The 56344-nt window shown below is 61.2% G+C and carries 57 protein-coding genes and 1 pseudogene (2 of these 58 only partly in view); 24 read left to right on the forward strand and 34 right to left on the reverse strand.

Annotation, left to right across the window (positions count from 1 at the left end):
- From M2360_RS12810 to M2360_RS12820, 3 genes are all read right to left on the reverse strand, one after another.
- Nucleotides 1–939: the 5' portion of a 3-deoxy-7-phosphoheptulonate synthase class II gene (locus M2360_RS12810; RefSeq protein WP_280775532.1), read on the reverse strand. 435 nt of this gene lie to the left of the window's left edge; the window shows 939 of its 1374 coding nt (coding positions 1–939); its start codon is at nt 937–939; its stop codon lies beyond the left edge, outside the window.
- A 161-nt stretch (nt 940–1100) separates the two neighbouring features.
- The gene (locus tag M2360_RS12815) at nt 1101–1274 is read right to left on the reverse strand and encodes a hypothetical protein (protein ID WP_280775533.1); all 174 of its coding nucleotides are present in this window, start codon (nt 1272–1274) and stop codon (nt 1101–1103) included.
- Between the two features lie 117 nt (nt 1275–1391).
- Complete coding sequence (locus M2360_RS12820; RefSeq protein ID WP_280775534.1) at nt 1392–2288, reverse strand: LysR family transcriptional regulator; 897 nt, start codon at nt 2286–2288, stop codon at nt 1392–1394.
- 144 nt (nt 2289–2432) lie between these two features.
- Here M2360_RS12820 and M2360_RS12825 point away from each other — a divergent pair, with 144 nt between their 5' ends.
- On the forward strand, nt 2433–2657 hold the full coding sequence (locus M2360_RS12825; RefSeq protein WP_280775535.1) for a hypothetical protein: 225 nt from the start codon (nt 2433–2435) through the stop codon (nt 2655–2657).
- On the opposite strand, the gene gor is transcribed toward M2360_RS12825, so the two are convergent.
- The 3 genes from gor to rpiA all read right to left on the reverse strand — a co-directional run bounded on the left by gor (nt 2627) and on the right by rpiA (nt 5374).
- On the reverse strand, nt 2627–4015 hold the full coding sequence (gene gor / locus M2360_RS12830) for a glutathione-disulfide reductase (protein WP_280775536.1): 1389 nt from the start codon (nt 4013–4015) through the stop codon (nt 2627–2629). The genes M2360_RS12825 and gor overlap by 31 nt on opposite strands.
- Nucleotides 4016–4124: 109 nt before the next feature.
- Nucleotides 4125–4658, reverse strand: coding sequence for a DUF2059 domain-containing protein (locus M2360_RS12835; RefSeq protein ID WP_280775537.1), 534 nt, complete (start codon nt 4656–4658; stop codon nt 4125–4127).
- Nucleotides 4659–4681: 23 nt separating this feature from the next.
- Nucleotides 4682–5374 (reverse strand): ribose-5-phosphate isomerase RpiA, encoded by a 693-nt coding sequence (rpiA, locus tag M2360_RS12840; RefSeq protein WP_280775538.1) that lies wholly within the window; start codon nt 5372–5374, stop codon nt 4682–4684.
- A gap of 196 nt (nt 5375–5570) precedes the next feature.
- Between rpiA and M2360_RS12845 the strand changes: the two genes are divergently transcribed.
- A complete protein-coding gene (locus tag M2360_RS12845) occupies nt 5571–6245 on the forward strand; it encodes an HAD family hydrolase (protein ID WP_280775539.1) in 675 nt (224 codons plus the stop codon).
- Nucleotides 6246–6566: 321 nt separating this feature from the next.
- Complete coding sequence (locus tag M2360_RS12850) at nt 6567–6992, forward strand: type II toxin-antitoxin system VapC family toxin (protein ID WP_280775540.1); 426 nt, start codon at nt 6567–6569, stop codon at nt 6990–6992.
- A 78-nt stretch (nt 6993–7070) separates the two neighbouring features.
- Here the strand turns inward: M2360_RS12850 and M2360_RS12855 are convergent, their stop codons facing one another.
- Nucleotides 7071–8981: a L,D-transpeptidase family protein gene (locus tag M2360_RS12855; RefSeq protein WP_280775541.1), complete on the reverse strand. Its 1911-nt coding sequence runs from the start codon at nt 8979–8981 to the stop codon at nt 7071–7073.
- 294 nt (nt 8982–9275) lie between these two features.
- The gene (locus M2360_RS12860) at nt 9276–9623 is read right to left on the reverse strand and encodes a metalloregulator ArsR/SmtB family transcription factor (protein ID WP_280775542.1); all 348 of its coding nucleotides are present in this window, start codon (nt 9621–9623) and stop codon (nt 9276–9278) included.
- A gap of 185 nt (nt 9624–9808) precedes the next feature.
- On the opposite strand from M2360_RS12860, the gene fumC reads away from it, so the two are divergent.
- On the forward strand, nt 9809–11197 hold the full coding sequence (gene fumC / locus M2360_RS12865; protein WP_280775543.1) for a class II fumarate hydratase: 1389 nt from the start codon (nt 9809–9811) through the stop codon (nt 11195–11197).
- Between the two features lie 21 nt (nt 11198–11218).
- On the opposite strand, the gene M2360_RS12870 is transcribed toward fumC, so the two are convergent.
- From M2360_RS12870 to M2360_RS12900, 7 genes are all read right to left on the reverse strand, one after another.
- Nucleotides 11219–11506 carry a type II toxin-antitoxin system RelE/ParE family toxin gene (locus M2360_RS12870; RefSeq protein WP_280775544.1) on the reverse strand — a complete coding sequence of 96 codons (288 nt, stop codon included), beginning with the start codon at nt 11504–11506 and terminating at the stop codon, nt 11219–11221.
- Nucleotides 11499–11768 (reverse strand): type II toxin-antitoxin system ParD family antitoxin, encoded by a 270-nt coding sequence (locus M2360_RS12875; RefSeq protein ID WP_280775545.1) that lies wholly within the window; start codon nt 11766–11768, stop codon nt 11499–11501. The genes M2360_RS12870 and M2360_RS12875 overlap by 8 nt, the downstream gene beginning before the upstream one ends.
- A 74-nt stretch (nt 11769–11842) precedes the next feature.
- Nucleotides 11843–13471 (reverse strand): GMC family oxidoreductase N-terminal domain-containing protein, encoded by a 1629-nt coding sequence (locus M2360_RS12880; RefSeq protein WP_280775546.1) that lies wholly within the window; start codon nt 13469–13471, stop codon nt 11843–11845.
- Between the two features lie 8 nt (nt 13472–13479).
- Nucleotides 13480–14901, reverse strand: a complete 1422-nt coding sequence (gene aldA, locus M2360_RS12885) for an aldehyde dehydrogenase (protein WP_280775547.1) — start codon at nt 14899–14901, stop codon at nt 13480–13482.
- A 198-nt stretch (nt 14902–15099) separates the two neighbouring features.
- Nucleotides 15100–17076, reverse strand: coding sequence for a HAMP domain-containing methyl-accepting chemotaxis protein (locus M2360_RS12890; RefSeq protein WP_280775548.1), 1977 nt, complete (start codon nt 17074–17076; stop codon nt 15100–15102).
- 41 nt (nt 17077–17117) lie between these two features.
- Nucleotides 17118–18029: a LysR substrate-binding domain-containing protein gene (locus M2360_RS12895; protein WP_280775549.1), complete on the reverse strand. Its 912-nt coding sequence runs from the start codon at nt 18027–18029 to the stop codon at nt 17118–17120.
- A 59-nt stretch (nt 18030–18088) separates the two neighbouring features.
- Entirely contained in the window at nt 18089–18898 is an 810-nt protein-coding gene (locus tag M2360_RS12900; RefSeq protein WP_280775550.1) for a GGDEF domain-containing protein, read from the reverse strand.
- A 345-nt stretch (nt 18899–19243) separates the two neighbouring features.
- Between M2360_RS12900 and M2360_RS12905 the strand changes: the two genes are divergently transcribed.
- Nucleotides 19244–20851 (forward strand): fumarate hydratase, encoded by a 1608-nt coding sequence (locus M2360_RS12905; protein ID WP_280775551.1) that lies wholly within the window; start codon nt 19244–19246, stop codon nt 20849–20851.
- A 229-nt stretch (nt 20852–21080) separates the two neighbouring features.
- Nucleotides 21081–22145 (forward strand): GGDEF domain-containing protein, encoded by a 1065-nt coding sequence (locus M2360_RS12910; RefSeq protein WP_280775552.1) that lies wholly within the window; start codon nt 21081–21083, stop codon nt 22143–22145.
- 27 nt (nt 22146–22172) lie between these two features.
- On the opposite strand, the gene M2360_RS12915 is transcribed toward M2360_RS12910, so the two are convergent.
- From M2360_RS12915 to M2360_RS12935, 5 genes are all read right to left on the reverse strand, one after another.
- Nucleotides 22173–22796, reverse strand: a complete 624-nt coding sequence (locus M2360_RS12915; RefSeq protein WP_280775553.1) for a nucleoside 2-deoxyribosyltransferase — start codon at nt 22794–22796, stop codon at nt 22173–22175.
- A gap of 11 nt (nt 22797–22807) precedes the next feature.
- Nucleotides 22808–23593, reverse strand: a complete 786-nt coding sequence (locus tag M2360_RS12920; protein ID WP_280775554.1) for a M15 family metallopeptidase — start codon at nt 23591–23593, stop codon at nt 22808–22810.
- On the reverse strand, nt 23583–23972 hold the full coding sequence (locus M2360_RS12925; RefSeq protein ID WP_280775555.1) for a hypothetical protein: 390 nt from the start codon (nt 23970–23972) through the stop codon (nt 23583–23585). Before M2360_RS12925 ends, M2360_RS12920 begins: the two co-directional genes overlap by 11 nt.
- Before the next feature lie 111 nt (nt 23973–24083).
- Nucleotides 24084–24692: a pyridoxamine 5'-phosphate oxidase family protein gene (locus tag M2360_RS12930; protein WP_280775556.1), complete on the reverse strand. Its 609-nt coding sequence runs from the start codon at nt 24690–24692 to the stop codon at nt 24084–24086.
- Between the two features lie 61 nt (nt 24693–24753).
- Nucleotides 24754–25647, reverse strand: coding sequence for an alpha/beta fold hydrolase (locus M2360_RS12935; protein ID WP_280775557.1), 894 nt, complete (start codon nt 25645–25647; stop codon nt 24754–24756).
- Nucleotides 25648–25689: 42 nt separating this feature from the next.
- Between M2360_RS12935 and M2360_RS12940 the strand changes: the two genes are divergently transcribed.
- Nucleotides 25690–26169, forward strand: coding sequence for a MarR family transcriptional regulator (locus tag M2360_RS12940; protein ID WP_280775558.1), 480 nt, complete (start codon nt 25690–25692; stop codon nt 26167–26169).
- A gap of 163 nt (nt 26170–26332) precedes the next feature.
- On the opposite strand, the gene M2360_RS12945 is transcribed toward M2360_RS12940, so the two are convergent.
- Both M2360_RS12945 and M2360_RS12950 read right to left on the reverse strand, forming a co-directional pair.
- The gene (locus M2360_RS12945) at nt 26333–27346 is read right to left on the reverse strand and encodes a calcium-binding protein (RefSeq protein WP_280775559.1); all 1014 of its coding nucleotides are present in this window, start codon (nt 27344–27346) and stop codon (nt 26333–26335) included.
- 100 nt (nt 27347–27446) lie between these two features.
- Nucleotides 27447–27806 (reverse strand): DUF971 domain-containing protein, encoded by a 360-nt coding sequence (locus M2360_RS12950; RefSeq protein ID WP_280775560.1) that lies wholly within the window; start codon nt 27804–27806, stop codon nt 27447–27449.
- Nucleotides 27807–27946: 140 nt separating this feature from the next.
- Between M2360_RS12950 and moaA the strand changes: the two genes are divergently transcribed.
- The 7 genes from moaA to M2360_RS12985 all read left to right on the forward strand — a co-directional run bounded on the left by moaA (nt 27947) and on the right by M2360_RS12985 (nt 33835).
- A complete protein-coding gene (moaA, locus tag M2360_RS12955) occupies nt 27947–28984 on the forward strand; it encodes a GTP 3',8-cyclase MoaA (protein WP_280775561.1) in 1038 nt (345 codons plus the stop codon).
- Nucleotide 28985: 1 nt separating this feature from the next.
- The gene (locus M2360_RS12960) at nt 28986–29645 is read left to right on the forward strand and encodes a DUF1176 domain-containing protein (protein WP_280775562.1); all 660 of its coding nucleotides are present in this window, start codon (nt 28986–28988) and stop codon (nt 29643–29645) included.
- A gap of 114 nt (nt 29646–29759) precedes the next feature.
- Nucleotides 29760–31178, forward strand: a complete 1419-nt coding sequence (locus M2360_RS12965; RefSeq protein WP_280775563.1) for a diguanylate cyclase — start codon at nt 29760–29762, stop codon at nt 31176–31178.
- Between the two features lie 136 nt (nt 31179–31314).
- Nucleotides 31315–32214, forward strand: coding sequence for a DMT family transporter (locus tag M2360_RS12970; RefSeq protein ID WP_280775564.1), 900 nt, complete (start codon nt 31315–31317; stop codon nt 32212–32214).
- A 7-nt stretch (nt 32215–32221) separates the two neighbouring features.
- Nucleotides 32222–32863: a molybdenum cofactor guanylyltransferase MobA gene (gene mobA, locus M2360_RS12975; RefSeq protein WP_280775566.1), complete on the forward strand. Its 642-nt coding sequence runs from the start codon at nt 32222–32224 to the stop codon at nt 32861–32863.
- Nucleotides 32863–33393 carry a molybdopterin-guanine dinucleotide biosynthesis protein B gene (mobB, locus tag M2360_RS12980; protein WP_280775567.1) on the forward strand — a complete coding sequence of 177 codons (531 nt, stop codon included), beginning with the start codon at nt 32863–32865 and terminating at the stop codon, nt 33391–33393. The genes mobA and mobB overlap by 1 nt, the downstream gene beginning before the upstream one ends.
- A gap of 46 nt (nt 33394–33439) precedes the next feature.
- Nucleotides 33440–33835 carry an acyl-CoA thioesterase gene (locus M2360_RS12985; RefSeq protein ID WP_280775569.1) on the forward strand — a complete coding sequence of 132 codons (396 nt, stop codon included), beginning with the start codon at nt 33440–33442 and terminating at the stop codon, nt 33833–33835.
- On the opposite strand, the gene M2360_RS12990 is transcribed toward M2360_RS12985, so the two are convergent.
- Nucleotides 33836–34654, reverse strand: coding sequence for an RDD family protein (locus M2360_RS12990; protein ID WP_280775571.1), 819 nt, complete (start codon nt 34652–34654; stop codon nt 33836–33838).
- A gap of 167 nt (nt 34655–34821) precedes the next feature.
- Between M2360_RS12990 and M2360_RS12995 the strand changes: the two genes are divergently transcribed.
- The 9 genes from M2360_RS12995 (at nt 34822) to M2360_RS13035 (ending at nt 45467) form a co-directional block, all read left to right on the forward strand.
- Nucleotides 34822–35175 (forward strand): DMT family protein, encoded by a 354-nt coding sequence (locus M2360_RS12995; protein ID WP_280775572.1) that lies wholly within the window; start codon nt 34822–34824, stop codon nt 35173–35175.
- A 73-nt stretch (nt 35176–35248) separates the two neighbouring features.
- On the forward strand, nt 35249–36766 hold the full coding sequence (locus M2360_RS13000) for a DUF1800 domain-containing protein (RefSeq protein ID WP_280775573.1): 1518 nt from the start codon (nt 35249–35251) through the stop codon (nt 36764–36766).
- Between the two features lie 18 nt (nt 36767–36784).
- Nucleotides 36785–37960 carry a DUF1501 domain-containing protein gene (locus M2360_RS13005; RefSeq protein ID WP_280775574.1) on the forward strand — a complete coding sequence of 392 codons (1176 nt, stop codon included), beginning with the start codon at nt 36785–36787 and terminating at the stop codon, nt 37958–37960.
- 6 nt (nt 37961–37966) lie between these two features.
- Nucleotides 37967–38317, forward strand: a complete 351-nt coding sequence (locus M2360_RS13010; protein WP_280775576.1) for a PAAR domain-containing protein — start codon at nt 37967–37969, stop codon at nt 38315–38317.
- A gap of 112 nt (nt 38318–38429) precedes the next feature.
- The gene (gene uvrB / locus M2360_RS13015; protein WP_280775577.1) at nt 38430–41387 is read left to right on the forward strand and encodes an excinuclease ABC subunit UvrB; all 2958 of its coding nucleotides are present in this window, start codon (nt 38430–38432) and stop codon (nt 41385–41387) included.
- A gap of 114 nt (nt 41388–41501) precedes the next feature.
- Nucleotides 41502–41966, forward strand: a complete 465-nt coding sequence (locus M2360_RS13020; RefSeq protein ID WP_280775579.1) for a DUF3828 domain-containing protein — start codon at nt 41502–41504, stop codon at nt 41964–41966.
- Between the two features lie 236 nt (nt 41967–42202).
- Nucleotides 42203–43540, forward strand: a complete 1338-nt coding sequence (locus tag M2360_RS13025) for a CAP domain-containing protein (RefSeq protein ID WP_280775580.1) — start codon at nt 42203–42205, stop codon at nt 43538–43540.
- 109 nt (nt 43541–43649) lie between these two features.
- Nucleotides 43650–44141: a histidine kinase gene (locus M2360_RS13030; RefSeq protein ID WP_280775581.1), complete on the forward strand. Its 492-nt coding sequence runs from the start codon at nt 43650–43652 to the stop codon at nt 44139–44141.
- Between the two features lie 327 nt (nt 44142–44468).
- On the forward strand, nt 44469–45467 hold the full coding sequence (locus M2360_RS13035) for a flagellin (RefSeq protein WP_280775582.1): 999 nt from the start codon (nt 44469–44471) through the stop codon (nt 45465–45467).
- Between the two features lie 38 nt (nt 45468–45505).
- Here the strand turns inward: M2360_RS13035 and M2360_RS13040 are convergent, their stop codons facing one another.
- From M2360_RS13040 to M2360_RS13085, 10 genes and pseudogenes are all read right to left on the reverse strand, one after another.
- On the reverse strand, nt 45506–46099 hold the full coding sequence (locus M2360_RS13040) for a J domain-containing protein (RefSeq protein WP_280775584.1): 594 nt from the start codon (nt 46097–46099) through the stop codon (nt 45506–45508).
- A gap of 143 nt (nt 46100–46242) precedes the next feature.
- A complete protein-coding gene (gene dusA / locus M2360_RS13045) occupies nt 46243–47262 on the reverse strand; it encodes a tRNA dihydrouridine(20/20a) synthase DusA (RefSeq protein WP_280775585.1) in 1020 nt (339 codons plus the stop codon).
- Between the two features lie 297 nt (nt 47263–47559).
- A pseudogene (locus M2360_RS13050) lies at nt 47560–47839 on the reverse strand (ATP-binding protein); the annotation flags it as partial.
- Between the two features lie 232 nt (nt 47840–48071).
- Nucleotides 48072–49085: a carbon-nitrogen hydrolase family protein gene (locus M2360_RS13055; RefSeq protein ID WP_280775586.1), complete on the reverse strand. Its 1014-nt coding sequence runs from the start codon at nt 49083–49085 to the stop codon at nt 48072–48074.
- Nucleotides 49086–49120: 35 nt separating this feature from the next.
- The gene (locus M2360_RS13060; protein ID WP_280775587.1) at nt 49121–50128 is read right to left on the reverse strand and encodes a phenylacetaldoxime dehydratase family protein; all 1008 of its coding nucleotides are present in this window, start codon (nt 50126–50128) and stop codon (nt 49121–49123) included.
- A 26-nt stretch (nt 50129–50154) separates the two neighbouring features.
- Nucleotides 50155–51099, reverse strand: a complete 945-nt coding sequence (locus M2360_RS13065) for a branched-chain amino acid ABC transporter permease (RefSeq protein WP_280775589.1) — start codon at nt 51097–51099, stop codon at nt 50155–50157.
- Between the two features lie 35 nt (nt 51100–51134).
- Nucleotides 51135–51992 carry a branched-chain amino acid ABC transporter permease gene (locus M2360_RS13070; protein WP_280775723.1) on the reverse strand — a complete coding sequence of 286 codons (858 nt, stop codon included), beginning with the start codon at nt 51990–51992 and terminating at the stop codon, nt 51135–51137.
- The gene (locus tag M2360_RS13075; protein ID WP_280775590.1) at nt 51985–52692 is read right to left on the reverse strand and encodes an ABC transporter ATP-binding protein; all 708 of its coding nucleotides are present in this window, start codon (nt 52690–52692) and stop codon (nt 51985–51987) included. The genes M2360_RS13070 and M2360_RS13075 overlap by 8 nt, the downstream gene beginning before the upstream one ends.
- Entirely contained in the window at nt 52673–53458 is a 786-nt protein-coding gene (locus M2360_RS13080; RefSeq protein ID WP_280775591.1) for an ABC transporter ATP-binding protein, read from the reverse strand. Before M2360_RS13080 ends, M2360_RS13075 begins: the two co-directional genes overlap by 20 nt.
- Complete coding sequence (locus M2360_RS13085) at nt 53455–54756, reverse strand: ABC transporter substrate-binding protein (RefSeq protein ID WP_280775592.1); 1302 nt, start codon at nt 54754–54756, stop codon at nt 53455–53457. The genes M2360_RS13080 and M2360_RS13085 overlap by 4 nt, the downstream gene beginning before the upstream one ends.
- Before the next feature lie 247 nt (nt 54757–55003).
- On the opposite strand from M2360_RS13085, the gene M2360_RS13090 reads away from it, so the two are divergent.
- The gene (locus M2360_RS13090) at nt 55004–55918 is read left to right on the forward strand and encodes a helix-turn-helix domain-containing protein (RefSeq protein WP_280775593.1); all 915 of its coding nucleotides are present in this window, start codon (nt 55004–55006) and stop codon (nt 55916–55918) included.
- 314 nt (nt 55919–56232) lie between these two features.
- On the opposite strand, the gene M2360_RS13095 is transcribed toward M2360_RS13090, so the two are convergent.
- A protein-coding gene (locus M2360_RS13095) for a YjbE family putative metal transport protein (RefSeq protein ID WP_280775594.1) crosses the window boundary here: on the reverse strand, nt 56233–56344 show its 3' end. The gene runs 578 nt beyond the window's last position; the window shows 112 of its 690 coding nt (coding positions 579–690); its start codon lies beyond the right edge, outside the window; its stop codon occupies nt 56233–56235.

Raw genomic sequence — 56344 nt, forward strand, 5'->3', positions numbered from 1 at the left:
TTCATTGGCCGGGTTGAGAATGTCGATCAACTCAAGCAGGCCATCCGCCGTCAGCGAGGGCCCGCATTTCAGACCGATCGGATTCTTGATGCCGCGGCAATATTCGACATGGGCGTGATCGGGCTGGCGGGTGCGGTCGCCGATCCAGATCATGTGGCCAGACGTTGCATACCAGTCGCCCGAAGTCGAATCGACCCGCGTCAGCGATTCTTCATAGCCGAGAAGCAGGGCTTCATGGCTGGTGAAGAAATCGGTTTCGCGCAGCGCCGGATTGTTGTCCGGGTTGATGCCGATGGCGGCCATGAAATCCATGGTCTCGGAAATCCGGTCAGCCAGCTTGCGGTAGCGTTCCGCCTGCGGGCTGTCCTTGACGAAGCCGAGCATCCACTTGTGCACATTGTCGAGATTGGCGTAGCCGCCCATCGCAAAAGCGCGCAAAAGGTTCAGCGTCGCAGCCGACTGACGGTAGGCCATGATCTGGCGTTCCGGGTTCGGAATGCGGGCTTCCTCAGTGAATTCGATGCCGTTGATAATGTCGCCGCGGTAGCTCGGAAGCTCCACGTCGCCCTTCTTCTCGATGCCCGAAGAGCGCGGCTTGGCGAACTGGCCGGCGATACGGCCAACCTTCACCACCGGCTTCTGGGCGCCGAAGGTCAGGACGACGGCCATCTGCAGGAACGCGCGGAAGAAGTCGCGGATCGTGTCCGCGCCATGTTCCGCAAAGCTTTCAGCGCAGTCGCCGCCCTGGAGCAGGAAGCTCTCCCCATTGGCGACCTTGGCGAGCGAGGCCTTCAAACGCCGCGCCTCGCCTGCAAAAACCAGTGGCGGAAACTTGGCCAGACGAGCTTCGGTAGCCTCAAGTTGAGACAAGTCCGGATACTCCGGAACCTGCTGAATGGGCTTAGACCTCCAGCTAGACGGGTTCCAATTCTGTGCCATAATACTCACCTGTTCGATGTGGATAGTCCACGGGCGTGAAACGCTAGCCCGCTGATCGGCGGGCTTATACATATTAAGGAAGCGTTTGCAAAGCCTTCAATGCCCGCGAACCCACGCATTCGGCGCCGTTCGATGAACGATGCGTTCAGCGTCTCGCCGCATCAGGGCACAGATTGATACAAAGCCGCTACGATCGCGATCACCGCGATCAGCGGAAAAAGGAAAAAACTCAAAAAACCGGACCCGCTGCGTTGCGCGTCCAGCATTCGATCTTCGCCCATGCCGGTGGAATCAGGGTAGACCGGCCCGGGCCGGATCTTGCTTGCGCCTGCCATTGTCAATCCTCCGCTGTCATCATGCCAGGGTTACCGCGACCGGCGTCTCCTCCCGTCGGCCGCGAAGCATTAACACCTGTTAATTTAGCAGATTTTGCGGCGTTTCGCAGAAAATCTTTATAAGCCCGTCCCCGCCGCTTGGCGCGCCTCCGCCGCGCTCTCGCCACAGAACGCGCCTCGATACGCCTTGAGCAAACCAGCGATCCGATCAAGCGCGATCCGAACCTCCGGCCGCTTGCGATCATCGTCATTGGCGACGATGAGCAAGGGATGGTCGAGCTCCATGATAGGCTCGCCCCGGCGCGCCAGTCCCGGATCGGCGTCACCGACGAACAGCGGCAGAACGCCGAGCCCTTGGCCCTTGCGGATCAGCCGCAGCAGGAGATCCGGGCTGCTGGTCCAGGTCATGATCCTGTTTTCATGATGCTCAAACACCCAGCGATCGGCTGATGACGCAGCGCTTTCCGTGCCGAGCGAAATCCAGCGCTCGGCGGCCTCCACCGTCATCGCCACCGCGCCATAGACGCCGTAGCGCATGGTCACGCTCGGCCGGACCGCGAAATTGCCATGCTCGGGTCTGGCCGCGAGGATCGCCACATCCGCCTCGCGAAAGGTGAGATCAAGACCGGTATGGGCCGATTTGCAGCAGATGCGGAAAGCATCGTCGCCGCCGCGGATTGCCTGGGCGTGATCGGCGAGAAAGCCGGCGATCCAGGCGTCGCCGGCGATAGAGACGATCGGCAGGGCGAAGGCGTCGCGCTGCCAGTCGATAATGCTGTCGGCGGCGCGCCGCATCACCCGGACATGGTCGAGAAGCACGGTTCCGTCATGCGCCAGCCGATAGCCCTGCGGACTGCGAACGAACAGCGTCCGGCCGAGTTGCCGTTCGAGCCCGAGCATGCGCCGGCCGATTGTCGGCGCGCTGACGCCGGTGGCGATCGCCGCCGCAGTCAGCCCGCCCTGGGTCGCCACATGAAAAAACAGGTCGAGGTCGTTCCAGTCCGCGCCAAGCATGCCGGTCTCCTTTGGAGGCAACATAGCATGCGGAGCGCGGGGTTGAACATTTCGCCGTTGAAATGGGCTTTTCATCCTTGCGTCTACGTCTGAAGCAATCCCTGCCCTACCTTCGGGAGAGAGTGAAACGGCAGGAGAAACGCCATGCCCTATTCAGATCCATTTGCCCGACGCAGCGCCTTCAAGCTGCGCGGAAACGACGCCTTTCAGGATCCATTGGAACGCGAGGAATGGCGCGGGCTCGACTGGCTCATGCCCTTGCTGGCCCGGCTCGTCCGCATCGGCTCGACCCAGGCAACAGAGCCGGCGCGAAAGCCGCGCCGGCTCGACGTCAGAGTTCAGACCCGTTCGCCGTTCTTCACCCGGTAGCTCGGGGAATACATGGTCACCAGTTCCTCGGCGGCGGTGGGATGCACCGCCATGGTGCGATCAAAGTCGTCCTTGGTGCAGCCGGCTTTCAGCGTGATGCCCAGAAGCTGCGCCATCTCGCCGGCATCATGGCCGAGGATATGTGCCCCCACCACCTTGCGATCGGCGGCGTTGACGATCAGCTTCATGATCATCCGCTCGGCCCGGCCCGACAGAGTCGCCTTCATCGGCCGGAATTCGGCCCGATAGACTTCGAGCACTTCATAAGCCTTGGCCGCCTGTTCTTCGCTCATGCCGACGGTGCCGATTTCCGGCTGCGAGAACACCGCGGTGGCGATGAGGTCGTGATCCGGCGAGGTCGGATTGTTCTTGTATTCCGTCTCGATGAAGCACATCGCCTCGTGGATGGCCACCGGCGTCAGCTGCACCCGGTCCGTCACGTCGCCAAGCGCGAAAACGCTGGGCACATTGGTGCGGGAATACTGATCGACGTTGATGGCGCCGCGGTCGTTCACAGTGACGCCCGCCTGTTCGAGGCCCAGCCCCTTGGTGTTGGGCGACCGACCGATCGCTAGCATCACCTGCCCGACCTCGAGGGCCTTGCCCTGCTTGGTCGTCGCAACCAACTGACCCTCGGCCTTCTTCTCGACGCTGAGGATCACGTCTTCGCAGAGAATATCGATTCCCTTGGCCTGCATGGCCGCATGCAGTCCGCGCCGCATGTCCTGGTCAAAGCGCGACAGGATTTCCTTGCCGCGATAGATCAGCGTCGTCTTGACGCCGAGGCCATGGAAAATATTGGCGAATTCCACCGCGATATAGCCGCCGCCCTCGATCAGGATCGCCTCGGGCAGGTCGTCGAGATGGAAGGCCTCGTTGGAGCTGATGCAATGTTCAAAGCCCGGCAGTGCGACATGCGTGGTGGGAGCGCCGCCGACGGCGACGATGATCCGTTCGGCGGTCACCGTCTTGCCGGTGGCCTTGATCAGCACGGTATGAGCGTCGACCAATTCGGCGCGGCTGTCGATCTGCTCGGCGCCGGCATTGGTCAGGCCCTTGCGGTAGAGACCTTCGAGGCGGGTGATCTCCTGGTCCTTGGCGGCCACCAGCGTCTTCCAGTCGAAGCGCGATTCGCCGACTTGCCAGCCGAAACCGGCAGCATCTTCGAAATGCTCGTGAAACTGCGAGGCATAGACGAACAGCTTCTTGGGAACGCAGCCCCTGATAACGCAGGTGCCGCCGAAGCGGAATTCCTCGGCGATCGCCACTTTCTTGCCGAGCGAGGCCGCCACACGCGCTGCGCGCACGCCGCCAGAACCGCCGCCGATGACGAAAAGATCATAGTCATAACTGGACATTGCATTCCCCACTTGAAACTGCCGGCCTCCCGATTGCTCATATGGCGGCTCGACGCACAAAAGAAAAGCCCGCCGAGGAGGCGGGCTGGGATCGTCGCATCCGATCGCCTTACGGCTTGGGCTGCTCGGCCTTCTTTTCCGCAGCGATCGCTTTTTCAAGCGCCGCGTCGGTGGTGGTCGACAGATCGCGGCTCATGCCGGTCGCCCAGATGTCGGCGGCCTTGGAGAGCTGGCGGATGACCAGCGGACCATCCTTCAGGAGCTTCTGGCCTGCCGGGCTGGAATAGAAGGCGGCGATCTGGTTCAGCTCTTCCTCGGAAAAGGTCTTGGCGTAGATCGCCGCAGCTTCCTTTTCGAGATCGGCGCGACGCGGCGCAAGTTCAAGCGCCGTGGTGTCAACCGTGTCGTTGATCAGCGGCTCGTAATTGGGCGAGCTCTGGATGAGAGTGCCCTTGAGGCGCTGGGCGATATTCGGAAGAATCGCGTCGAACGGCTCGGTGATCTTGATCGCCTTCATCGCCGAACGGGCAGCCTTCAGATGCGCATCCGAAATGTCATCTTCGGCAACTGCAACGCAAGCGCCAAATCCAATCATCATGGTCGCAACAAGCGCCGCGCGCCCGATCCTGTCAATCTTCATCATGGACACACTATCTCCTCGTCAGATTAGACCGCGATGGTCCGCGCAGATTGCGGACCCGCGATGATGGCCAGGGAGGCCAGATTGATGAACAGCCCGTGCTCGACCACGCCGGGGATCGAATACAGACTCGCCGCAAGCGCCTCTGCATCAGAAATACGGCCAAAAGAAGCATCGAGAATGTAATGGCCGCCGTCGGTCTCATAGGCGTCTTCGCCGCGCTTGCGCAGCGCGATGTCGCCGGTCAAGCCGAGACGCGAGGCGCATTTTTCCACCGCGATGCGGGTGGCGGCAAGGCCGAACGGATTGACTTCGATGGGCAGCGGATATTTGCCGAGCGTGTCGACGACCTTGCTTTCGTCGGCGATGACGATCATCCGCGCGGACGCCGCCGCGACGATCTTCTCGCGCAGCAGCGCGCCGCCGCCGCCCTTGATGAGGCGCAGCTGGTTGTCGACCTCGTCGGCGCCGTCGATGGTGAGATCGAGTTCGGGAAGCTCATCGAGCGAATTGAGCGGAACGCCGAGTTCGAGGCAGAGCCGCGCGGTGCGCTCCGAGGTCGGCACGCCGCGAACCTCAAGCCCTTCGGCAACCTTTTCGGCGAGCAGCCGAACAAACTCTTCCGCGGTGGAGCCAGTGCCGATTCCAAGGCGCATGCCATGTTCGACATGCTTGAGCGCCTCCTGGGCGGCGATGATTTTCATGTGCCGGGCGTCCATCCGCCAGGATCTCCGATTGATCGTGGACGGGCTTTTACACGAGCTTGTGAGCGAGCGGAAGAAGCAAAGACGAGTTTTGCATTCTCCATCCGGGGCCCCAGCGTGACAGATATCAAGACCACGGCGACGGAAGCGAGATTTACATGGGGCGCCGCGATGTTTATCAAAGCTTCATTCTTTGTGAGGGAGTCTGCCCGTGCCGCGCCTGCTTGCCGTATTCGATCTCGACGGAACCCTGATCGACACCGCCCCCGACCTGATCGACAGCCTGAATTTCACCATCGCGGCGCGCGACCTTGCGCCTGTCGGCTTCGACGACCTCACCCATCTGGTCGGCCACGGCGCCCGCGCCATGATCGAACGCGCTTTCGCGCTGCGCGGCCAGCCGCTGGCGGAAGAGCATTTCCCGCCGATGCTGGAGCGCTTCATCGAGCATTATCGCGGCGGCATGCCGGGCAAGAGCAAGCCCTATCCAGGCCTTGTGGAAGCACTCGACCGCCTAGCCGCCGCCGATGTGGCGCTCGCCGTCTGCACCAACAAGATGGAAGGGCTTGCCCGTCCCCTGCTCGAAGGCCTCGGCCTCGCCGACCGTTTCGCCGCGATCACCGGCGGCGACACCTTCACCGTCCGCAAGCCCGACGCCGCCCATCTCCTCGGCACGATCGACCGCGCCGGCGGCAACCCGGCCCGCACAGTGATGATCGGCGACAGCCTCAACGACATGAAAGTGGCTGAGAACGCCAAGATACCCTCGATCGCCGTGCCCTTCGGCTATTCCGACACCCCGGTCGAAAATCTCGGTCCGAGCGTGGTGATCGGCCATTTCGACGAGTTGACGGTGGAGTTGGTGGAGAGGTTGGTGCGCGGCTGAGACATTCGGCGAACTGAAGAGGCGGTTGTAAATTCGCGGATTTGCCCTCATATTCGGAAAAGTAACATCCGAGAGGGCGCACATGGCCTCCCTGACCATCCGAGATCTGCCCGAAGACATAGAACAAGTCCTGAGCCGTAGGGCGGCTCTGAACGGCCGAAGCACGGTCGAGGAAGCCCTCACCATCCTGAGGCGTGAAACCAGCGCCTCCCGACCGTCAGGACTTGGTTCCCTGCTCGCCGACATAGGGCGCGAAGCCGGGAACGGGGAAGACGCGCCTTTCGACGTCAGAAGCAATATGCTGCCTCGCGCACCGTTCGAATGATCCTGATCGACACCAATGTGATTTCCGAAGCGTGGAGACCGACGCCGGCGGCAGAAGTGATCGCGTGGCTCGATCATCAAGCGCTTGACCACCTGTTTCTGTCCGCCATCACGGTGGCTGAACTCAGATATGGCGTGAGCATCATGCCGCAAGGAAAGCGCAGACAGGTTTTGGAACGGCGACTGGAGGAGGAAGTCCTGCCTCTCTTTGCGGAAAGGATCTTGCCTTTCGATCTCCTCGCGTCCGCCACCTACGCATTGCTGATGTCCTCAGCGAAGAGAAGTGGACGAGCCATCTCCTTTGCAGATGGCTTGATCGCAGCGACAGCTATGTCACGCGGGTTTTCGGTCGCAACCCGCGATTTGTCTCCTTACCAAGCGGCGGGTATCAACGCGATCAATCCCTGGCAGTTTTCCCCCTAAGAGGCGGCTCGCCATATTCCTAAAAACACACAAGGCGGCCCGTAAGCCGCCTTATGTCAATCAGATCAGTCAAATGCCTCAGCCCTGGCCGTGACGGGCCTTCCGCGTCGCGTCGAGCGCCCGGCCAAGATACATGTCGCGATCATAGACATCGTCGAAATACTCCACCACGCCATCCTTGTTCGGGAAGGCGGTGAAATAGGAGACGTAGACAGGGAATCTCTCCGGCGCCTTCACCTGGTGGTTCTTGCCGGTGGCGATCTGCTTGTCGACATCAGCCACCGACATATCGAGCACCGCCGCGGCCATTTTCTTGGGATCGACCAATCGGACGCAGCCATGGCTCAGCGCACGCATGTCTCGCGCGAAAAATTTCTTCTGCGGCGTGTCATGCATGTAGATGGCGTGCGAATTGGGGAACATGATCTTCAGCTGCCCCAGCGCATTGGCGCTGCCGGGCGGCTGGCGCACATCCACCGAGTCGGTCGTGTTCCAGTCGATATCGGTGGACGACATCTGCTGTCCGCCAACCGAGGTCTCGTAGCCCAGTCGGTCGAGATAGCTCGGGTCTTCGCGCAGCTTCGGCAGCATTTCGTTGACGATGATCGAGCGCGGCACACCCCAATAAGGGTTGAATTCGACGATCTCGATCTCGTCCTGGAAGAAATAGGTCTGGTTGGCCTTGGAGCCGACCACGACCTTCATGTCGAACTGCTCGCGGCCGCCATTGTAATAATAGGCCTTGAACGCCGGCTGGTTGATGAACACGAAACGGGAGCCGAGATCCTTCGGCAGCCAGCGCATCTGCTCCATCGCCACGACGAGCTTGTTGATCTTGGCGCCCTGGCTGTCGCCGCCGCTGAGCACACGGACCGTGCCGCGCCCGACCACACCGTCACCCTTCAGACCGTTTTCGGTCTGATAGGCCTTTACCAGATCGACGATCTCGGGCGCGTAATCCGCCCCGCCCTGATAGGAGGCGAGCGTCAGGGAATGATCGAGCTTGAGCTTGTCGGAACCGCGCTGGCGGATCGCCGCCACCACATTGGCCAGTTCGGGATTGAAGTCGCCCGGCTTGATCAAGGTCCCCGGCGCGACTTCCACCCGCGCTTCCTGCTCGCCGTCGACGGCTTTCAGCCGTGCGAGTTCGGCCTTAAGGGCCTGATACTGCGCGTTTTGTGGATTGCGGCTGACGAGATAGGCCTTGATGTCGCCCGACAACGCGACATTGGTCAACGCCGCGCCGAGATTGATCGTCTTGCGCTTGAAATCATAATAGCCCGAGATGCGGTTGGGATCGATGCGCCCGCGTTGGGCGTCCTGCACATAGGTCAGGACGGCGGCCGACAGTTCGATCTCGAACTGCATCAACTGCTTCTGCCGTACGGCGGGATCGACATCCGTGACAGCCCCATCGGGATCGGTCACGGCGTAGTCGGCGGGATCGAGGCCATCGGCGCCGGCGTCGGCCAGAGCGGCGATCGCGTCGCGCGCCTTGGCGCTCACGCCATTGGCGTCGACCCAGAGGAGTCCCTCATGCGTTGCGTAATAGGTCTCGATGGCGGTCGCCACTTCGGCGGGCGCCTTGACCTTGACGTCGGCCATGAAGGCGCGCGGCTCAGCGCTGGCGTCAAAGGCGGCGGGCGCCGACACGGTCTGGATAGAACCGGTGGCCTCCACCGGAGCGGCTGAGGCGGTCTGGCCGGCGACCGCAAATTTGGAGGCGGCGATCCAACGCAAAGCATCGGCTTTGTAGACATTGTATTTCGGCCCGGTGACCTTCGGCAACGGCTTGGCCGGCGCGGCGGGATCGGGAAATGCGCTGGTGTCGTCGTCGAGGGAGCCAGCGAAAGGCTGCTGCGAACGCTGCGCCGCCTTGTTGCCCTTGAGGAAGTCGAGCAGAGTTGCGGCGCCGGCGGGCGCAGTGCTCATCCCGATCGCGCCAGCCACGGCAAGGGCGACGATCGCTGTCGTAGTCTTCATCTTCATTTTGCTATCATTCCCGACGACGAAACGCCGTCACCCAAATCAAGTTGCCTTCAGACTAGCGGATCGCCAATCCCCTGAAAAGAAAACGGATGACGGATTGACTTCATTCATGAGGTCACAATTTTGTGACGCGTTTTGGGCAAGCCCGATTTCGAGCATCCACAACACACTGATAACCTTAATTTATTGTTAAGGCGCAAACCGGGTTGCCGAATGATCTACGCCAAAGCGGCGCCAAACGCCGCAGAGTTTGTTTTGGGATGCTGTGGCGAAAATGGCGCAGAAAACACGCCTTTACTTGTGGATCTTCAGCGTTTCCAGCGCCTTCTGACAGATATCTGGGCTGCGGCCACAGCAATCCTGCATGAGGAAGCCCAGCAATTCGCCCATGGCGGGTATTTCAGCAAAGTAGCGGATGTTGCGCCCTTCCCGCTGAGGGCGGATAAGATGGGCCGCAGACAGCATCGTCAGATGTTGCGACAAAGTGTTGGGCCTGAGTTCGAGCGCCACCGCGATTTCGCCGGCGTTGAGTCCCTCGCCGCCGGCCGTGACAAGCAGGCGAAAAATATCGAGACGGCCGGCATGTGACAATGCCGTCAGCTTGCTCAAAACCGGTTGCTTATCAGTCTCGATCTCGTCCATCGCCGCTCGGCTCTTGGTCGCCGCCCTTGCTTCAGGGCATATAGGGAGCCATGGCCGCGCTTGCACGTAAATTCTTGCGGCGAGCGAACAGAGCGTCGCCTGCTTGCGTTAGATTGGCCTCTTCCCTTCTATCGACCGGGGGACTAGACAGACATTACTTGACTCTAATCCGAAGGAATTAATCCATGCCGACACGCATCGAAACCGACACTTTCGGCCCCATCGAGGTGGAGGACGACCGTCTCTGGGGCGCGCAGGCGCAACGCTCGCTCGGAAATTTCCGCATCGGCTGGGAAAAACAGCCGGTCTCCATCGTTAAGGCGCTCGGCGTGGTCAAACAAGCGGCGGCCCGCGCCAATACAAAGCTCGGCCAGCTCGATTCCGCCCTCGCTGACGCCATCGTGACCGCCGCACAGGAAGTCATCGACGGCAAGCTCAACGATCATTTCCCGCTGGTGGTCTGGCAGACAGGTTCCGGCACCCAGTCCAACATGAACGCCAACGAAGTCATCTCCAACCGCGCGATTGAAATGCTCGGCGGCGTCAAGGGCTCCAAGAAGCCGGTTCATCCCAATGACCACGTCAATATGAGCCAGTCGTCCAACGACACCTATCCCACGGCGATGCATATCGCCTGCGCGGTCGAGATCGCCCATCACCTGATCCCCGCCCTCACCCATCTGCACAAGGCGTTGGAGGCCAAGTCCAAGGAATTCGACCACATCATCAAGATCGGCCGCACCCATACCCAGGATGCGACGCCGCTGACGCTCGGCCAGGAATTTGGCGGCTATGCGGCCCAGGTTCATTCCGCCATCAAGCGGATCGGCGACACGATGGGCGGGCTGTTGCAACTCGCCCAGGGCGGCACCGCTGTCGGCACGGGTCTGAACGCGCCCGTCGGATTTGCGGAACTGGTGGCGGAAGAAATCGCCGGCATCACCGGCATGCCCTTCGTCACCGCGCCCAACAAATTCGAGGCCCTTGCCGCCCATGACGCCATGGTGTTTTCGCATGGCGCGATCAACGCCGCCGCCGCCGCTTTGTTCAAGATCGCCAACGACATCCGCTTTTTGGGTTCAGGCCCGCGCGCCGGCCTCGGCGAACTGGCGCTGCCGGAAAACGAACCGGGCTCCTCGATCATGCCGGGTAAGGTCAATCCGACCCAGTGCGAGGCGCTGACCCAGGTTTGCGCCCACATCTTCGGCAACAACGCCGCGATCACCTTTGCCGGCAGCCAGGGCCATTTCGAGCTGAATGTCTACAATCCCGTCATGGCCTATAACTTCCTGCAATCGGTGCAGCTGCTCGGCGACGCGGCCCTCTCCTTCACCGACAATTGCGTGGTCGGCATCACCGCGCGCGAGGACAATATCCGCCAGGGCGTCGAACGCTCGCTGATGCTGGTGACCGCGCTCGCCCCCGTCATCGGCTACGACGCCGCCGCCAAGATCGCCAAGACCGCGCACAAGAACGGCACGACCTTGAAAGAGGAGGCCCTGGCCACCGGCCTGGTGACGGAAGCGCAATATGACGAGGTGGTTCGGCCGGAGAAAATGGTGGGGCCGGGCTGAGTATAATACAGTGCGCGACGTTCAAAGCCGATTCTGAACGTCGCGGCCGCCGTAGACGATGGACGCGACGAATATCTCGTCGTCCCGAGGCTCATACAGAATGATGTAGTCGCCGACGGTAAGAAAACGCGTCTTCTCCCCCAACTCAGCTTTCTGCGGTCCGATGTGTGGATGGTCGCTGGCGAGCTTCATCTTCGCGAACAGCCTCAGGATGAGCTTGTCGGCTGCGGCCTCGTTATGAACGGCAATGGAAAGCCATATCTCTCGTAGATCGTCTTCGGCCTTGGGGCTTAAGACGACGTCAGGCATCTCGCTGGCGCTCAGCTTTCAACGAAGCAAGAAACTCATGCGGATCAACTTTCCGCCCTGGCCCGCTTGCCACACCTTCTTCATAGGCTATGCGCAACCGGTCTAGAAATTGGCCGCGCCGGCGTTCAGACCACATTTCAAGAGCAGCCTCGATGACAACTTCGGGCGAAGAATAGTCGCCAGAAGCGACTGCACGACTGATATCATCGGCAACGGCCTCCGGTAAGGAAATTGTCAGTTCTCTGCCAGCTTTTGCGGTCATGCCGCAAGCGTAACAGACATGGGGCGGTTACTCAATCGACGCGCAAGTTGGAATGCGGACAATGAAAAGATCCGCTACGCCGCCGCCTCCATCCGCGCATCCTCGAGCGCCATCTGTGCACCCTTCTCCGCCACCATCATCGTCGGCGCATTGATGTTGCCGGCGGTGACGTTGGGGAAGATCGAGGCGTCGATGACGCGCAGGCCCGGCACGCCATGCACGCGCAGCCGCGCATCGACCACCGAAGTCTCCGCGTCCGGTCCCATCATGCATGTGCCGCAGAGATGGTAGATCGAGCCGGAATTGGCGCGGAAATAGTCGAGAAGCGCTTCGTCGCTCTCCGCCTGCGAGCCCGGTGAAATCTCGCCCTCGGTCAGGGAGGCAATCGTCGGGGCCGAGGCGATGCGGCGCACCAGGCGGCTGCCCTCGATCACCTCGTCGAGATCGCGCTCCGTGGTCAGGTAATGCGGCATGATCTTCGGGCTAGCGTGGCTGTCCGGCGAGGAAATCATGATCTCGCCGCGGCTGGTCGGCCGGCAGGAATTGAAGGCGATGAGATAGCCGGAATAGGGCTCGGGCGTGAGACCCGATTTCGGCGTGTTGGGAATGCGATAGGAGAGCGGGTTAAAGTAGAGCTGAATGTTCGGCCGGGTCTCCTCGGGCCGTCCGCGAAAGAAGCCGCCAGCCTGATTGACGCTCATCGAGAACGGGCCTCTCCCCGTCAGCACGTAGCGCAGGCCCATGAGCATGCGATGATGGAATTTCGAGAAGGTGTCGTTCAGCGTCGGGATCTTCGCCTTGTAGTAAAAGCTGGCGCAGAGATGGTCCTGCAGGTTCCGCCCCACCGCCGGCAAATGCTTGCGAACTGCGACGCCCGCCTTCTTCAGAACGTCGCCGTCGCCAAGTCCGGAACGCTGGAGAATAGCCGGGCTGCCGACCGCGCCGGCGGCGACGATCACTTCCCGTCGCGCCGAGAATGTCAGTCTCTCGCCATTGCGGGTCGCTTCGACGCCAACTGCGCGACCGCTGGCGTCAAAGGCCAATCGCTCGACATGCACGAAGCGTTCGACTGTGAGATTGGGCCGCGACAGGATCGGCTTCAAATATTCAGCGCTGGAATGCGAGCGACGGCCGCGTCGCGTATTGATGTCATAGACGCCGCCGCCCTCGATCGTTTCGCCGTTGAAATCGTGATTGACCGGCAATTGCAATTCACCGCAGGCATCGAGGAAGGCGTTGGTGATCGGATGCGTCATGCCCCGCATCGGCGTGACATGGATGGGACCCTTGTCGCCATGCCAGTCGCTGGCGCCATCGGCATGAGTTTCCAACTTTTTGAACACCGGCAACACGTCCTGATAGGACCAGCCAGGATTGCCGGCGGCGGCCCAGTCGTCGAAGTCGGAGGCTGCGCCGCGCACATAGACCATGGCGTTGATCGAACCAGAGCCGCCCTGAACCTTGCCGCGCGGCACATAGACCCGGCGACCGCCGAGCTCGGCCTCCGGCTCGGAATAGTACATCCAGTTGACCTTCGGGTTGTAGTAGCTCATCGCGTAGCCGATGGGGATCTTAAACCAGAAAGAATTGTCCTTGCCACCGGCCTCGATCAGCAGCACGCGATAGCGTCCGTCCTCGGTCAGCCTGTTGGCGAGGATGCAGCCGGCGGAGCCCGCGCCGACGATCACATAGTCATAGGTCATGGCGGCGCTCAGTGCTTGAGGATGACAAGGCGGGTCTGGGTGAATTCCAGCATGCCGTGCTTGCCGTCGTCGCCGCCGAGGCCGGAGCGCTTCCAGCCGGCATGATAGCCCTGATAGGGTTCGCCCGGGAAGCGGTTGACATAGAGCTCACCGGCTTCCACCACATCGGAGGCTCGCATGATGTTGCGATAATTATCGGTCATCAGCACCGACGCGAGGCCATATTGGTGGTCGCTCATCAGCCGGAGCGCCTCATCAAACGACGAATAGGCGATGACCGGCAGCACCGGCCCGAAAATCTCCTCGCGCACCACTTCCATCTCATGACGGCAGTTCACCAGCAGCGTCGGCGGGTAGAAAAAGCCCTCGCCTTCGGGAAGATAACCGCCCGCCGCGACGGTCGCGCCCTCCTGCGTAGCGCGTTCGACCATGGCGTGGACGCGGTTGCGCGACGCCGCCGTCTGCAGCGGGCCGACCTTGGCCGGATCGACGGACCGGTCGCCGAATTGCCGCGCCTTGAAGGCTGCCGTCAGTTTTTCCACCAGCGCGTCATGCACGCTTTCATGCACATAGACCCGTTCCGCCGAAGTGCACACCTGGCCGCAATGATAACTTTTCGCGCCGATCAACAGGGCGGCGACCTGGTCGAGATCAGTGTCGGGCTCTACCACCACCGGCGTCTTGCCGCCGAGCTCCAGCGAGGGCTTGGCGATATTGACCTTGCAGTAGTCGAGCACCGCCTGCCCGGCCGTCACACTGCCGGTCAGGGTGATCATGCCCACCTGCCGCTGGGTGCACATCACCCGGGCGACGTCGTGATCCATGGTAAGCACATTGAGGAGCCCGGACGGCAGGCCCGCTTCCTCGGCGCAAGCAGCCAGCGCAAAGGCCGAAGTCGGCGTCGAATTCGACGGGCGGACCACCACGGCATTGCCGGCGATCAGCGCCGGCGCAACCTTGCGCACGAAAGTGTAGACCGGGAAATTGAAGGGGATCAGGCAGGCGGCGACGCCGATCGGCACGCGCTTCAGAAGCAGCGTCTCGTTGCGGCTGTCGCTTTCGATCACTTCGCCCTCGATGCGCCGCGCCCATTCGGCGTGATAGCGCATGAGATCGACGCCATAGCCGGTTTCCGCGCGCGCATCGGCGAAGCTCTTGCCGCTCTCGGCGGCGAGCGCTGCGGCAATGCGGTCGGCGTTGCGCTCGATCGCGTCGGCGAAGCGACGCAGCACATCGCCTCGCTCAATGGCGGGACGCGCGCCCCATTCCTTCTGCGCGTCGGCCGCAAGTTCGACGGCCGTCACCGCCTCCTCGGGAGATGCGGCCGGCACGCGACAATACACCCCGCCGGTCGCCGGATTGACGACGTCGATCATGCGGTCGGAACGCGAGGCGGCAAAACGCCCGCCAATGAAAATCTGGTGGTCCATGGCCTTGAATCCCGATGCAAGAAACACGCCTGAAGCGGCTGTTATTTCTCAGGAAAATCCGACTGGGAACAAAGCGCAAGCGAGGAGTTGTCGGGCTAACCATTCCAAAAAGGAATGCTTGTATTGCCCATTGCCTTAGACAGACAAAAAAGGCGCCGCGATTGTCGCGGCGCCGGGTTTAGGAGCATGTCGTCAAGCTCAGAAGTCTTCCCACTCCTGCGGCTTCAAGGCGGCATTGCCCCGGACGGGGAGAGAAGGTTGGCGCCCCCGCGCCGGCGCTTCCGATCGGGGGCGCTGCACCGGCGCCTGAACCGCACGCGCAGTCGACTGAGCAGTTCCCGTCTTGAACGTCGAGAGAAGATCGAACAACCGGCGGCTTTCCTGCGCCAGGGTCGCGCCGGCAGCGTTCATCTCCTCCACCATAGCGGCGTTCTGCTGGGTCGCCTGATCCATATGGTTCACGGCGGTGTTGACCTCGGTGAGACCAGAGGATTGTTCCTGCGCGGCCTGCGCGATCGCAGCCATGTGCTCGTTGATCTCTTCCACGAGCGTCGCGATCGAACCAAGTCCTTCGCCGGTGTCGTTCACGAGCTTAACGCCCTCGCTAACGGCCGTTTCGGAATTGTTGATCAGGCTCTTGATCTCCTTGGCGGCGTTCGCTGAACGCTGCGCGAGTTCACGCACTTCCTGCGCTACGACAGCGAAACCCTTGCCGGCCTCGCCGGCGCGGGCAGCTTCGACACCGGCATTCAGAGCCAGAAGATTGGTCTGGAATGCGATTTCGTCAATCACGCCGATGATCTGGCTAATTTGAGTCGAGGCGTGCTCGATGCGCTCCATGGCGGAGACAGCGTTACTGACCACGACGCCAGCCTGTTGGGCATGTTCACGAGCCGTGCCAACCAACGTCCTCGCCAAACCAGAGCGGGTTGAGGTCGCCTTGACGTTCTGGGTGATTTCCGCCAGCGCAGCGGCTGTTTCTTCGAGGGAAGCCGCCTGCTGCTCGGTGCGACGCGAAAGATTGTCGGACGCCTGGGAGATTTCGCCGGAGCCGGTTGTCACACCATGCCCCACGTCGCCGACAGCAAGCATAGCGGACCGCAACTGATTGACGGAGCGGTTGAAGTCGCGCCGCAACGGTTCGAATTGCGGGGCGAATTCCTGGCCGATTTCACACATAAGGTCACAATCGGCGAGGCGGCGAAGCGCCGTGGCAAATGAGTCCGTCGCTTGCGCGACGCGACGTTCGGCGTCCTCCTCGGCGCGGCGCTGCATATCCAGGCGCTCCGCTTCGGCGCGTTGGCGCATGCCGTCGGCATTGGCTTCCATTTCACGCTTGGCGATCGCAGAGTGCCGCATCACCTCGACCGCGCCGGCCATTTCACCCAACTCGTCCTTGCGGTCGGTGTCAGGCGCGGCGACATCGATCTTGCCTTCGGAAATGCCGAGCATGAAGGTGCTCAAACGTTTGATCGGAGCAGAAACGCCGCGATTGATCCACACCGCAAGCGCCACCATGATCACCACAGCGATGGCGATAATTGCGATGGTAAGCACGTTCGACGTTTCGAACGCGCTCTGAGCGGCCCCGGCGGAAGCGGCCGCGCCTGCATCATTCAGCTTGATCAACGCGCCGAGCGCCACGAAAGAGTCGACCAGCGGCTGCCGCGCGGGCGCGATAGCCGCTACAGCCTTTTCCTTGTCACCAGCAGACGCAGCCTCAATGATGCGTTTTTGGTAGTCGAGATAAGTGGCCCATTTCTGCTCGAAAGTGGACCAAAGCCCCCTTTCGTTATCGTTGAGCAACGCATCTCTCATAGCCGCGTAGGACTGAGGGATCGACGCGTCCATTTCGACGAACTCATCGTCAAGTCCCTTGATTTCCGCCGGATCCACGGCAATCGCTTTTCGGATTGTCGTTGTATGGTAGCGGAGCAACGTGAATTGGATGGCGTCGAGCTTGGCCACGCGAGGCATCCACACCTGTCGAGTGTCGGATGCGGCGGAATAGACCGTCGAAATCTGATTATAGCTGATTATGCCGATAGACATGACGATCGCCAAAGCGGCAGCCGCCATAATGAGCAAACGTGTCGAGATGCGTAAATGCATAGCGCCCTTCCCGGAACAGGCAAAACAGTTACTGACCTCCGAAAGGTAATGACTATCCGTCAATTTTTACTAAATAAACAACTGTTAAAGGCGACCAGATCTGATCAAGGCTGCGTCGTCGTCTCGCATGCGATTTCGGCGTCGAGCCACGCTTTGAAGGCCAGTAGACGGTCGCTCTCGCCGCGCTCCCGCCGGGTGACGAGCCAGTAGGACTGGTGGCCGGGAACCTCCACATCCATGATCGTCGTCAAAAGCCGTTGTTCCAGCTGTGGCGTGATCATGTGGCGATCGGCCACCGTCACGCCCATGCCGTTGACGGCCGCCTCTATGGCGAGATCGAGGAGATCGAATTCGAGGCCGCCGCGCGTGTCGACCTCCGCAAGCCCTGCCGCGTCCAGCCAGTGCCGCCAGGTGAGATAGCGCTGGTTGGACGAGGCCAACACATGCAGGAACGTGAAGCGGGAGAGATCGGCGCCGGTGATCGCGCTCGCCCCGTGCAGCAGTGACGGCGCGCAGACCGCCACATGACGTTCATTCATCAAATGGCTCACCTGCATCAGCGGCCATTCGCCATCGCCAAAGCGGATCGCGCAATCGAGCAGGCTGCGCTCGCCGAGATTGTCCTGAAGGTCGGTGCTGATGCTGATATCGACGTCGGGCATTGCGGCCCTGAGCGATGGCAATCGCGGCATAAGCCAGCGCCGCGCGAATGTCGGCGGCGCATTCAGCCGCAGCCTCGCGCCGCTGCTCTTTTCCATGATCGACCGAACGGTCAGCTCGACATTGTGCAGGGCGTCCTGAAGCGTGGCGTAGAGTTCCGCGCCCGATTCCGTCAGTTCGAGATCGTGGTGGCGGCGGATGAACAGCGCCTCGCCCAACTGTTCCTCGAGATTGCGCACCTGACGGCTGACCGCGCTCTGAGTCAGGTTCAGTCGTTCTGCGGCCCGGGTGAAGCTTCGCGTCTGGCCGACGACTTCGAAGATCTTCATGGCGGTCAGGGCAGGCAGTCGGCGCATTCCGGTCTCCAGCATGGGGTCGCGCGACGCTATCGTCCCGCGCCCCTCAAGTGAAGCCCTCAGCTTCTCCGCTTGAGAATATGATCGAGCGAAATCGGCTCGGCGACGCGCACCATGTTGCGCCCGGCCCGCTTGGCCTCGTAAAGCGCGAGATCGGCCTCGGCGATCATGTCCTCAAGCCCATTGACGCCGCCATGACTGACGGCGAGGCCGAAGCTTGCTGTCACGCGACCGCGTTGCAGTGGTTCTATAATAGTGCGCTCGAGGCTTCGACGCAGTCTCTCCGCCACGCCCTTGGCGTCCTTCAGCGAAGTTCGGGGCAGCAACACCAGAAACTCCTCGCCTCCCATGCGGGCGGCGACGTCATAAGGGCGGAGATTGTCGCGCAGCACTTGTCCCACGGCCACCAGAACATGATCGCCGATCTCCTGGCCGAAATCCTCGTTGACCGATTTGAAATGGTCGAGATCCATCAGCACGACGCTCAGCGTTTCGCGTCCGCGCTGGGCGCGCGCCAGTTCTTCCGCGCCGCGGTCAAGCATCGCGCGCCGGTTGACGAGGCCGGTCAACAGGTCGGAGGTTGCCTGGACCTTCAATTTCTTAAGGGTGATGTCGAGTTCGCCCACCAGGCGCGACACCGAATCCGACACCATGCCGATTTCATCGTCGCGCGCCGATTCGAGGCGCGGCAGGTAGCCTTCCAGACGAAACCGTCGCAACCCCTCGGCCAGCTCGCCCAGCGGACGCAAATGCCACCAGACCGCGATCATGCACAGGATAGAACCGAACACAGTGGCGAGCGTCGGCCAGATCAGCACATGCAGCGGCGGCAGGGTTCCCGCCTGCATCAGCATCACCGCCAATGGCATGTGAACGCCAAGAAGGCAGATGAACGAAATCTTTTGGACAACGGATGTCCTTATCCCGCGTGATACGGGCCTGTGGTTCGGAATCATTCCGAGCTCCCTCTGTTTCCAGGGCTCGATCAAATTAGTTTCAAGGCATGAACACGCCTCTAACGGAATAGATACAATTTGAACTGTGCGGGAGGCTTGCGTCACTCTCGAACAGGAAAACTTATATTTGGGATGAAATGAGTTTCGATTTTCCAATCGATTAAGCAGAAAGGCCTATCCAGGAGCAGATTGAATTTCCAGCGGCCAGCCTTTACACAAGCCGCAATTGCAGCGCTTTTGGCATCGAAAGGCAAGCTCATGGCCGCAGATCTCTTCCCCCTCGGCGAGGACAGGACAGACTATCGCAAGCTTTCGTCCGACCATGTGTCGACGGATATTTTCAAAGGTCAGGAGATCCTGACTGTCGCGGAGGAAGGCCTGCGATTGCTCGCCGAAGCCGCCTTCGCCGACATAAACCACCTGCTGCGCGCCGATCATCTCAAGCAGCTTGCGTCAATTCTTGACGATCCCGAAGCAACCTCCAATGACCGTTTCGTCGCCTATGATCTCTTGAAAAACGCCAATATAGCTGCTGGCGGCGTGCTGCCGATGTGCCAGGACACCGGCACGGCGATCATCATGGGCAAGAAGGGCCGCCGCGTCTGGACCGAAGGCGGCGATTACGAGGCCTTGGCGCATGGCGTCATGGACGCCTATCTCAAGAAGAACCTGCGCTATTCGCAGCTCGCGCCCATCTCGATGTTCGAGGAAAAGAACACCAAGAACAATCTTCCGGCCCAGATCGACATCTATGAAGAGGGCGTCGACGAATACGACTTCCTGTTCGTCGCCAAGGGCGGCGGCTCGGCCAACAAGACCTATCTGTATCAGGGCACGCCGTCGCTGCTCACACATGACCGGATGGTGGCCTTCCTCAAGGACAAGATCCTGTCGCTCGGCACGGCGGCCTGTCCCCCCTACCATCTCGCCATCGTCATCGGCGGGACATCGGCGGAGATGAACCTGAAGACGGTGAAGCTCGCCTCCACGCACTATCTCGACGAACTGCCGACAGAAGGTTCGGAAAGCGGCCACGCTTTCCGCGATCTTGAGATGGAAAAGGAAATTCACAAACTCACCCAGTCGCTTGGCGTCGGCGCGCAGTTCGGCGGCAAGTATTTCTGTCATGACGTGCGCGTCATCCGCCTGCCGCGTCACGGCGCGTCCCTGCCGATCGGGCTCGGCGTCAGCTGTTCCGCCGACCGCCAGGCCAAGGGCAAGATCACCAAGGACGGGATCTTTCTCGAAGCGCTGGAAACCGATCCGTCGAAATATCTGCCCGAGATCGAAGACAAGCATCTTGACGACGGCGTCGTCAAAATCGATCTCAATCGTCCGATGGCGGAGATCCTCGCTGAACTCAGCAAATATCCGATCAAGACGCGCCTGTCGCTGACCGGCCCGATCATCGTGGCGCGCGATCTCGCCCACGCCAAGATCCGCGCGCGGCTGGAAGCCGGCGAAGGCATGCCGGACTACTTCAAGAACCATCCGATCTATTACGCCGGTCCGGCCAAGACGCCGGAAGGCTACGCCTCGGGCTCTTTCGGCCCGACAACGGCGGGGCGCATGGATTCCTATGTGGACCAGTTCCAGTCCTTCGGCGGCTCGATGGTGATGCTCGCCAAGGGCAACCGTTCGCGCCAGGTGCGCGACGCCTGCGGCAAGCATCACGGCTTCTATCTCGGCTCGATCGGCGGCCCCGCCGCCCGCCTCGCCAAGGACTGTATCAAAAAAGTCGAGGTCGTCGAATATCCCGAGCTTGGCATGGAGGCGATCTGGAAAATCGAGGTCGAGGATTTCCCGGCCTTTATCGTCATCGACGACAAAGGCAACGACTTCTTCAAGGAACTCAATCTTGAATAGACGACGCTATAGTTGGGACATGAGATCGCCATTCCAATGAACTCCTCGCCCGGCGTTGTTTCGACGTCCGGGCGTTTTTCGTTCCAACGCGAGCGCTGGCGCTGACGTCGCGGAAAAATCAAAACATTCCGCAAGCAACCGCTTCGATGCGCGGAAGTGTTGAAGATCGTTAACACTTTCCAAATACTTCAAGAATATAAGTTCTTGGAAATAGACTGAGGAGTTCTCCATGACAGGTTCGCAGGGCAAGGTGCAGGTGCCGGATGTCGCCGCGCAGGTCACCTATGCGATGCGCCAGATGGGAGTATCGCCGATTCCTCGCAATTATGAACTGTTCTACGAAGCCTATATCGGCTCCAATCCGAAGCTGACCAAGGATCTGGCGGCGCTCGGAAACCGCGCTACGCAGGAAGAGATTGACGCGATCGGCGCGCAATATTTCGGCCGACACCAGGTCAACGCCGTCGATCACGCCCATCACAAGATCGTTCGCGAGCTCGAAGGCGTCGTGAACATGCTGCGCCAGGAGCAGTCGTCGCTGGAAAGCTACAACAAGCTGCTCGGCGAAACCTACCAGCGCATCAATTCCAAGAGCGCAGCCAGCACTGAATTGCTGACCAACGCCATTTCGCTGCTGACGGAAGCCACCGACACGACGATGACCCATGGCCAGGAAACCATGGTGGGCATGGCCACGAAATCGCGCGAGATGGAAGACATCCGCCGTGAGCTCGACGAATACAAGCGGATCGCCAACACGGATTCGCTCACGCGGCTGTTCAACCGCCGCGCCTTCGACGAAAAGCTCGCGTCGATCTTCGACAACCAGTTCGGCCGCGCGACCACTTCGCTGGTGATTGGCGACATCGATCACTTCAAGAATATCAACGACAACTTCGGTCACCCCGTCGGCGACAAGATCCTGGCGACCGTCGCCAATGTCATCCGGTCCAGCGTTCGCAAGGACGTCTTCGTTGCCCGCACCGGCGGCGAGGAATTCGCGATCATCCTCGAAAGCGCGTCTCAAGAAGAGGCGAGCGCCGTATCCGAGCGGATCCGACGCGCGCTCGAGTCGACGCCGTTCAAAAACTCCAAGACCGGCGTCAATTACGGCCCCGTCACCCTGTCTCTCGGACTGTGCCTGGCGGCGGAAGCCGAAAGCCCGCAAGAGCTTTACCAAAAGGCCGACGTCGCCCTTTATTGCGCCAAGAGCAATGGCCGCAACAAGGTGATGGTGTACGAGGACGGGATGAAAAAAGAACTGTCGAAGAGCTGGCTGCTCTACAAGAAGTAGTCGGCGCGCGAAGCGCGCCGCTGCGGCTCAGCCGTCATTGCTGGCGTCAAGTTGTTCGGGGCGAAGTCCATGCTCCGCCCGCGACTTGGCCATCTCGGCCAGCGCTTTCAGGCATGCCTCGAATCCGGTAAGATCCGTGTAAAGCGCATCGGGCGCGGCCTTGTGGACGGCGATGTGGCCGCCGCGCCTGATGACGCCGCCATGCATCATCAGATTGTCGATCATGTCGAAATCCTCGAGCGACAGCCCATCCGGCCCGCGCTTGTGGCCGTCTTCGCCAATGTGGATCTCGCCATTGTAATAGGCTTTCGTCCGCTCGAAATGGTTCTCGACCACATTGGTGTAGGCAGTGACCATCTTGCCCTGCGCGCACATATAACCGAGCTCGAAACAGGTGCCGACATCGGCGGCGATGCCGCGGAACGGCGTGAGATTGGCGATGATGGCGTCGGCTGCGTCCATCATCTCCTCGTCGACCCGGCTGATCGCCAGACCGAATTCGTAAAGCGTCGGCTGCGGGGGAATGTCGAGATCGCCGGGGCAGATCGCCGTGAAGCCGTATTGCGCGCAGAGCGCGGTCTTCTTCGCCATCACCTCGCGGGCGTTGGGCAGGAACACTTCCGGACCGGCGGTATAGATCTTCAGCGACATGGTAAACTCCTTCACTTGCAGGCGGCTACTCCAGAAGCGCGCCCGATGGCGATCAGTTCCGGGCGATATTCGAAATGCATCGTGTCGTAGTGATACCAGCGCCCGCCCCAGATGAAACCGTGACGTTCGAAAATTTCGACGATCTCCATGGGATATTTGTTTTTGTAAACAGGCACGCGGCCCGGCTTGCCGCCCGACCAGAGCCAGTAATCGGCGAATTTGGTGTTGAGATCGATCGCAGCGCCGAAACTGTGAACCGAGAGATTGGCTTGGCCAGACACTTTGCGCCAGTTGAAGACCCCGGCGGACGGCGCGAGATAGGTGCGTAAATTCGACCGCGCCGACAATTCATCCCGCACCTTGGCGAGCGCCTTGTCGACGCCATTGACGGAAGTGACCTGCAGCGTTTCGCCGAACCAGTCGACCGGCGACAAATGCGCGCGCACGACTTTGGCGCTGTCGCCATAGAGCGCCTTCATCAGGGGTTCGGAACGGATGCGCCCGGGATCGGAATTGACGACAGGCTTGGGATCGCATGGACCGGCTTCATAGAGCTGCTTGAGACTGTCCTCGACATCGCCTTCGGCGAGCATGGCGTCATGGTCGCGGCGGACGCCGTCGTCGATCGCAATCACATCGCCGTTGCGCAAGCTTAGCGCATTGCCGCTCCAGCCGGAGATCGTCTCGGGATAGGCCGCGACCAACAGGTCGAGCTTCTCAGCAAGTGTCAGGGCATGGGCCTGCGTGGCGGCAAGCATCGCCGCCACGCAGGGAACTATGCCAATCTTATTCGACATTGATCTTCAGATAGACGCCGTCGTCGCCCTCCATGACCCTCACATTGATCATGACGTCGCCATTCAACAGCAGGCGGCGCGCTTCGCGGGTGATGGTTCCCGAGCGAACCATGCGTTCGGCGGCGGCGCGATTATCGACAGACGAAAAGTAGCTGTCGCTCTCGTCGCCGGGCTGGCGCACGCGATATTTATGGAAATTGGCCCGGTCCTGACGGATGATCTGCCAGGGTTCGCGCAAGCGCTCGCCATTGGAATTGTAAAGATCGTCCTCGCCGATATAGGCATTGTATTCGTCGAGCACATCGTCGGCCCGCGCCGAGATGGACATCGACACAAGCGTCGCAATGGCGACACTCGACAGGATCAACAATTTCTTCATGGGCCTCTCCATCACACATCATCAGACTATAGCGCAGCCATGTTCTGGCGTCGCTTGTCAGGACGGCTTTACGGCCAACTTTATTCGGGACGATCGCGCCTGACGAAAAAATCACCACATGGTCTTGGCGGCCCGGCCCGGCCAGTCGCGATCATAGGCGTCGCCGTCAAAACCCTGTTTGATGGTCTGCATCATCTGGCCGACCGTCGGCAGGCTCTTGGGGTCGAGATGCTTCTCCGCATTCCAGAGATCGGCGCGCAGTACGGCGCGGGCGCATTGGGTGTAGACGTCCTCGATCGTGATGACGATCACCGAGCGCGGATGCTTGCCGTCCATCGTAAAGCGGGTCGTCATCGCCTCGTCGATCACCACGCGGGCCTTGCCGTTGAGACGCATCGTGGTGTTGGAGCCGGGGATCAGGAACATCAGCCCGACGCGCGGATCTCGGACGATGTTGGACAGCGAATCGACCCGGTTGTTGCCGCGCCAGTCCGGCATCAGCACCGTGCGCTCATCCTCGACAAACACGACCTGGCCGGCATCGCCGCGCGGCGAGCAATCCAGCCCTTCCGGCCCAGCAGTCGCCAGCGCCACGAAGGGCGAGGCCTCAATCATGCGACGGTATTCCGGCGTCAACCTGTCGATCACCTTGATGATCGATGCTTCTCCGGGCTGCCCGTAAAGCGCGTTCAACTCCTCCACCGTCTGCACCGTCTTCATCACCGTCTCCTGTTTCTGCAGGACCAGACCATAGTCCGACTTGATGACAGATCGGCGAGATTTATGACGCTTCGGCGACAAAAGATTTGATGTGTTCAATCGCTTCAGGTGAACTGACGATGCGGCGATGGCCCCAGCCGTTCAACCATTCGAGCCGGACATGCGGCCCGGCCGTGGCATATTTGCGCGCCGCAGCCGCCGGCACTTCCTTGTCGTCTTCGGCATGCAGCACAAGAACCGGCAGTTCAGGATGAACCGCAAGCATGGTTTCGGCGGAAAAGGCCTGGATGGGTCGTCCCGCCAACCGTTCCACGGCGTCATCAAGGCCCTGGCGCACGCGAGCCGAGAAGCCAAGCGTATCGGAAAAGCCTTCGAACACGTCCTTCGCCGCCACTGGCGAGCCGATGGTGACAAGGCGACGTGGCGTACGACGGCGGATCAGATCATCCGGACCCGCCGCCACCATCGCCGAACAATAGCCGCCAAAGGAATGGCCGATCATTGCATGAAAGTCGCCATAGCGATCCCAGGCAGCGTTGATCGCCTCCATCGCCATGAGCACATTGAGCACTCGCCCGCTGGAACGGCCATGGCCGGGCAGATCAAGGCCGACAGTCTCGAACCCCGCTTCCCGCAATCCGGTAATCAGCGCCTGCAGATAGTCGATGCGCGAACCCCAGCCATGGGCGATCAGCACACGCTGGCCATTGGCCGGACCGATCGGCGCAAAGACATGCGCGGCGACGCGAGCGCGGCTGGTTTCCAGCATGTCGAGCCGGGCCTCGGCCATGCGCGGCTGGGCGGCGGCAAACAGCGCCTTCTCCTTGGCTGTGCTCGGACCGGGCTTGGCCGTGCGGCAGAACAGCCAGAACGCCAGATCGCCGCCCAGGCGGGGAGAAACCACGCCAGCGAGATTGATCAGTTGCCCCAAGGCCTTGACGCTATATGATGACATGCCGCACCTTGAATGTTCAGTCATGAACTATAAAGTACAACAATGAACAAAAAGCAAGCCCAACCCTGGGATCATCCCCGTTTTCGCACCTGGATCGCCGTGGCCCGCGCCTGCCAGCTGATGCAATTGACGCTGGCCCGCAACATCGCCCATCTCGACATCAAGCCGCCGCATCTCGACATCATGCTCAATCTCTACAGGCGCGAGGGTATTTCCCAGCAGGAACTGGCGCGCAAGCTGCTGGTCGGCCGCTCCAATATGTCAATGCTCTTGCCGCAACTGGAAAAGCGCGGCCTGATCGAGCGGCGCGGCGACAGCCAGGACAAACGCGTGCTCCGGCTCTTTCTCACCGACGAAGGAAAATCCATCACCGAACAGGCGATGGACATCCAGACCAGCCTTATCGACATCGTCATGGCCGGCGCGTCGGAAGAGCGATGCAACGACGTTGCCGATCACATGGAAAGCATTGTCGCCACCCTTCTGGCCCAAGATGCGAAGGATGGGACTGAAGACCATTAGCCGAGATGCGGCGAAGACCGCGCCACAGCCCAGGCGAAAGCCAGCCCCGCGACTGTTATAACGGCGCCAACCGCGCTCATGCCGTCAGGGGCGGCCGAGGCAAGACAAACACGTCGCCTGCGCCTCGACCATGATTTCGAACATGGCCCGGGCATGCGGATCGTCAGAGAATGTGAAAGTCCGAAAGCGTCACATCGCTGGACTTGACGTCGAGCAGTGTGATCCTGCCGCCATCGAATTCAATGAGCGTATTGTCGCCCTTGCCTGTTATGAAGATGCCTTTCTTGGATTCCACGCCGAGATAGTCCTGTTTTTGTCCGCCTCCCACGGCGTCGAAATCCGTGACGGTATCTGCGCCGTCGCCATCGAAAATTCCAAATGTGTCGGATCCCGCGCCGCCCGTCAGACGGTCATTGCCGACCTGTCCCTCGAGATAATTGTTGTGCTTGTCTCCGGTGATCTTGTCGCCATATTCCGATCCGTAGATCTCCTCGAAACTGTCGAAGACGCTTGTCCCGGCGCCATCCAACTGCTGGAAGCTGACGCTCCCCTTGGCGAGCGAAACGGTGACGCCTTTCGCAGCATAGTAGAAGTCGAGCATGTCGCTGCCGTTTCCGCCGTGAAGCGTGTCCTTCCCGGGCGCCATCACGACGATATCGTCGCCGGAGTCGCCATAAATCGTATCAGCGCCCTTATAGCCATTGATCACGTCGTTGCCGCCTCCGGCATAGATCGTATCGTCGCCTTCCTGGCTGAATATCTCTTCGTTTCGGTTCGTGCCTGTCACGCGGTCGGCAAAAGCGGAGCCCCAGAGCCCCTCGACGCTGGTGAAGCGGACCTGCGCCTTGGCGCCATCCGTCACAAAACTGGCCGCTCCGCTGCCGAGATCGACGGTGACGCCTTTGTCGGCGAAATAGAAATCAAGATAGTCTACGCCCAGGCCGCCATTGGCAGTGTCCGTTCCGGCGCTAAGCACGAATGTGTCGTCGCCGTTTCCACCAACCAAAAAATCGCTCCCGAGACCGCCGAGCAACACGTCATCACCGTCGTCGCCGTAGATCTTGTCGTTGCCCTTGAGGCCCCAGAGCGTATCGTCTCCGGCCAATCCCCTGATGACGTCACCCTTGTTCGTGCCTTCAAGCGTGTTGTCGCCGATATCGCCCTTTTTGGTCGCCATGCCGAAGCCCTCTCCCGATCTTGAAGCAGCACGACATTAACGCGATCGGAAGGGATTTGGAAACCATGTTGGCATGGTTCGGCAAGCAAAGATTTTTGTCTCAGCGATCCCGGCTCAAGCCCTTTTCGGCAAGCTCTGCCTCATAGGCGGCGAAAAGATCGCCTCCCGTCTCGCCAAGCTCGCGCAGATACCGCCAGGTAAAGATACCGCTGTCATGCATATCGTCGAACCCGATGCGAACGGCGTAATTGCCCTGAGGCGAGACCGAGAGAATCATCACATTGCGCTTGCCGGGCACGGTCACCTTCTGGCCCGGCCCGTGGCCCTGCACTTCCGCTGATGGCGAGAGAACGCGCAGCATCTCGGCCGGCAGGGCAAAGCGAGCGCCGTCGTCAAAGGCGACGCTCAGCGTCTTGCGATCGGGGGAAATGCGGAGTTCGGTCGGCCAATGTTCGGTCATGCGTCACCTCTTAGCCGTTCAATAGGACAAGCCATGTCGCAGGGGCAAGACATTTCACCTTTAAATCGGTTATGCTGGCCCTATATGAAACTTGACGCAAAGACCGAAAATCCGATGATGGGCTTCGGAGGAGCAAGCGCATGAACATCATACCCGGTCCGTTGGCGCGAGACGCGGCGCAAGCGCCGATGATCGACCCTTTCGGTCGCATGGTCAGTTATCTCCGCGTATCGGTTACCGACCGCTGCGATTTCCGCTGCACCTATTGCATGGCGGAGAAGATGGTGTTCCTGCCCAAGAAGGATCTGCTGACGCTCGAAGAGCTGGAACGCCTCTGTTCCGCCTTCATCGAAAAGGGCGTCAGAAAGCTGCGGCTCACAGGCGGCGAGCCGCTGGTGCGTCACAACATCATGCATCTGATCCGCGCGCTCGGCCGCAAGGTCGATGAGGGCAGCCTGGAAGAACTGACGCTCACCACCAACGGCTCGCAACTGTCTCGTTTCGCAAGCGAACTGGCCGATAACGGTGTGCGGCGCATCAATGTCTCCATCGACACGCTCGACCCGGACAAATTCCGCCAGATCACCCGCACCGGCGATCTCGCCAAAGTGCTCGAAGGCGTCGACGCCGCCCAAAAGGCTGGCCTGAAGATCAAGATCAACGCCGTCGCGCTCAAGGAGTTCAACGATCGCGAACTGCCGGAGATCATGCGCTGGGCGCATGGTCGCGGCATGGACATGACGGTGATCGAGACCATGCCAATGGGCGAAATCGAGGAAGACCGCACCGACCGTTACCTGCCGCTCTCCGAGCTGCGCGCCGATCTCGAAAGCCGCTTCACGTTGAAGGACATCCCCTTCCGCACCGGCGGCCCCGCGCGCTATGTGACGGTCGAGGAAACTGGCGGCCGGCTGGGCTTCATCACCCCGATGACGCATAATTTCTGCGAGAGCTGCAATCGCGTGCGTCTCACCTGCACCGGAACACTCTATATGTGCCTCGGACAGGAGGACGCCGCTGATCTCCGCGCCGTGCTCCGGGCCAGCGACGACGACGCGGTTCTCTCCGCCGCAATCGACGAGGCCATCCGCCGCAAGCCCCGCGGCCACGATTTCATCATCGACAGGACGCATAACCGCCCCGCCGTGTCGCGTCATATGAGCGTCACCGGCGGCTGACATGTCCAAAACCACCCTCGTCGCCGTCTCTGCTCTCGCCGTCCTGATGGCCGCTCAGACGGCGCGGGCCGATGAGGCGCGGGAAATCCGGGCGGCGTTCGCCTGGGCCAAGCCGGTGCTGGGATCGAGCTGCGATTTCGCCTCGGCCGAAGGCGTCGACGATTTCGGCGGCAGCCGCGTCTACGACATCCGCTATCGCTACAAGGGACAGGACCAGGACGAACAGGATCAGGTCTTCCGACTGATCCAGCTGTTCTGCATGTCCGGAGCCTACAATGTCAGTTTCGTTTTCCTGGCCGCGGGGATGGAGGCGGGCGACTACAAGCTCCTGTCGTTTGCCGAGCCGAAGGCGGATTATGACTATACCGACGAGTCCTTCACCAAACTCGCCGCCCCGCCCCGGGTGTCGGGCTTTGTCTCGCGCGGCGAATTGGTCAATGCAGACTTCGACCCGAAAACAGGCGTTCTTTCGTCCGACGCCAAATGGCGCGGCCTCGGCGATGCCTGGTCACACGGCGAATGGCGCTTCATTGAAGGCGAATTCGTTTTGGCCCGCTTTGAGATCGATCCGATTTACGATCTCAACCGCGACGACGCGCAACAGCCGGACCCGGATCCTCAACCGGAAAGCTATGTGATCTACCAGCCGCAAGAGCCATGATCCGACCTGCGCTGACAAAGCCTACTTTTTTACCTGACGTTACGTTAACCCTATACTTTAGCGAAAATTTGAACCATCGCGAGTAGGACTGTCCCAACTAACGAGGGGATTGCGATGATGGATCTCGCGGCGGATGCTGGCAGTCTGTTCATACGCCGATTGATTCTGCCGCTCTGCGCGCTGGTGGCGAGCTTGATCGTTCTGGCGTTCGTCGGCCTGCTGTGGATCGCGGACTATCAAACCCAGGTGGCCGTCAGGCACCAATCCCGCCTGGCGCGCCACGCGCTGGAAGTTCAGGCGGAGCGTCTGGGGCCGAGCGCCTCCGACTACGGCTATTGGGACGACGCCGTACTGAATATCGTCGACAAACCGGATCCTGCCTGGATGCGCGCCCAGATCGGCGCAGGCCCCGAGCAGACCCTTGGTCTCGACTTCTCCTTCGTCATCGATCCCAACGGAAAGACGATCTACTCCTATGTCAAGGGCAGTCGACAAAACAACGGCGACATCGTCCAGCTGCCGCACGCCTTCCGTCTCGCCTACCGCGCCTGGCTCAAAGACCCGTCAAAGACCTTCGCCGCCGTCGTGCCCTATCAGAGCCAAGCCGTCACCATCGCGGTCGCGCCGGTCCTTTCCGTGACGGACGCCAAGCGCCCTCCGACCGGTTACGCCATCGTCTTCGTCGACCGCTTCGACGACACCGCTCTCGATCGCCTGGAACAGAGTTTCGACCTCGCGAAATTGCGGCTCTCCAATGTCGCCGAAGAAGCGCCGCATCCCCAATCGGCAGTGGAAATTCGCGGCAATGCCGGCGATGGTCAGAAGACCTATCTGATCTGGAACCCGTCGCGACCCGGCGACGAGATGCTGCGGATCGTCATGCCGTTTTTCCTGCTGTTGGTCATCGCCCTCGCGATACTTGGCCTGTTGCTGGCGCGGTTTATCATCAATTCCAGCCGGTTGATCTCGGATCGCGAACAGCGCGCCGGATTGGACAGCCTGACCGGTCTTGCCAATCGCGCCCGGCTCAACACGGATCTTGAGGATGCCGTCGGCCGCGTCTCGCGCGGCTTCAGCGGCGTCACCGTAATGTATATCGATCTTGATGGGTTCAAGCAGGTCAATGACCGGTACGGGCATGCGGGCGGCGACGAATTGCTGCAGGAAGTGGCGCGGCGGCTCAAGGATTGCCTGCGGACAAATGATCTCGTGGCCCGCCTCGGCGGCGACGAATTCGTCGTACTAATGACAGGTTGGATCGAGCGCAGCTATATCCAGGCCATCGCGACGCGGATCCTTCTGTCGGTTGGCAAACCCATACCGCTGTCGTCGGGCGACGACGCCACTATCGGCTGCTCGATCGGCATCGCCGACTCCTGGGAGCCGGGCGTCACGGCGCAGGATCTTTTGAAAGCCGCGGACGCCGCGCTTTACGAAGCCAAGGCGGCGGGCAAAAACACGCTGCGTTTCCATCACAGCTCCGCCTCCTCGCCCAAGGGGCATTTCGACGATCGCCCGGCCATCGCGGTCTGATACATAACCATACAATAGGTCTGGCCTCCCCGCTCCTTTCCGTCTAGACGGCAAGCGACCCCGCGCCGTGAAGGCGGCGGGGACCGTCGAGACGCCTTGAGCACATCCAAAGGGCGTTTCCTGCTGGAGGGGACCCTTGCCGGACAATCGCAATCTACGCGGCGCGCTGCTGATGGCGCTGGCCATGGCGGGCTTCGCCTTGAACGACGCCATGGTCAGACTCGTCGCCGGACATATGAACACCGGCGAAATCATGCTCCTGCGCGGCGCCATGACCACGCTGATCATCGCGCTGTTCGCCTGGAGAACGAAGCCGCCGGTCTCCATCGCGATGCTGCGTGACCGCGCTCTGCTGGCGCGCACGATCTGTGAGGCGCTGGCGGCCATCGCCTATGTGCATGCCTTGAGCCTGATGCCGCTCTCCAACGCCGCCTCGATCATGCAGGCGCTTCCGCTCGTCGTCACCATGGGAGCCGCGCTGTTTCTCGGCGAAAAGGTCGGCTGGCGGCGCTGGCTGGCGATCACGGCCGGTTTTTCAGGCGTGCTGGTCATCATCCGGCCTGCCGGAGACGGTTTCAGCGCCGCTTCACTGATCGTCATCGGCAGCGTCTTGACCGCCGCCGCCCGCGACCTCGCCACCAAGCGCATCATGCCCGGCGCACCCACGCTTCTTGTTTCAGGCGCAGCCTCCGTCGCCGTCACCATCAGCGGCGCGCTGCTCGTCGAGCCGATGGGCGGCTGGCGTCCGCCTGCCGTCGCGGACCTGATGGCGCTGACATTCGGCGCGATGATGCTGTTTACCGCCTATCAGACCCTGATCATGGCGATGCGCACCGGCGACATCTCGTTTATCGCGCCCTTCCGCTATACGAGCCTGTTGTGGTCGATCCTGCTCGGCGTGGTTTTCCTCGGCGAGCAACTGGACATGTGGATCATTGCCGGTTCAGGGATTGTCGTCGTCGCCGGCGTCTATATGTTCTACCGCGAAAACCAGCTGCGGCGCCTGACAGTCGCCACTATCGAACCCGTGTCGTGAGCATGCCATGCGCAATCATCCACCCCGCCCGGGCGTCCTGCTGAGCGGCGGCCGCTCCTCCCGGATGGGACGGCCGAAGGCGCTGCTGCCATTCGGGTCTCACCGATTGATCGACCACGTCGCGGCGCGTCTGGCGCCGCAGGTCGACAGCATCGCGATCAATGCAAACGACCCCGATATAGATCTGCCCGGCGCGCCTGCCTTTCCCGATCTGACGCCGGATTTCCAAGGCCCGCTGGCCGGATTGCAGGCCGCTCTATCCTATGTGGCCAGGACCTGCCCGGACGCCGCGCATGCGGCTGTCATCACCGTCGATAGTCCATTTTTCCCTCTCGACCTCTTTGATCAACTGGCCGAAACGCTGGAAGACGACGATGTCGTGGCGCTCGCCGCCTCGAATGGGCGCATGCATCCGGTGACCGGCCTCTGGCCGGTGTCGATCCTGCCGGCGCTCAACGCCTGGATGGCCGCGCCGCCGACCCTCAAGGTCCGCGCTTTTCTTGAGGACAAGCCGGTCCGCGTCGTGAATTTCGATGCAACAGTCACTGCGGCTGGCGTCATCGACCCCTTTTTCAACATCAACACCCCCGAAGATCTCGACATGGCCCTCCGCCATCTCGGCGCCGGATCACCGGAGGGGAGCCACTGATGGATCGGCAGCCGAAGATCTTTGGCGTCACCGGCTGGAAAAATTCCGGCAAGACCGGTCTCGTCGTCCGGCTGGTGCGGGAACTGACAGCGCGCGGCTACCGCGTCTCGACCGTCAAGCATGCCCACCATGATTGCGACGTCGATCGTCCCGGCGCCGATTCCCATCAGCATCGCGAGGCCGGGGCCCATGAAGTGGCTCTGGTGTCCGGCGCCCGCGTGGCTGTGATGCAGGAATTGCGCGGCGCGCCGGAACCGAGCCTCGAGGATATACTCGCCCGCCTTGCGCCCTGCGACATTGTGCTGGTCGAAGGCTATAAGCGCGAACCGATACCCAAGATCGAAGCGAGGCGGCGGGAGGCGAAAAGCATGTCGCCGCTCGCGCCGCTTGACCCGCAGATACTGGCGATCGCCTCCGACCATGCATCCGACACCGACGGATTGCCGCATTTCGATCTCGACGACACCGACGGCGTCGCCGATTTCATTCTTCGAACGCTCGGCCTCGCCGGGATCGCCCGCCGCCGCTAGAAAACAGACGCCCTGCAATCACATCCAAAGAAAACGAGACGCCGCCATGACAGACCGACCGGCCCGCCCAGACATTTCAGGCGAATTGACCCTGCGCACGCTGGCCATGCCTGGCGACGCCAATGCGGCCGGCGATATTTTCGGCGGCTGGGTCATGGCGCAGATGGACCTTGCCTGCGGCATCCGCGCCGCCGAGCGCGCCCATGGCCGCGTGGTGACCGCCGCCGTCAAGGAAATGGCTTTCCAGCTGCCGGTGAAGATCGGCGATACGCTGTGCATCTACACCGACATCATCAAGGTCGGCCGCACCTCGATCACGCTGAATGTCGAAGCCTGGGCGCAACGCTATCTGTCGCCGCGCATGGAAAAAGTCACCGGCGCCACCTTCGTGATGGTGGCGCTCGACCAGGATGGCAAGCCGACCGCCGTGCCCGAAGAATGATCAGCCGCGGCCGGCGATAGCGAGTTTCGTGCCGGCGAAACGGTCATGAAAAGTCTTGCCGCGCCAGACGATGAACGGTCCGAAGAACCAGACGATGGTGAAGACCTGGAACAGGATCGCCGTCGCGATCAGCGAAACGCTCGGCTCCGTCCAGGCGGGAACCGCATCAGCACCCTGTGCGCCGGCAACCCAATACTCCAGAAAGACGACCAACTGCCAGGCGAAGATGCACAGCGCCGGCAGGAGCTTGAGGCTTTCCCGCTTCAAGGCGCGCCTGTAGGCGAGCGGCCCATCGTCGTCTGTCGTCACCCGCAACGACATCAGCCATTTGCCCGGTCCGCGTTTTCCCCCGGCGATGAAGAAAGCCAGAATGAGGATGGTGAGCGGAATGGCGATGGATGGGGCCGGCGCGGTTGTGAACGCCTCCCCCCGATCGTCGACGCCAACTGTCAGGGTCCGGCTGTTCATCACGCCGTATGTGAGGCCGTCCGAGCCGTTGCTGGAGCCGCTGACATGGGTGACGGACAGATAGGTCTGGTCCTCAAGGCCGAGAATGCTGATCACGCAGAGCGATGCGGCGCGCATTTCGCCCTCGCGAAGCGGAAGCGCGGCCTCTATGCTTCGGAGCGCCGGCAATTGCGGCGGGGCCGGCGCGCAAACCGCTTTGGTGGCCGCCGAACTCGCGCCGAGATCGACGCCGGCCACAATCGACAGCGGCAGCAGGACAAGGCCAGCCAGCACCGAGGCGATCAGGCAATCCAGAACGAACGCCGCGCCGCGGCGCAGGAAATGGCGCTTGGGAAAGACCGCGTCGTCCATAATATCTCCTTCATCGACGGATGCGGGAGACGTCGCACGCGCCTCACATTACGTCAACGCCGCCCATGCAACCTGACGCCAATCCGCGTATTTCCCCACCGCCGTCTTGACCGCGCCACACAGCGGGCCGATCAAAGCGGCGTTTTCATAGCTTCCGGGGATTCTCCATGTCTGGCCCATTCAATCTACCTGCGCTCCTCCCGATCGGCATGCTGTTCCTGTCGAACATCTTCATGACCTTTGCCTGGTACGGCCATCTCAAGCACAAGACGACCTCGATCGTCATCGCCATCATCGCATCCTGGGGTATCGCCTTCTTCGAATATTGTCTGGCGGTGCCGGCCAATCGCATCGGCAGCGCCCATTATTCGACGGCGCAGTTGAAGACGATGCAGGAGGTGATCACGCTCGTGGTGTTCGTCGGCTTTTCGGTGTTCTGGCTCAAGGAAAGCGTCACGTTCAACCAGATTATTGGTTTTGCGCTGATCGCGCTGGGCGCCTCCTTCATCTTCCGTTCATGACCGATTTGCTACCTCAAATCCGTCCGATTTCGAGGCCAGCATGGCTTTAACCATTCCGTCTAGGAGCTAACCGATGTCCCTGTCTCGCGCCACGATGAGCGCCATCCGTTTCGGCTACGGCCTGCGACCAGGAGAGACAGGCCCGGCGGGACCTGATGACCTGATGAAACAATTGGACGCTGCCAGCAGCGAGAAATTGCGTTTTCCGGCTGGAGGCGTCGACCAGCGCCGCGCGGATATCGAAGACCTTGATCGCCAATTCGCAAAAGTGAAAGAACTGCCTCAGGACGAACGTCAGCCCGCGCGCAGCAAGATCCTCGACAAGGCCCGCCTACTGTTCAACCTCGATCAGCACGCCCGGATCGAACAAGCCGCGCTGTCGCCAAACGGTTTCGCCGAGCGGCTGGCCATGTTCTGGGTCAATCATTTTTCCGTCTCGGCTCAAAAATCGAAGACGCGGTTCTATGTCGCTCTTTATGAAGTCGACGCGCTGCGCCCCAACATGGCGGGCCCGTTCCGCGATCTTCTGCGCGCGGCGATTTTGCATCCGGCCATGCTGATCTATCTCGATCAGGTTCGATCCATGGGACCGAATTCCGATCGCGTGAAGAAGAACGAGAAGCGGGGCCTCAACGAAAACCTGGGCCGTGAACTGCTCGAACTCCATACTTTGGGCGTCGGAGGCGGCTATTCTCAGGACGACGTGCGCAACGCGGCGCTGGTGCTGACCGGATTGAACGTCAATGGCCAGGGACAGGTTGTCTATCAACGTCAGCGCGCCGAGCCCGGGCCGATCCGGATGCTGGAAAAGACCTATGGCGGACCGCGGCGCAAGATCGAGGACGTCGAAGCGATGCTTGACGATCTCGCGGCGGCGCCGCAGACCCGCCGACATATCTGTCGCAAGCTCGTCATCCATTTCGTATCGGACAAGCCGCCGGAAGAACTCGTCGAGGCCATGGCGACCGCCTGGGCGAATACCGACGGCGACCTGCGTTCCGTCTATAAGGCCATGCTCGACCACCCCGCCGCCTGGGCCAATCCGAACGAGAAGGCGAGGCAACCTTTCGATTTCATCGTCGCCGGCTTGCGGGCTACAGTGGCGGACGGGCGGGATTTCGCGGTTCCCCAGCCGAAAGCGATGACGACGCCCGAGCCGGAAATGGATGAGCGCGAGACTGCCGCGAAATCGATGGATGAAGACGCCGACATGACAATGGCGGCCGATGATGAGCAAACCAAGACCGAACCGAAGAAAAAGGCGAAGGCGAACAAACTCCGGCTGCCGCGAAACGCGCTCACGGTCGGCGCCTTGCGCCAACTGGGCCAGCCGATATGGCAACCGACCAGCCCGGCCGGATTTCCCGAAAATTTCGATGCCTGGGTTTCCGCGAGCCAGGTCACCGGACGCATTTCCTGGGCTCAGCGGCTATCGCGCCGCCGCGCTGGTCAAACTGATCCGGTGAAATTTCTCAAAGTCGTGCTGGCCGACGCCGCGCGCGACGACACGATCACCGTCGTGTCCCAAGCGCCCAACCGCGCCGCCGGCGTGGCGCTGGTGCTCGCGTCCCCCGAATTCAACCGTCGCTGACGAAAAGGACACTGGACCATGGAAAAGATCGCCCTGAGCCGGAGAACCTTTCTCGCCGGCGCCTGTTGTGCGGCCGCCTCGCCAGCCTTCACCCCGCTGTCCTTCGCCGCCGCGCCCGGCGACAAGCGCATGGTGACCATCGTGCTGCGCGGCGCGCTGGACGGCCTGTATCTCGTTCAGCCCTATGCCGATCCGTTGCTGGCCCGCTATCGGCCCGATCTTTCGCTCGACCCATCCAAGGGATTGCTGGATCTCGATGGTCGCTTCGGCTTGCATCCGCTGGCCAAGGATCTCATGCCGCTGTGGAAAAGTGGCGAACTCGGCTTTGTGCATGCCGTCTCGACTCCCTATCGGGACACGCGCAGCCATTTCGATGGTCAGGACATCCTCGAATCCGGCGGCGACGCGCCTTCCGACGAGGAGACCGGCTGGTTGAACCGCGCGATTGGCGGCATCCGCAATGTCGATATGCGCCGCGCCATTGATGTGAGTTCCTCTTCCGAACTGATCCTGACCGGCCCCAATCCGGTCGACGTCTGGTCAACCCGCTCGGATCTCGACATGGGCACGGACGAGGCATCGTTCTTCAAGCGGCTTTATGCTTCGGATCCGGCGTTTTCCAAGGCGTTCGCGGAGGCGACCGGCGCCGATACGCAGAGCGACGCCATTTTCGCCGCCGGCGCCCGCGCCGACAACGCCGCCAGCGTCGCCAAGCTGACGGCAGGCATGTTGAAGGACAAATATCGCATCGCCAATTTCTCGATCGGCGGTTGGGACTCGCATATCAATCAGAACAATGTCTTCAAGAATCCGCTGAAAAGCCTGGTCGCGGCGATCACCACGCTCAAGCGAGAACTTGGCTCGGATGTCTGGTCCAAGACGTCGGTGCTGGCCATGACCGAATTCGGTCGCACCGTGCGCCAGAATGGCTCGAACGGCACCGATCATGGCACCGGCGGCGTGGCGATCCTCGCCGGCGGCGCGATCCGCGGCGGCAAAATCTACGGCAAATGGCCGGGCCTGACCGAAGACGCCCTGTTTGAAAACCGTGATCTCATGCCGACGACGGACGTGCGCGAAATCGCCGCGTCGCTCTTGAATGCGCAATTCGACATTTCCGCCGGCGATCTCACCACGAAAGTCTTCCCCGGGCTGGACCTCGCCAGCGCCCGTCCGGCCTATCTCAAGGGATGAAGCGAGATGGCCAGGCAGGCCGCGATCATGGCGGCGAAATCGGTCCGATCCATCCTGATCGTTGCCTGTTTTTGCCCGGCCTGGGCCTCCGCTCAGCCATTGCCGGATTGCGCGCTCAAGGGATCGGTTTCGGTGATGATCGGCGGGCGGCCGGCGCTGCGGCTGTCCGACGTCGCGCACTGCCCCGCCTCGCTTTATGATATCATCCCCTCCATCCGCATCGAGGGGCAGCCGATGGCGCATCTCAAGAGCGGCGCCGACCAGAGAACGGTCTGTGCGGCGACCGGCGACGCCAGCGTCCGCGTCGAGGGCAAGCCCACCGCGCGCCTGGGCGATTTGACCTGCCGGCAAAGATAACGGCGCCACCCCGCCCGCGCGCAACCGGCGCGTCGGCAAGAAACGTCGGTCTGTTTCCCTTTTGTACACGCCGGCACTTTATTTCCCCCGATTCCCGGTCCATATAGTCAGCATGGCCAAAACTCCGAAACATCCGTCCGGCTTCGAGGAAGCCCCGCAGGCGTCTTTCGAAGGCGCGCCCCTGTCCGGCTCCGTGACCGACTGGGTCAAGCAGCTCGAACAAGAGGCCGAACAGGCGTCGCGCGCCGAAAGTATGCGCGAAATCCGCTCCAAGGCCGGCAAGCACCGCAAGACGGTGGAAAACGCCGCCCGCCAGCATGCCGAGGTCCAGGCCGTCAAAGCCAAGGCGAACGAGATCGGCGACAAGCGCTCGGCGCGCGGCGGCTCGATCGGCGGCTCCAACGATCCGCGCACCCGCGCCGCTGCCGGCCTCAACCCGATTTCCGGCCTGGAAATCTCGCTTGAAGACGCCGAAGCGCTGCAGGCCAATGCCCGCGCCGCAGAAAAGAAGGCCGGCAAGGGCAAGAAGGCCGCCGGCGAGATCGACACCGAAGGCGCGCTGGCCACCGGCGCCGTCACCGCCACGGTCGAAGCGCTGTCCAAGCTGATCGAATCGGGCAATCCGCTGTTCAAGGACGGCAAACTGTGGACGCCGCACCGGCCTGTCCGCCCGGCCAAATCGGAAGGCGGCATTCCCTTCCGCATGCAGACCGATTATCAGCCGGCCGGCGATCAGCCGACCGCCATTCGCGACCTCACCGGCGGCCTCGGCACCGGCGAGCGCAGCCAGGTGCTGCTCGGCGTCACCGGCTCGGGCAAGACCTTCACCATGGCCAAGGTGATCGAAGAGACCCAGCGCCCCGCCGTCATCCTCGCGCCCAACAAGACGCTGGCCGCGCAGCTCTATTCCGAATTCAAGAACTTCTTTCCCGACAATGCGGTGGAATATTTCGTCTCCTACTACGATTATTACCAGCCGGAAGCCTATGTGCCGCGCACCGACACCTATATCGAGAAGGAATCGACCATCAACGAGCAGATCGACCGGATGCGCCATGCCGCCACCCGCGCGATCCTCGAACGCGACGACTGCATCATCGTCGCCTCGGTCTCCTGCATCTACGGTATCGGCTCGGTCGAAACCTACACCGCCATGACCTTCCAGATCGAGGTTGGCGACCGCATTGACCAGCGGCAATTGCTCGCCGACCTGGTCGAGCAGCAATACAAGCGCCGTGAGATGGATTTCCAGCGCGGCTCGTTCCGTGTGCGCGGCGACACGATCGAACTGTTTCCCGCCCACTTGGAGGATGCCGCCTGGCGCATCACCATGTTCGGCGACGAGGTGGAATCGATCACCGAATTCGACCCGCTCACCGGCGCCAAGACTGGCGACATGAAGAGCGTCAAGATCTACGCCAACAGCCACTATGTCACGCCGCGCCCGGCGCTGAATTCGGCCATCAAGTCGATCAAGGAAGAGTTGAAGCTTCGCCTTGCCGAACTCGAAAAAGCCGGCCGACTGCTGGAAGCGCAGCGACTGGAGCAGCGCACCCGCTACGACATCGAAATGCTCGAAGCCACCGGCTCCTGCCAGAGCATCGAAAACTATTCGCGCTATCTCACCGGCCGCCGCCCCGGCGAGCCGCCGCCGACGCTGTTCGAATACATTCCCGACAACGCCATCCTGTTCATCGACGAAAGCCATGTGACCATTCCGCAGATCGGCGGCATGTACCGGGGCGACTTCAGGCGCAAGGCGACGCTGGCGGAATTCGGCTTCCGCCTGCCCTCCTGCATGGACAATCGGCCGCTGCGCTTTGAGGAATGGGACGCGATGCGCCCGGACACGATCGCCGTCTCGGCCACGCCGAATGACTGGGAACTGGAACAGTCCGGCGGCGTCTTCGCCGAACAGGTCATCCGTCCGACCGGCCTCATCGATCCGCCAGTCGAGGTTCGTTCGGCCCGCAGCCAGGTCGATGATGTGCTCGGCGAAATCCGCGAGACCTCGCTCAAAGGCTATCGCACCCTGGTTACCGTGCTCACCAAGCGCATGGCCGAGGACCTCACCGAATATCTGCACGAGCAGGGCATCCGCGTCCGCTACATGCACAGCGATATCGACACGCTCGAGCGCATCGAGATCCTGCGCGACCTCCGTCTGGGCGCTTTCGACGTATTGATCGGCATCAACCTGCTGCGCGAAGGTTTGGACATTCCCGAATGCGGCTTCGTCGCCATTCTCGACGCCGACAAGGAAGGCTTCCTGCGCTCGGAAACCTCGCTGATCCAGACCATCGGCCGCGCCGCCCGCAATGTCGACGGCAAGGTCATCCTCTATGCCGACAAGATCACCGGCTCGATGGAGCGGGCGATGGGTGAAACCTCGCGCCGCCGCCAGAAGCAGATGGAGTGGAACACCGCCAACGGCATCACGCCGGAATCGGTCAAGGCCAAGATCTCCGACATTCTCGACAGCGTCTATGAACGCGACCATGTCCGCGCCGACATCCAGGTCAAGGGCGTCAAGGGCGGCACGGCCAATGATCTGGTCGGCGGCAATATGGCCGCCCATCTGGCCGCGCTCGAAAAGCAGATGCGCGACGCCGCCGCCGATCTCGATTTTGAGACCGCCGCCCGCCTGCGCGACGAGGTCAAGCGCCTGAAAGCGGTGGAACTCGCCAATATGGACGATCCGCTCGCCCGCGAAAGCGCCAGTGGCGGCACGGCCGCGTCGCTGCGCGCCCGCGACAATGACAAAGCCAAGCCAGACGACGTCCAGTCCTCCTATTTCGCCAAGCCGTCGCTGGACGATATGGGGCCAGGCACTGACATGGCCCAGCCGCTGTTCCGAAAAAACACGCTCGACGAAATGACCGTCGGCCGCACCGAAAAGCCGCTGGCCTCAGGACCGCTGCCGGAAAAGCCCGGCGCCAAAAACACCATCAAGGACGATGGCTTCCGCGCGGTGATCCGCGCCAAGCCGGGCGTCGGCAGTTATGAAGACGCCGGCGACGTGGCCAAGGCGAAGAGGAGCAAGGGCAAGACGGGGAAGCCGGGGCGGTAAAGCGCCAGGAACTCGATGCGTGTGCGGGACCGCCTCAAAACGCATAGCAAAACGGGTCTGGCCTCGCTCTGCGCCATCACCTAAGGATTGCACGGTGTTTTCAGGAGGAAAATCGTGCGCCTTCCCGCTCTCTTTGCGATGACGTTGTCAGTCATTTTTCTCGCTTTCGGCGCTCATGCCGCGACCTACAAGACCCCGCAGGCGCTGATAAAAGCTCTTTACGTCTACGACATCGAAACGAGCGATCCTGACGCCCCCTCGCTCTATACCCCGTTCCTTTCAAAGGGCCTCATCGCAGCCTTCAAGAAGGAGAGGGAAATTCTTGGCAATGGCCAGGTCGGCGCGCTGAATTTCGATCCTGTCATCAACGGTCAGGACGGCGCCGCCACAAATCTCAAGATTGGCAAGCCCGTCGTCAAAGGCGACCGGGCGGAACTGGACGTGACGTTCACCAACGGCCTCCCTGTGAGACTCCATTACACACTGGTGCGCGAGAATGGCGGCTGGAAAGTCGACGACATTGCCAACTTGCAGGGCGAATATCCCTGGAGCGTGCGCGAACTGCTCCAACAAGAGTGAGCAGAATGCGCTCGGCGCCAAAGTCCTGCGGAATAATGCGCCGGGCATGAAAGACGGGCGCTACAGTTGACGTCGCGCCAGACCGGCCCAATCACATTGATTGATTAGTATCTATAGATGCGCGCCGCAAAGCCTATTTGCGCCCAATTTTGACACCGCGCACCACCTTCCCATCGCCATAATCCGCGCTACACTCTCCTCGGCGAATGAAACGCCCCGAGCCGAGGAGACGATCGATGGCTGACATGTCGGCGCAAGAACAATTGATGCTGGAATTGACCAACCGGGCGCGAATGGACCCGGCGGGTGAGGCAAAGCGGATGGGCATAGCGCTCAACGAAGGCGTCGCATCGGGCGATACGATCTCCAGCGCTCCGAAGCAGATTCTCGCCGGAAATGATGATATTGCCCAGGCCGCCGACGCGCATAGCGCCTGGATGCTGGCCCATGATGTGTTCAGCCATTCCGAGACTGAGAGCACATCAGGATTCACCGGCGTCAATCCCGGCGATCGTATGGAGACAGCCGGCTACATATTCTCCGGCAGTTTCGCCTCCGGCGAGAACATCGCCGTGAAGGGGACGTCCGGCGCGCTGACCAACGCCATGCTGACCAGCTTCATCATCGAGCAGCATAAAGACCTCTTCGTCGACGAGGGCATCGAAGGCCGGGGACACCGGTTGAACATTCTCTCGGACCTGTTCAGCGAAATGGGCGTCGGCCAGAAGGCGGGCGCATTCGACTTCGGCTCCGCCACTTTCAACAGTTCCATGGTCACCCAGGATTACGCCCGGAGCGGCTCGTCGCTGTTCGTCACCGGCGTGGTCTACAAGGACACGGTGATCAAGGACGACTTCTTCAGCGTCGGCGAACAGATCGCCGGACGCGGCGTCGCCGGCGGCGGCGAGAGCGACAACACCGGCGCTGGCGGCGGATACGAGCTGGCGTTCGATAGCGGCGCTGCCCGCACGATCGCTTTTTCGCTGGGCACGGGAAAAGTGTCGGTGCAACTCGGCGCGTTCGACGAGAATGTCAAACTCGACGTGGTCAATGGCAATGAGGTCTGGACCAATGGCGATGTGGCGGGCGTCTCGGCCAATGTCCGCCAGATCCATGCGCTGGGCATCGCCGCCGTCGATCTCGTCGGCGGATCGGGAAATCAGTCGCTGTTCGGCAATCGCGCCGCCAATGCGCTGAACGGCAAGGACGGCGCCGACACACTCGACGGCGCCGACGGCAAGGACCGGTTGACCGGCGGCGGCGGGGCCGACCAATTTGTCTTCGCCAAGGGCGACAGCGGCGCAACCGCCGCGACTGCGGATGTGATCAGCGATTTTTCTGATGTGGACCGCATCATCCTCGAGGCCATCGACGCCAATCAGGGCAAGTCCGGAGATCAGGATTTCAGCTTCATCGGCGCGGCGGCATTCCACGACAAAGCCGGCGAATTGCGGATCGCGACATCAGGCGGCGACACCCTCATCCAGGGCGACGTAAACGGCGACGGAAGAGCGGACCTGATGATCCGGCTGCTCGGCAAGCACAGCCTCACCGGCGCCGATTTCGACCTCTGATCGTTCCAAGGCGGCGCAGCCCATCATTTTTGGGAGAATGCCGCCTTTTTCGCGCCGTCGACATCAAATTCCGCTATGGAATCGATTTTTCCATTCAGGGGGAACCATCATGAAACGCCTTCTCATCGCGGCGCTCGCCGCCCTCTCCTTCGCCGGTTTCGCACAGGCCGGCGACATCGCCTTCCCGTCGGATGCCCCGATCGCCGTCATCACCTTCCCCGAGCCCTGGAGCGCCGAGGAAACCGAGACCGGCGTACAGGCCACTTCGCCGGAAGACGCGATTTATCTCTCCGCCGATGTCGCCGACGGCAAGAGCGTCGACAGCGCGGTCGAAGACGCGATCAAGTTCCTGACCGACAACGGCGTCGTCATCAATGCAGATAGCGCCAAGCGCCAGGACACCGAAATCAATGGCATGCCGATCTCGCTGATCGATTGGAGCGGCAAGGACAAGGACGGCGCCGCCTCCATCGGCCTCGCCGCCGTCGTCGTCGACGAGAAGCATATCCTGGTGCTCACCTATTGGGGCACCCAGGGCGACGAAGACAAATATGATGGCGACGTCGCCTCGATCATCCAGTCGATCCGCAAAGCCGACTGAGGCACATAATTGTATTATTTGAACATGGCCGGGTTCGTCCCGGCCATTTTTGTTTGCCCGGTCGCAGCCGGCGTGGTCGCCGGTGGCGTTAACCTTTCGGGCGGCGCTGGGAAAGCGTCGCTGCAAAATCGCGCCATTTCAGCGGCTTGGAGCAGTCATTGATGGCGCAAAGCCGCCACAGATATTAATGACTACAACATATAGGATCAAAACTTTACCGTGCGTTAACCATATTCGTTCAGAAACTTGATGATAGTTCAGCGTTTTGGAGCCGTCTTTCCTGGGCTGGAAAGACATTTTGAAACCACCCATTTTCAACGTCAGGCCATGCCGAGCATCATCACGAACAACAGCGCCACAAAGGCGCTTCAGGTTATCCGCAATATCGGCGGCGATCTCGCCGATACGCAGAACAAGGTGTCTTCAGGCTATCGCGTCCAGGTCGCCGCCGACAACGCCGCCTATTGGTCCATCGCCACCACCATGCGCTCCGACACCGATGCGATGTCATCCGTCATGGACGCGCTCGCGCTTGGCGCTGCGACCGCCGACACCGCCTATACCGGCGTCAGCCAGGTCACCGATCTCATGGCCGAGATCAAGGCCCGCTTCGTCGCGGCGCGCGAACCCGGCGTCGACAAGGACAAACTCGGCGTCGAAGTGGAGCAATTGAAAGCCCAGATCCTCAGCATCGGCGAATCCTCCACGTTCAACGCCGAAAACTGGGTGCAGTTTTCCACCAATGACAGCCCCTGGCTGACCGGCGAAAAGGAAATCATCGGCGGCTTCGTGCGCAGCAATGACAATGCGGTCAGGGTGCAGAGCCTGTTTTTCGGCTCCAACTCCGCTACAGACGGCCCCTACGCCATTCTCGATCTCTCCGACGCCACCGGCGGCGAATTCGGCGTCCTCACCTCGGAACAATACGCCGTCGATCTCGGCTATTCGACCGGATATGTGCTGTTTGACGTCGCAAGGTCCAATTCCTATTCCTCCCCAACGCTGACGCCGCAGGAAATGACGCTGTCCAGCGCCACGACCGACGTCGAACTCGACGAAATGCTGCAGGTGATCGATTCCATGCTGCTCGACGTCACCGACGTCGCCGGCACGCTCGGCGCGCTCGACACCCGCGTGTCGATGCAGAACGAATTCGCCAACAAGCTGTCCAACACGCTGAAAAGAGGCGTCGGAAAGCTCGTGGACGCCGATCTCAACCAGGAATCGACCCGCCTCAAGGCCCTGCAAGGCCAGGAATCGCTCGGTTACGAGGCGCTGTCCATCGCCAATGCCGAGCCGCAATCGATGCTGAGACTGTTGCAGTAAACACGCCTGGACTTGCTGTCGGGGCGGATCGGGCCGGCCTACTCGGCCGCCTCTTCCCGTACCGCCTCCACCAGCGCTTCGAGCTCGTAGCTATAGCCTTCGAGCATGGCGTAGGCGCGTTCGATGGTGACGATCTGTTCTTCCGACTTGCGGATCGCTTCGGTGATCGACTGGCTGCGCGCCCGGAGCATCGAGCCGAGAACATCGGTCTCGGGACGGCGGCCAAGCCGGTCGATATGCTGGCGCACCCGGTTGCGATGGCGCTCGAGTTCGAGAATATGCATGCGGTTCTTGACGATATCGTCCGACAGCTTGCGCCGCATCGCCGCGACGGGATCGAAACTGCCGGGCTCGCGCTCGTCGAGAATCACGTCGTTGACCAGTTTCTCCAGCATCATCACGCCCTGCAGATCGCGCGGATCGGCCAGTTCGGGATCATAGCCGGTATCGTCGAACACGCGGCGGCGCACGGGGTCCTTCAGCACATCGTAGGCGGTCTGCAGCCGGGCGAAATCCTCCGCGTCGCCGCCCGCGTCGGGATGCGCCGTTTTGGCGGCCTTGCGCCAGGCGTCGCGAATCACCTGTTCGCCCGCGTCGCGGTCCACGCCCAACACGCTATAGGGATCGATCACGCTGCGTCTTCCTCTTCCGTCTCGACGACCCAAGGCCTATCCCCTCGCCCTCGCCGCTTCAAGCACGAAGCGGCCCGCTTCTCTTTTTCCACCGGCAGGCGACGAAATTGTGGACGGAGCACAGGCAAATAACGAAACGTGCGTCACCCGGCTGCGGCCAGTTCCGAGCCGACTCCCACCGCGGCGAAGGCGCGGGCGATCACCTCTGGGCCGGCCCCGGGCTTGACCGCGTCGGAAGACAAGATCTGACGGAAGCGGCGCGCCCCATCAATGCCGGAAAACAGGCCGATCATGTGGCGGGTGATATTGCCGAGCTTGCCGCCCTGGGCGAGATGCGCCTCCGCATAGGCCATCATCGCGTCGCGAATGGCGATCCAGTCAATGGACGTCGCCGGTTCGCCATAGACGCGGGCGTCGACGTCAGCCATCAGCGCCATGTCGTGATAGGCGGCGCGCCCGAGCATGACGCCATCGACATGGGCGAGATGCGCCTCGGCCTGATCCAGCGTCTGCACGCCGCCATTGATGCCGATGAAAACATCCGGATAGTTTTGCTTGAGCCGGTACACCCTGTCATAGTCCAGCGGCGGAATATCGCGGTTTTCGCGTGGACTGAGCCCCTGCAGCCAGGCTTTGCGGGCATGCACCCACAGCGCGTCCGCGCCGGCGGCCAGCGCGGCTTTTGCAAGCATGTCGAGCGCCTGCTCGGGATCCTGATCGTCAACCCCGATCCGGCATTTCACCGTGACCGGAATATCCACAACCGCTTTCATAGCCGCAACGCCTGCGGCCACCACGTCGGGCGTGCGCATCAGGCAGGCGCCGAAGGTTCCGGACTGCACACGGTCGGAGGGGCAGCCGACATTGAGATTGATCTCGTCATAGCCCCAGTCGGCGCCGATGCGCGCCGCCTCCGAGAGCTTGGCGGCATCGGACCCGCCGAGCTGGAGCGCAACCGGATGCTCCGATGGAGCAAATCCCAGAAGCCTGTCGCGCTTGCCATGGATCGCGGCATCCGCCACGACCATTTCTGTATAGAGCAGCGCTCGCTTGGAGAGCAGCCGCAGCAGGTAGCGGCAATGCCGATCCGTCCAGTCGAGCATCGGCGCCACGGCGAAAACGGGAGCTTTGAAATAATTAGCATTTTGTTTTTTTACAGGCACTTACGGCACTTTCTTCATTGTCTCGTTTGCGCCCGTTCTGCGTTATTTCCGCCGATGTTGGCACTAAATTTGGTACAATGCACCAATTATCGTTTTTCACGCACCAACTGAAGCACGGTTATGGGCACGATCACAGCTCGCAAGCGCAAGGACGGCGGTATCGGCTACATGGCGCGAGTGCGGGATGGGGTGAAGCCTATCACGAGACCGACACCTTTAACAGACCGTTGGTTTCCACGCGGAACTTAGCCGGTTTTTCTACCGAGAAGTGAGGCGTTTCTGAGTATGATTTTCTGATCAGGGTTTGGTCAATGTGTTGGCTTTTTCTCCTCTTGTTTGTGCTGTGGCAGCCGAACTGGTTTTTGGAGCGGAAGCTGTGGTTTCCTGTTTCCAGGATTTGGCGACGGTGGGTCAGATGGTCGCGCAGAGCCGTCGTCATTTCGGCGTCGCCAAAGACGGTGTCCTATTCGCCGAAGCTGAGATTGGTCGCGATGGCGACGCTGGTACGCTCATAGAGCTTGCTCAGCAGGTGGAAGGGTAATGCGACGCCGGAGGCGCTGAACGGAAAGTGTCCGAGTACTTGGCCCAACGCGGCCCCGCATTTTCGAAAACCGACAAAATTGACGCAAAATTCTGATTTTGCTAAATTTTCAGAAGCTCCTCAACGATCCAGAATACGGAACGAGAGAGGAATGTCCAAGTCATTCCGCCCGCCTGTCACGGACGATGTTCGGCCCGTTCGACTAGCCGAATGGGGAGGCGTTGCCCCCTGCCTGCCGCAGCAGGGCAACGCCTCCGGGCTGGCCGCCTCAGGCTTCTTCTGCTTCCAGCGGGATGACGTCAAAAGACGGCTTTTCGGGCACGTTGCGTTCTTCCATGACCTGGCGCTTTTCGCGGTTGATCACCAGCTTGACGGCATCGGCACGAGAGTAGTGACCGGCCGGATCGGCGGCCGCCTTGGCGATGGCGATCATTGCCGGATCGAGATCGGCATAGAGAATGCCTTCCTGATCTTCCGGGATCGGCTCGCAGAGGGCGCGGCCGTCAGGTCCGAAGATCTGCGCAAAACCGCCACCCGGCTTGGATGTCTGCGGGTTGAGGAACATCGCCTTCTGTGGCGTGTCTGCCATGATGTCGAACATCTCCTGGCTGACGATGGCGCAGGGCGCGAGCACATAGGCGCTGCCCTCGACGGCATACTGGCGGCTCGCACCCAGATTGACTTCCGGCCCGAGAGCATAGGCCATTTCACGGTAGACGCAGAAGCTCGGCCAGCCGGCGACATGAACTTCTTCATGCTGCGCATACATCGCCATCTTCACCAGCGGCTGCATGTGCTCCCAGCAGTTGAGAGCGCCCAGGCGACCAAAGGCCGATTCGACAACCTTGATATCGGAACCGTCGCCGTCTCCGTAAATCGTCCGCTCGACATGCGTCGGCTTCAGCTTGCGGCGGTTGAGCAGGATCTCGCCCTCCTCCCCGATGATGACCTGCGACATGTAGCGGCTGCCGCCATCGCGCTCTGAATAGCCCATGACGAGGGTCACCTCGTGTTTTGCCGCGATCTTCTGCAGACGCTTCATTTCCGGCGAATGTAGTTCCATGCTGTTTTCATGGTAGGTCGGAATGAACTTCATGCCCTCCGCTGGAGCGCCCAGCCAGATGAACCAGGGATAACCGGGCAGCCAGGTCTCCGGAAACGCCACCAGCTTGGCGCCGTTTGATGCGGCTTCGGCGACGATCTTTTCCGCCTTGGTGATGGACGCGTCGAGGTTGAGGAATACGGGGGCCGCCTGAACTGCAGCTGCTTTGATTGGCTTCATGGTGAAGTTCCTTCTTGCTTGGGGGGGGTGGGAAGTTACTGGAACAGGCCCGAAATGCCCGTGCCGGGATGGCAGTTGATGTATTCGAAATGCTGCTCGCCGCTTGGCAGTACGACCACCTCGTGCCAGAGCCGCAGGCTGATCTTGTTGTCGCGCGCCTTCAGCAGCTTGAAGAAGCTGCCGAAGATCGAGAGGTGGGTTGGATGGCTCTTGGCCCAGTCCTCAAGGTGCTTCATGCTGACAAAGAGACAGTTGCCGAAGGTGCGGGCAAGCGGCGTGCCGTCGGAGGTGATTTCAACGGCATAGCGGGAGGCGGCACAGCCGATCTCCAGACCTTGCTCCGCGAGAAAGGTCATGCCGGCGGCCAGGTTAGGCTCGACGACCTCGCTATAGACTGCGCGCTCTTCGGCGCTCGCATCCGTAAGGTCCTGGCCCGATCGGATGATGCAGAGGTTCAGCGGGGCGTTCACGACGATACGTGTCCCCGGCCCGGTCGAACGGCGCGCCAAAGTGTCTGTGATCGGGGTGTCGAGCCAGTCGTCCTTGGACAGGGCAATCCGATCGCGCATTCCACCCCAGTAATTGTGTTCGCGAACCGGACCCTTCAGGTCGACACCATGGGCATGGCCATCAGGCGCCATCGACGAATGTAGGCTCTCCATACGTTGCGCCGGAAGCGTCAGGCGCTCCTGCCAATAGCCGCAGGCATCGGAGAGCCGGGCGTCGCTCTTCCACCAGGCGTCAAAACCGGACGCTTGGGCCCAGGCATCGAAATGGGTTGGGCCGTTGAAGTAGGCGATGGCAAAGGCATCCGTGGGAGCAGCGCCCATGCTTGATATCGCGAAGTCGACATGGAAGGGGCCGCCTTCCGTCGTGAGGAAGGCCTGGATGCGGGAGAGTCCCTCCTGCGCTAAAGACCGGTCACTATTCTGCGCACTGAGATAGGCGATGGTAGTCTTGTCCGCTCTTGGCATGGCAGACCATGCGGGCACGGGAGGTTCCCAGTTTTCTGGCATGGCCGAGACGGGTTTTTCAGGTTTCATGGCAGTTCTCCGAATGGATCAGGTCTTCAGACGATGGGACGGGGACGGTGTTGAACGGGCAGGAGATCGAACCGGAGCCAGCTGCGAGCGATGCCCCAGAGCCCCTGGGGGCGATAGATCGTGATGCCGATGGCCAGCAGGCCAGAGAGGATGAAGTAGCCACTGCCCAATCCCGAAAGGTATTCGCGCAACACGAAGTAGACGATCGCGCCGATGATCGGGCCTTCGATGGAGCCCAGCCCACCCATGATGACGATGAAGATCACCATGGCGGTCCAGTTCATGGAAAAGGCGCTGGCGGGCGAAATCTGCACGCTTGAAATGTAATAGGCGGCGCCGGCGCAGCCTGTTGTGAAGGCGGCGATCGCCAGCGTGGCATAACGGACCCGTGCAACATTCACGCCCATAGCCTGGGCAGCATGCTCGCTGTCACGCACGGCCCGCAGCGCCAACCCGAAGCGGGAGCGCATCAGCACCAAACAGACAATCACCGACACCATCAGGACTGCTGCTGCTGCATAAAAATTGAACGTCATCCGCCACGTACGATCGACCAGCCGCATGACGCTGAGGTTCATTCCCCCGCCGCCGCCCAGCGACGGCGACAGCAGCACGGCCAGGCGCGCAATTTCCGCCAGAACCCAGGAGCCGATGGCAAGCTGCGGTCCATTCAACCTGAACAGAAGCGGTGCGACGATGAGAGCCACCAGGGCTGCGGCGACACCCCCGACTGCGATGAGCGCATAAGGCGGGACGCCAAGCGCGTTGGCCAGCAGATAGAGCACATAGCCACCAGTTCCGATGAACAGCGGCACGCCGATGAAGACGATGCCCGCAAAACCAGCCAGCAAGTTCCACATGATCGCGATGGCGAGCACCGCGCAGAACTCGGTGGCGAGCGACAAACCCGCTCTATCAGCAAGCGCCGGCAGGGCGAGAAGGACGACGGCAAGCGCCAGAGTAAAGGTCATGGTTCTGGGCAGGGATGATATCGAGACGCCGCGCATTATTTTGCCCTCTTTGCAATCAGGCCCTGCGGGCGGATCAGAAGGATAATCAGGAAGACGATATGACCGGTAATCGGTCCATAGACGGGCGAGATGCTCTGGCCGAGCGATTGCGCCAGACCGAGAACGATCCCGCCGACAAACGTGCCCCAAATCGAGCCGAGTCCGCCGAGAACGACTGCTTCGAAGGCAAACAGCATGCGCTCCGGTCCCGCAGCGGGGGAAAAGGTCGCGCGCATGCCGAGAAAGATGGCCGCAACGGCAGACATTGCGAGCGACAACCCCAGCGCCAGCGCAAAGATGTGATGGATCTCGATACCCATCAGCCTTGCAGTGCGTCCGTCATCCGACGTGGCGCGCAATGCACGGCCGAAATTGGTGCCCTTGAAAGACAAAGAGACGATCGCAAAGACGGCAACGGCGAGTAGAAGGAATACCATCGGCATCACGCCGACAGAGACGCCGCCGATGTCGATCGAGAGCGGGCCGATGGCGCCTGGGTCAAGGCTGCGAGTATCGGCGCTGAACATCTCCTGAAGTGCGTTCTGCAGGATGACAGATAGTCCGAAGGTGACGAGCAGGGGCGACAACTCGCTTTGACCCATGGTGCGGTTGAGGACAAACCTCTGAAGCACATAGCCAACAGCGAACATCAGCAACGCCACGAACGGGAGCACGAGGATTGGATGCAGTCCGGTCAAGTCCACCATGAAGAAGGCCAGGTAGGCAGACAGTACGATCAGATCGCCATGAGCGAGGTTGATCTGCCGCATGAGGCCGAAGGTGACGGCGAGGCCGATGCCGAAAAGCGCGTAGAGTGAGCCGGTGAAGACACCGTTAATCATCAGTTCAAGCATGGTGCTTCTCTCCGAAATAGGCCGCCGAGATTGCGGCGAGATCAGCACCCCGCGAGACACCCGAGAGCGCGATCTCACCGTGGCGCATGCAGGCAAATTGGTCGCTTTCTGTCAGCGCGCGGGCAATGTCCTGCTCGACGATGACCATGGAGACGCCTTCCTCGCGCACCTTGCGCAACCCGGCATAGACCGTGTCGACCGCCGAAGGAGAGAGCCCGAGCGAGAGTTCGTCGCAGAGCAGCAGAATGGGATTGGCCATCAGGGCGCGCCCGATGGCAACGAGTTGCTGCTGCCCTCCAGACAGGGCCGGCGACGGTCGGTTCCTTAAGGGTTCAAGCGTCGGAAACAGTTCATAAATGCGGTCGAGCTGCCAGGGACCGGGTCGCCCGGCATAGGCCCCGGTCATGAGGTTCTCTTCCACGGATAGGCTGGGGAAAAGCTTGCGCCCCTCCGGCACCATGGCGATCCCCTGCCGGACGAGCTGGCGCGCAGAGAGACCGGAGAGTGACCGGCGCTGCAGTTGCACGTCGCCTTGGGCGGCAGGGAGAAGACCGGTGAGGATGCTGAACAGCGTTGTCTTGCCGGCCCCATTGGCCCCGACCAGGGCCAGGGTCTCGCCTTCGCCCAGGTCAAGGTCGACCCCGAAGAGGACCTTCAGAGAGCCATAGTTCGCCTGCAGGTTACGGACAGAGAGGACCATCGATCTCCGGCTCCATTCCAAGGTAGAGTTGACGGACGGTGGGCGTGGCCATGGTCTGCCCAGGCTCGCCTTGGGCCAGGATCCTGCCTTCGCCCAGCACGATCAGACTGCGGGCCGTCGAGGTCAGAACGTGAACGAGATGTTCGATCCAGATCACCGTGACACCGCTCTTGTTGATCTCGGCAACGGTCGCTGCAATCTCGTGCGCCTCATCGTCCGTCAGACCCCCGGCGATTTCGTCGAGCAGCAGAAGTTTCGGACGCGTCGCCAGAGCGCGGGCCAGTTCCAACCGCTTGCGGTCGAGGAGCGGCAGGTTTCCCGCCAGCATGTCGGCCTTGTTGGCAAAGCCGGTCTGCTTCAGCACCTGCAACACATACTGCTCCGCCGCCCGTGCGCCCAGACCTGCTGCGAAGCGCGCACCGACCAGCAGGTTTTCATAGACGGACATACGCTGAAAGGACTGCGGCACCTGGAAAGTCCTGCCAACCCCCTTGCAGGCCCGTTGTGCTGCACTCAGGCGCGTGACGTCTTCGCCGTCAACGAGGACGGATCCGGCATCAGGACGAAGCTGGCCGGAGACGACGCCGAACAGCGTCGTCTTGCCCGAGCCGTTCGGGCCGATGACGCCCAGAAGCTCTCCTTTCGGCACCGCGAACTCGACACCGGAGAGGACACGCGGCCCTCCCCCGTAGGATTTCTCGATGCCGACAACAGCGAGAACAGGCGGCTGCACGGCGCCAACCGTTTGTTCCTGCACTAGGTTCATTTGCCCAGCACCACGCTGAACGGACGATCCACCGGGACTGTCGGCATGTTTTTGTTGTAGGTGACGGCGAGCTCGAAATCGCCGTTGTCGGCCACATCCCACTGGCCGCCGGCAATAGCCATCTTGGCAACGTTCCTGATCGGGCTAGAGGCCCAGTCCAGCTTTCCGACAATCGTGTCGAGCGACATCGCCGAGATCGCCGCCTGTACAGACGCCGGATCGGTCGGATCTTCGGCCGTCCTCAATGCAGCAACGCCCGTTTCAAACAGCGCGTGGATGACGCCGATCGGCTGAGTCCAGCGCTTGCCCGTATCCTGCTGATAGGCGGAAGCAAGCTCCGCTGCGGACTGACCGGTAATCGAAGACTGAAAGGGATACTTCGGCGTCCACCAGATCTCAGTCGACATGTTGTTCGCGGACGGTCCAAGCGCCTGAATGCCGGCCGGAAAGAGCAGCGCCTTTGCGACGGTTGCAACTTTCGGCTTGAACCCGAGCTGCTGGGCCTGGCGCCAGAACACGACCCAGTCCGGTGGATCGAAGAGACCGGTAATGATCTCGCACCCCGCATCGCGATAGGCCGCGATCTGGCGCGAGAAATCGTTCGCGCCCGGCTCGAACAGCCCGACATCGACTGCCTCGTAGCCCGACGCTTTCAGCGCCGCCGGAAAGCCCAGTGCAGCATCGGCAAAAGCCTGACCGGGAATGTCATTGGTAAAGCAGGTCGCGACCTTCCGGTTAGTCTCTATTCCGGACCACATGCCGATATAGGTCGACATGATGTCTTCCATGCCCCAAAAGAAGTGGTTGGAGAACTCGAAGCCAACATCCGGCGCCCCGCCGAGCGGGAACATCCAGGCTTGCCACGGCGTGTTCGTGGTGATCGAGGGAATGCCGGCCAGTTCGCACTGCGCCGAGACATTGCCCACGGTGACGGCGCCCTGCGCAAGGACCAGATTTACCGCGTCGGCATTGATCAGCTTCTGAACGCCGCTGGTGGCCCGATCCGGGTTCGATTGATCGTCGACATCGACGAACTCGATCTCATAGGTCTTGCCCTTGTTGACGATGCCACCCCTCAAGGCCTCTCTCAACTGCTTGAGCAGGAAGCCATCCGCCTCGGCGAAGGGGGCGAAATTGCCGGTGCGCGGGCTGAGATAGCCGATCTTCAGCCTTGAGGTAGAGGCGATGGCCGGGGTCGGAAACAGGTTGGGCACGGTCGCCGCCGCAGCACCGACAATGGCGCCGCCGATCAGCTGCCTGCGATTGAGGAGAAGGCCGGATCTGTCTGTCACTTTCATGGTGAGCTCCCAGTTGCATGAAGGCTCTCACCGGTCGCTCCGGTGTCGCAGCCTTCTAAATGTTGTTAGTTCCCTTGCCGCTTTTGCGGTCTGAATTGCGCTCAGGTTACCCGCGCCCAAATTTTGCGCACTGTTGACAGCGCCAACAAAACGGGCTTCTAGTGCCAGAACGGCATCCGGAAGCGCCTGCTCCACGCCCGGGCCTCAAGCATTCTCACTCGTCGTCAGCGATAATCCGGAGGGTCAGATGACGCAGCTCGATCCGAAATCGTTCGAGCACTGGCAGGAAAGGTTGTGGTCAACCTATGTGCGGCTGGAAAGCCAGACGGACGATGCGTCATTCTTTGGGCATGTGCGGGAAGCGCTTCCGAACTCGAACGCCCTGTCCTTCGTCCATTCGACGCGCCAGATAACCGAACGAACGAATGCCAATATCCGGAGCGACCCACAGGAAGTGGTAATCTTTGCCATCCAGGCATCGGGTTATGGCTTTGTCGAGCAGGCCGGTCGACAGGCACGGTTGGAAAAGGGCGACTTCACGATCTACGAGACCACCCGGCCCTATCGACTTTTGTTCGACACGCCGTTTGACCAGCTGATTTTTCGCATGCCGCGCCATTTGCTGGAAAGGCGCCTTCCCAATCTGTCGTATCAGACCGCGCGCCGCTTCCACGGCCAGAAAGGGGCTGTCGCCCTCGCTGCCGGTTTTGTGTTCCAACTGGCCAAGAATGCGGAATCGCTTGGTACAGGCGGTCTGGAGACCTTCACCAGCTCCGCCGCCGACCTGATCGCCAATGCCATACAGTTCGAGACGTCAGGCGTGGATGACGCCGACCTGCTACGCTTCGAACGCCTGCAGGCCCGGATCCTGCGCTATATCCGAAGCTCCATTCCCGACTATAAGGAACTGGCTGAAATGGAGGGCATGTCGCTCAGGACCCTGCACCGGCTGTTTCAGATCCATGGCATGACACCGGGCAAGTGGATCCTTGATCAGAGACTGGACGGCGTAGCCGACGATCTGCGGGCAGTCGCGCTGAAGTCGCGTTCGATCACGGAGATTGCCTTTTCCTGGGGTTTCAACGATCTCTCAAGCTTCAACCGGGCATTCAAGACCAAATTCGGCCTGAGCCCACGGGCACTGCGTTCACAGGCTTTTTGAGCCCCCGCATGGCCGGTCACAGTATCATCAGCGTGCGGTTTGCGCGCGACCCGCCAACACTCGAAGAGAGCGTTGTCACTCGAAGTTTTGCGCCTGATATGCGCCCCACGCTGATCAGCGGAAGGTCCCAAAAGCCTCAACTGGCTTTCCACGATTCGTTATCAGATTAAAAAACCTGATACTTGGGACATACCTCTTCGCACATCATATTGTTATATATAAAGAAAATTATAACGATCCGTCCAGCCGAGCATCGGCGCGACTGGACGGATCGTTTCTATCTTGGCGAATGCCGCGATGTATGTGCGCAACTCTTAGTGAACCGCAGCCGGCCCGCCGCTTTTCAACAGCGGAATATTCGGCAGCGTATGGCCAAGCACCTGATCCGCGCCTTCATAGATCATGCGGATGGCGACATAGAAGATC

The sequence above is a fragment of the Rhizobium sp. SG_E_25_P2 genome, from assembly GCF_029892285.1.
In the GTDB taxonomy this organism is placed as follows: domain Bacteria; phylum Pseudomonadota; class Alphaproteobacteria; order Rhizobiales; family Rhizobiaceae; genus Rhizobium_E.

Excerpts from the sequence above, each read along its gene's own strand:
- M2360_RS12815 (WP_280775533.1), bottom strand. The coding sequence starts at position 1,274 with ATGGCAGGCGCAAGCAAGATCCGGCCCGGGCCGGTCTACCCTGATTCC.
- M2360_RS12820 (WP_280775534.1), bottom strand. The coding sequence starts at position 2,288 with ATGCTTGGCGCGGACTGGAACGACCTCGACCTGTTTTTTCATGTGGCG.
- M2360_RS12825 (WP_280775535.1), top strand. The coding sequence starts at position 2,433 with ATGCCCTATTCAGATCCATTTGCCCGACGCAGCGCCTTCAAGCTGCGC.
- gor (WP_280775536.1), bottom strand. The coding sequence starts at position 4,015 with ATGTCCAGTTATGACTATGATCTTTTCGTCATCGGCGGCGGTTCTGGC.
- M2360_RS12835 (WP_280775537.1), bottom strand. The coding sequence starts at position 4,658 with ATGATGAAGATTGACAGGATCGGGCGCGCGGCGCTTGTTGCGACCATG.
- rpiA (WP_280775538.1), bottom strand. The coding sequence starts at position 5,374 with ATGGACGCCCGGCACATGAAAATCATCGCCGCCCAGGAGGCGCTCAAG.
- M2360_RS12850 (WP_280775540.1), top strand. The coding sequence starts at position 6,567 with ATGATCCTGATCGACACCAATGTGATTTCCGAAGCGTGGAGACCGACG.
- M2360_RS12855 (WP_280775541.1), bottom strand. The coding sequence starts at position 8,981 with ATGAAGATGAAGACTACGACAGCGATCGTCGCCCTTGCCGTGGCTGGC.
- M2360_RS12860 (WP_280775542.1), bottom strand. The coding sequence starts at position 9,623 with ATGGACGAGATCGAGACTGATAAGCAACCGGTTTTGAGCAAGCTGACG.
- fumC (WP_280775543.1), top strand. The coding sequence starts at position 9,809 with ATGCCGACACGCATCGAAACCGACACTTTCGGCCCCATCGAGGTGGAG.
- M2360_RS12870 (WP_280775544.1), bottom strand. The coding sequence starts at position 11,506 with ATGCCTGACGTCGTCTTAAGCCCCAAGGCCGAAGACGATCTACGAGAG.
- M2360_RS12875 (WP_280775545.1), bottom strand. The coding sequence starts at position 11,768 with ATGACCGCAAAAGCTGGCAGAGAACTGACAATTTCCTTACCGGAGGCC.
- M2360_RS12880 (WP_280775546.1), bottom strand. The coding sequence starts at position 13,471 with ATGACCTATGACTATGTGATCGTCGGCGCGGGCTCCGCCGGCTGCATC.
- aldA (WP_280775547.1), bottom strand. The coding sequence starts at position 14,901 with ATGGACCACCAGATTTTCATTGGCGGGCGTTTTGCCGCCTCGCGTTCC.
- M2360_RS12895 (WP_280775549.1), bottom strand. The coding sequence starts at position 18,029 with ATGCGCCGACTGCCTGCCCTGACCGCCATGAAGATCTTCGAAGTCGTC.
- M2360_RS12900 (WP_280775550.1), bottom strand. The coding sequence starts at position 18,898 with ATGCCATTGGCGGTGATGCTGATGCAGGCGGGAACCCTGCCGCCGCTG.
- M2360_RS12905 (WP_280775551.1), top strand. The coding sequence starts at position 19,244 with ATGGCCGCAGATCTCTTCCCCCTCGGCGAGGACAGGACAGACTATCGC.
- M2360_RS12910 (WP_280775552.1), top strand. The coding sequence starts at position 21,081 with ATGACAGGTTCGCAGGGCAAGGTGCAGGTGCCGGATGTCGCCGCGCAG.
- M2360_RS12915 (WP_280775553.1), bottom strand. The coding sequence starts at position 22,796 with ATGTCGCTGAAGATCTATACCGCCGGTCCGGAAGTGTTCCTGCCCAAC.
- M2360_RS12920 (WP_280775554.1), bottom strand. The coding sequence starts at position 23,593 with ATGTCGAATAAGATTGGCATAGTTCCCTGCGTGGCGGCGATGCTTGCC.
- M2360_RS12925 (WP_280775555.1), bottom strand. The coding sequence starts at position 23,972 with ATGAAGAAATTGTTGATCCTGTCGAGTGTCGCCATTGCGACGCTTGTG.
- M2360_RS12930 (WP_280775556.1), bottom strand. The coding sequence starts at position 24,692 with ATGAAGACGGTGCAGACGGTGGAGGAGTTGAACGCGCTTTACGGGCAG.
- M2360_RS12935 (WP_280775557.1), bottom strand. The coding sequence starts at position 25,647 with ATGTCATCATATAGCGTCAAGGCCTTGGGGCAACTGATCAATCTCGCT.
- M2360_RS12940 (WP_280775558.1), top strand. The coding sequence starts at position 25,690 with ATGAACAAAAAGCAAGCCCAACCCTGGGATCATCCCCGTTTTCGCACC.
- M2360_RS12945 (WP_280775559.1), bottom strand. The coding sequence starts at position 27,346 with ATGGCGACCAAAAAGGGCGATATCGGCGACAACACGCTTGAAGGCACG.
- M2360_RS12950 (WP_280775560.1), bottom strand. The coding sequence starts at position 27,806 with ATGACCGAACATTGGCCGACCGAACTCCGCATTTCCCCCGATCGCAAG.
- moaA (WP_280775561.1), top strand. The coding sequence starts at position 27,947 with ATGAACATCATACCCGGTCCGTTGGCGCGAGACGCGGCGCAAGCGCCG.
- M2360_RS12960 (WP_280775562.1), top strand. The coding sequence starts at position 28,986 with ATGTCCAAAACCACCCTCGTCGCCGTCTCTGCTCTCGCCGTCCTGATG.
- M2360_RS12965 (WP_280775563.1), top strand. The coding sequence starts at position 29,760 with ATGATGGATCTCGCGGCGGATGCTGGCAGTCTGTTCATACGCCGATTG.
- mobA (WP_280775566.1), top strand. The coding sequence starts at position 32,222 with ATGCGCAATCATCCACCCCGCCCGGGCGTCCTGCTGAGCGGCGGCCGC.
- mobB (WP_280775567.1), top strand. The coding sequence starts at position 32,863 with ATGGATCGGCAGCCGAAGATCTTTGGCGTCACCGGCTGGAAAAATTCC.
- M2360_RS12985 (WP_280775569.1), top strand. The coding sequence starts at position 33,440 with ATGACAGACCGACCGGCCCGCCCAGACATTTCAGGCGAATTGACCCTG.
- M2360_RS12990 (WP_280775571.1), bottom strand. The coding sequence starts at position 34,654 with ATGGACGACGCGGTCTTTCCCAAGCGCCATTTCCTGCGCCGCGGCGCG.
- M2360_RS12995 (WP_280775572.1), top strand. The coding sequence starts at position 34,822 with ATGTCTGGCCCATTCAATCTACCTGCGCTCCTCCCGATCGGCATGCTG.
- M2360_RS13000 (WP_280775573.1), top strand. The coding sequence starts at position 35,249 with ATGTCCCTGTCTCGCGCCACGATGAGCGCCATCCGTTTCGGCTACGGC.
- M2360_RS13005 (WP_280775574.1), top strand. The coding sequence starts at position 36,785 with ATGGAAAAGATCGCCCTGAGCCGGAGAACCTTTCTCGCCGGCGCCTGT.
- M2360_RS13010 (WP_280775576.1), top strand. The coding sequence starts at position 37,967 with ATGGCCAGGCAGGCCGCGATCATGGCGGCGAAATCGGTCCGATCCATC.
- uvrB (WP_280775577.1), top strand. The coding sequence starts at position 38,430 with ATGGCCAAAACTCCGAAACATCCGTCCGGCTTCGAGGAAGCCCCGCAG.
- M2360_RS13025 (WP_280775580.1), top strand. The coding sequence starts at position 42,203 with ATGGCTGACATGTCGGCGCAAGAACAATTGATGCTGGAATTGACCAAC.
- M2360_RS13030 (WP_280775581.1), top strand. The coding sequence starts at position 43,650 with ATGAAACGCCTTCTCATCGCGGCGCTCGCCGCCCTCTCCTTCGCCGGT.
- M2360_RS13035 (WP_280775582.1), top strand. The coding sequence starts at position 44,469 with ATGCCGAGCATCATCACGAACAACAGCGCCACAAAGGCGCTTCAGGTT.
- M2360_RS13055 (WP_280775586.1), bottom strand. The coding sequence starts at position 49,085 with ATGAAGCCAATCAAAGCAGCTGCAGTTCAGGCGGCCCCCGTATTCCTC.
- M2360_RS13060 (WP_280775587.1), bottom strand. The coding sequence starts at position 50,128 with ATGAAACCTGAAAAACCCGTCTCGGCCATGCCAGAAAACTGGGAACCT.
- M2360_RS13065 (WP_280775589.1), bottom strand. The coding sequence starts at position 51,099 with ATGACCTTTACTCTGGCGCTTGCCGTCGTCCTTCTCGCCCTGCCGGCG.
- M2360_RS13070 (WP_280775723.1), bottom strand. The coding sequence starts at position 51,992 with ATGCTTGAACTGATGATTAACGGTGTCTTCACCGGCTCACTCTACGCG.
- M2360_RS13075 (WP_280775590.1), bottom strand. The coding sequence starts at position 52,692 with ATGGTCCTCTCTGTCCGTAACCTGCAGGCGAACTATGGCTCTCTGAAG.
- M2360_RS13080 (WP_280775591.1), bottom strand. The coding sequence starts at position 53,458 with ATGAACCTAGTGCAGGAACAAACGGTTGGCGCCGTGCAGCCGCCTGTT.
- M2360_RS13085 (WP_280775592.1), bottom strand. The coding sequence starts at position 54,756 with ATGAAAGTGACAGACAGATCCGGCCTTCTCCTCAATCGCAGGCAGCTG.
- M2360_RS13090 (WP_280775593.1), top strand. The coding sequence starts at position 55,004 with ATGACGCAGCTCGATCCGAAATCGTTCGAGCACTGGCAGGAAAGGTTG.